This is a genomic window from Pseudomonas parasichuanensis, from assembly GCF_021601385.1.
Classification (GTDB): Bacteria; Pseudomonadota; Gammaproteobacteria; order Pseudomonadales; family Pseudomonadaceae; genus Aquipseudomonas; species Aquipseudomonas parasichuanensis.
On sequence record NZ_BQHO01000039.1, the window covers coordinates 1 to 51,447 of the forward strand.

General features: G+C 62.9%; 49 protein-coding genes, 1 tRNA gene and 3 pseudogenes. 30 read left to right on the plus strand and 23 right to left on the minus strand.

Annotated elements, in window-relative coordinates; translation table 11 throughout:
* From L6D77_RS23470 to L6D77_RS23495, 6 genes are all read left to right on the plus strand, one after another.
* Positions 1-2,935, plus strand: a 2,935-nt coding sequence (locus tag L6D77_RS23470; RefSeq protein ID WP_236170176.1) for an Ig-like domain-containing protein, incomplete at its 5' end; no start/stop codon positions are given.
* Positions 2,936-3,089: 154 nt separating this feature from the next.
* Positions 3,090-4,058: an SCO family protein gene (locus L6D77_RS23475; RefSeq protein ID WP_232885069.1), complete on the plus strand. Its 969-nt coding sequence runs from the start codon at positions 3,090-3,092 to the stop codon at positions 4,056-4,058.
* Positions 4,059-4,131: 73 nt separating this feature from the next.
* Positions 4,132-5,409: a bifunctional O-acetylhomoserine aminocarboxypropyltransferase/cysteine synthase gene (locus L6D77_RS23480; protein WP_232885070.1), complete on the plus strand. Its 1,278-nt coding sequence runs from the start codon at positions 4,132-4,134 to the stop codon at positions 5,407-5,409.
* A gap of 165 nt (positions 5,410-5,574) precedes the next feature.
* On the plus strand, positions 5,575-7,329 hold the full coding sequence (locus L6D77_RS23485; protein ID WP_232885071.1) for a flavin monoamine oxidase family protein: 1,755 nt from the start codon (positions 5,575-5,577) through the stop codon (positions 7,327-7,329).
* Complete coding sequence (locus tag L6D77_RS23490) at positions 7,326-9,005, plus strand: alpha-keto acid decarboxylase family protein (protein ID WP_232885072.1); 1,680 nt, start codon at positions 7,326-7,328, stop codon at positions 9,003-9,005. Before L6D77_RS23485 ends, L6D77_RS23490 begins: the two co-directional genes overlap by 4 nt.
* Before the next feature lie 190 nt (positions 9,006-9,195).
* On the plus strand, positions 9,196-9,966 hold the full coding sequence (locus L6D77_RS23495; RefSeq protein WP_232885073.1) for a hypothetical protein: 771 nt from the start codon (positions 9,196-9,198) through the stop codon (positions 9,964-9,966).
* A 78-nt stretch (positions 9,967-10,044) separates the two neighbouring features.
* Here the strand turns inward: L6D77_RS23495 and L6D77_RS23500 are convergent, their stop codons facing one another.
* The 3 genes from L6D77_RS23500 to L6D77_RS23510 all read right to left on the minus strand — a co-directional run bounded on the left by L6D77_RS23500 (position 10,045) and on the right by L6D77_RS23510 (position 13,000).
* Positions 10,045-10,341: a DUF3077 domain-containing protein gene (locus L6D77_RS23500; RefSeq protein WP_232885074.1), complete on the minus strand. Its 297-nt coding sequence runs from the start codon at positions 10,339-10,341 to the stop codon at positions 10,045-10,047.
* A 367-nt stretch (positions 10,342-10,708) separates the two neighbouring features.
* Positions 10,709-11,632 (minus strand): LysR family transcriptional regulator, encoded by a 924-nt coding sequence (locus L6D77_RS23505; RefSeq protein WP_232885075.1) that lies wholly within the window; start codon positions 11,630-11,632, stop codon positions 10,709-10,711.
* Between the two features lie 138 nt (positions 11,633-11,770).
* Entirely contained in the window at positions 11,771-13,000 is a 1,230-nt protein-coding gene (locus tag L6D77_RS23510; protein WP_232885076.1) for an MFS transporter, read from the minus strand.
* Positions 13,001-13,123: 123 nt separating this feature from the next.
* Here L6D77_RS23510 and L6D77_RS23515 point away from each other — a divergent pair, with 123 nt between their 5' ends.
* Together L6D77_RS23515 and L6D77_RS23520 are read left to right on the plus strand one after the other, a co-directional pair.
* Positions 13,124-13,558: a YeeE/YedE family protein gene (locus L6D77_RS23515; RefSeq protein ID WP_232885077.1), complete on the plus strand. Its 435-nt coding sequence runs from the start codon at positions 13,124-13,126 to the stop codon at positions 13,556-13,558.
* A 2-nt stretch (positions 13,559-13,560) separates the two neighbouring features.
* The gene (locus L6D77_RS23520; RefSeq protein ID WP_232885078.1) at positions 13,561-13,980 is read left to right on the plus strand and encodes a DUF6691 family protein; all 420 of its coding nucleotides are present in this window, start codon (positions 13,561-13,563) and stop codon (positions 13,978-13,980) included.
* Positions 13,981-14,057: 77 nt separating this feature from the next.
* Here L6D77_RS23520 and L6D77_RS23525 read toward each other — a convergent pair whose 3' ends face one another.
* Both L6D77_RS23525 and L6D77_RS23530 read right to left on the minus strand, forming a co-directional pair.
* Complete coding sequence (locus L6D77_RS23525) at positions 14,058-14,369, minus strand: DUF3077 domain-containing protein (protein WP_232885079.1); 312 nt, start codon at positions 14,367-14,369, stop codon at positions 14,058-14,060.
* A gap of 76 nt (positions 14,370-14,445) precedes the next feature.
* Positions 14,446-14,682, minus strand: coding sequence for a hypothetical protein (locus L6D77_RS23530; RefSeq protein WP_232885080.1), 237 nt, complete (start codon positions 14,680-14,682; stop codon positions 14,446-14,448).
* 323 nt (positions 14,683-15,005) lie between these two features.
* Here L6D77_RS23530 and L6D77_RS23535 point away from each other — a divergent pair, with 323 nt between their 5' ends.
* Positions 15,006-15,449, plus strand: a complete 444-nt coding sequence (locus tag L6D77_RS23535) for an HNH endonuclease (RefSeq protein WP_236170177.1) — start codon at positions 15,006-15,008, stop codon at positions 15,447-15,449.
* A gap of 275 nt (positions 15,450-15,724) precedes the next feature.
* Here L6D77_RS23535 and L6D77_RS23540 read toward each other — a convergent pair.
* Positions 15,725-15,813: transfer RNA gene (locus tag L6D77_RS23540), tRNA-Ser, on the minus strand.
* Positions 15,814-15,985: 172 nt separating this feature from the next.
* On the minus strand, positions 15,986-16,165 hold the full coding sequence (locus tag L6D77_RS23545) for a hypothetical protein (RefSeq protein ID WP_236170178.1): 180 nt from the start codon (positions 16,163-16,165) through the stop codon (positions 15,986-15,988).
* Positions 16,166-16,414: 249 nt separating this feature from the next.
* On the opposite strand from L6D77_RS23545, the gene L6D77_RS23550 reads away from it, so the two are divergent.
* Positions 16,415-16,777, plus strand: coding sequence for a hypothetical protein (locus L6D77_RS23550; RefSeq protein ID WP_236170179.1), 363 nt, complete (start codon positions 16,415-16,417; stop codon positions 16,775-16,777).
* 204 nt (positions 16,778-16,981) lie between these two features.
* Here the strand turns inward: L6D77_RS23550 and L6D77_RS23555 are convergent, their stop codons facing one another.
* Positions 16,982-17,290, minus strand: coding sequence for a hypothetical protein (locus L6D77_RS23555; RefSeq protein WP_236170180.1), 309 nt, complete (start codon positions 17,288-17,290; stop codon positions 16,982-16,984).
* Positions 17,291-17,372: 82 nt separating this feature from the next.
* Between L6D77_RS23555 and L6D77_RS23560 the strand changes: the two genes are divergently transcribed.
* The 3 genes from L6D77_RS23560 (at position 17,373) to radC (ending at position 20,494) form a co-directional block, all read left to right on the plus strand.
* Complete coding sequence (locus L6D77_RS23560; protein WP_236170181.1) at positions 17,373-18,572, plus strand: tyrosine-type recombinase/integrase; 1,200 nt, start codon at positions 17,373-17,375, stop codon at positions 18,570-18,572.
* A complete protein-coding gene (locus tag L6D77_RS23565; protein WP_003092331.1) occupies positions 18,569-19,633 on the plus strand; it encodes a PDDEXK nuclease domain-containing protein in 1,065 nt (354 codons plus the stop codon). Before L6D77_RS23560 ends, L6D77_RS23565 begins: the two co-directional genes overlap by 4 nt.
* A gap of 351 nt (positions 19,634-19,984) precedes the next feature.
* Positions 19,985-20,494 (plus strand): RadC family protein, encoded by a 510-nt coding sequence (gene radC, locus L6D77_RS23570; RefSeq protein WP_003092330.1) that lies wholly within the window; start codon positions 19,985-19,987, stop codon positions 20,492-20,494.
* A 66-nt stretch (positions 20,495-20,560) separates the two neighbouring features.
* Here radC and L6D77_RS23575 read toward each other — a convergent pair whose 3' ends face one another.
* A complete protein-coding gene (locus L6D77_RS23575) occupies positions 20,561-22,864 on the minus strand; it encodes an ATP-binding protein (protein ID WP_006379607.1) in 2,304 nt (767 codons plus the stop codon).
* A 545-nt stretch (positions 22,865-23,409) separates the two neighbouring features.
* Here L6D77_RS23575 and L6D77_RS23580 point away from each other — a divergent pair.
* The 4 genes from L6D77_RS23580 to L6D77_RS23595 all read left to right on the plus strand — a co-directional run bounded on the left by L6D77_RS23580 (position 23,410) and on the right by L6D77_RS23595 (position 27,748).
* A complete protein-coding gene (locus L6D77_RS23580; RefSeq protein WP_003092327.1) occupies positions 23,410-24,237 on the plus strand; it encodes a DUF932 domain-containing protein in 828 nt (275 codons plus the stop codon).
* A gap of 80 nt (positions 24,238-24,317) precedes the next feature.
* Complete coding sequence (locus tag L6D77_RS23585) at positions 24,318-26,387, plus strand: ParB/RepB/Spo0J family partition protein (RefSeq protein ID WP_236170182.1); 2,070 nt, start codon at positions 24,318-24,320, stop codon at positions 26,385-26,387.
* Between the two features lie 61 nt (positions 26,388-26,448).
* Entirely contained in the window at positions 26,449-26,658 is a 210-nt protein-coding gene (locus L6D77_RS23590) for a hypothetical protein (protein ID WP_022580212.1), read from the plus strand.
* 775 nt (positions 26,659-27,433) lie between these two features.
* Positions 27,434-27,748, plus strand: a complete 315-nt coding sequence (locus L6D77_RS23595) for a DUF736 domain-containing protein (protein ID WP_001273857.1) — start codon at positions 27,434-27,436, stop codon at positions 27,746-27,748.
* A 312-nt stretch (positions 27,749-28,060) separates the two neighbouring features.
* On the opposite strand, the gene L6D77_RS23600 is transcribed toward L6D77_RS23595, so the two are convergent.
* Positions 28,061-28,354, minus strand: coding sequence for a helix-turn-helix domain-containing protein (locus L6D77_RS23600; RefSeq protein WP_006379425.1), 294 nt, complete (start codon positions 28,352-28,354; stop codon positions 28,061-28,063).
* Positions 28,355-28,641: 287 nt separating this feature from the next.
* Between L6D77_RS23600 and L6D77_RS23605 the strand changes: the two genes are divergently transcribed.
* The 9 genes from L6D77_RS23605 (at position 28,642) to L6D77_RS23645 (ending at position 36,100) form a co-directional block, all read left to right on the plus strand.
* On the plus strand, positions 28,642-28,989 hold the full coding sequence (locus L6D77_RS23605) for a DUF2958 domain-containing protein (protein WP_016487838.1): 348 nt from the start codon (positions 28,642-28,644) through the stop codon (positions 28,987-28,989).
* Positions 28,990-29,331: 342 nt separating this feature from the next.
* On the plus strand, positions 29,332-30,102 hold the full coding sequence (locus tag L6D77_RS23610; RefSeq protein ID WP_003092318.1) for a DUF2285 domain-containing protein: 771 nt from the start codon (positions 29,332-29,334) through the stop codon (positions 30,100-30,102).
* 111 nt (positions 30,103-30,213) lie between these two features.
* The gene (locus tag L6D77_RS23615) at positions 30,214-30,498 is read left to right on the plus strand and encodes a helix-turn-helix transcriptional regulator (RefSeq protein WP_001247107.1); all 285 of its coding nucleotides are present in this window, start codon (positions 30,214-30,216) and stop codon (positions 30,496-30,498) included.
* A 26-nt stretch (positions 30,499-30,524) separates the two neighbouring features.
* Complete coding sequence (locus L6D77_RS23620; protein ID WP_022652188.1) at positions 30,525-31,370, plus strand: replication initiator protein A; 846 nt, start codon at positions 30,525-30,527, stop codon at positions 31,368-31,370.
* A 241-nt stretch (positions 31,371-31,611) separates the two neighbouring features.
* Positions 31,612-32,250, plus strand: a complete 639-nt coding sequence (gene parA / locus L6D77_RS23625) for a ParA family partition ATPase (RefSeq protein WP_003092312.1) — start codon at positions 31,612-31,614, stop codon at positions 32,248-32,250.
* Positions 32,247-32,510 carry a hypothetical protein gene (locus tag L6D77_RS23630; protein ID WP_000147048.1) on the plus strand — a complete coding sequence of 88 codons (264 nt, stop codon included), beginning with the start codon at positions 32,247-32,249 and terminating at the stop codon, positions 32,508-32,510. The genes parA and L6D77_RS23630 overlap by 4 nt, the downstream gene beginning before the upstream one ends.
* Positions 32,507-33,064, plus strand: a complete 558-nt coding sequence (locus tag L6D77_RS23635) for a DUF2840 domain-containing protein (RefSeq protein ID WP_023093372.1) — start codon at positions 32,507-32,509, stop codon at positions 33,062-33,064. Before L6D77_RS23630 ends, L6D77_RS23635 begins: the two co-directional genes overlap by 4 nt.
* Positions 33,061-33,648, plus strand: a complete 588-nt coding sequence (locus tag L6D77_RS23640; protein WP_003092304.1) for a S26 family signal peptidase — start codon at positions 33,061-33,063, stop codon at positions 33,646-33,648. Before L6D77_RS23635 ends, L6D77_RS23640 begins: the two co-directional genes overlap by 4 nt.
* A gap of 448 nt (positions 33,649-34,096) precedes the next feature.
* Positions 34,097-36,100, plus strand: coding sequence for a relaxase/mobilization nuclease domain-containing protein (locus L6D77_RS23645; RefSeq protein WP_000132148.1), 2,004 nt, complete (start codon positions 34,097-34,099; stop codon positions 36,098-36,100).
* 66 nt (positions 36,101-36,166) lie between these two features.
* On the opposite strand, the gene L6D77_RS23650 is transcribed toward L6D77_RS23645, so the two are convergent.
* The 9 genes and pseudogenes from L6D77_RS23650 to L6D77_RS23690 all read right to left on the minus strand — a co-directional run bounded on the left by L6D77_RS23650 (position 36,167) and on the right by L6D77_RS23690 (position 45,848).
* The gene (locus tag L6D77_RS23650) at positions 36,167-36,766 is read right to left on the minus strand and encodes an ABC-type transport auxiliary lipoprotein family protein (RefSeq protein ID WP_003124411.1); all 600 of its coding nucleotides are present in this window, start codon (positions 36,764-36,766) and stop codon (positions 36,167-36,169) included.
* A 92-nt stretch (positions 36,767-36,858) separates the two neighbouring features.
* Entirely contained in the window at positions 36,859-37,788 is a 930-nt protein-coding gene (locus L6D77_RS23655) for an MlaD family protein (RefSeq protein ID WP_000433686.1), read from the minus strand.
* A gap of 91 nt (positions 37,789-37,879) precedes the next feature.
* Positions 37,880-38,691 (minus strand): annotated as a pseudogene (locus L6D77_RS23660) (ABC transporter ATP-binding protein).
* A gap of 5 nt (positions 38,692-38,696) precedes the next feature.
* Complete coding sequence (locus L6D77_RS23665) at positions 38,697-39,854, minus strand: MlaE family ABC transporter permease (protein ID WP_000063629.1); 1,158 nt, start codon at positions 39,852-39,854, stop codon at positions 38,697-38,699.
* On the minus strand, positions 39,851-40,471 hold the full coding sequence (locus tag L6D77_RS23670) for a DUF3313 family protein (RefSeq protein WP_000837791.1): 621 nt from the start codon (positions 40,469-40,471) through the stop codon (positions 39,851-39,853). Before L6D77_RS23670 ends, L6D77_RS23665 begins: the two co-directional genes overlap by 4 nt.
* 15 nt (positions 40,472-40,486) lie before the next feature.
* Positions 40,487-40,918, minus strand: coding sequence for a DMT family transporter (locus tag L6D77_RS23675; RefSeq protein ID WP_000055206.1), 432 nt, complete (start codon positions 40,916-40,918; stop codon positions 40,487-40,489).
* Positions 40,915-44,019: an efflux RND transporter permease subunit gene (locus L6D77_RS23680; RefSeq protein ID WP_003092293.1), complete on the minus strand. Its 3,105-nt coding sequence runs from the start codon at positions 44,017-44,019 to the stop codon at positions 40,915-40,917. The genes L6D77_RS23675 and L6D77_RS23680 overlap by 4 nt, the downstream gene beginning before the upstream one ends.
* A gap of 24 nt (positions 44,020-44,043) precedes the next feature.
* A complete protein-coding gene (locus tag L6D77_RS23685) occupies positions 44,044-45,210 on the minus strand; it encodes an efflux RND transporter periplasmic adaptor subunit (RefSeq protein WP_003092290.1) in 1,167 nt (388 codons plus the stop codon).
* On the minus strand, positions 45,207-45,848 hold the full coding sequence (locus tag L6D77_RS23690) for a TetR/AcrR family transcriptional regulator (RefSeq protein ID WP_023093369.1): 642 nt from the start codon (positions 45,846-45,848) through the stop codon (positions 45,207-45,209). The genes L6D77_RS23685 and L6D77_RS23690 overlap by 4 nt, the downstream gene beginning before the upstream one ends.
* Before the next feature lie 100 nt (positions 45,849-45,948).
* Here L6D77_RS23690 and L6D77_RS23695 point away from each other — a divergent pair, with 100 nt between their 5' ends.
* The 4 genes and pseudogenes from L6D77_RS23695 to L6D77_RS23710 all read left to right on the plus strand — a co-directional run bounded on the left by L6D77_RS23695 (position 45,949) and on the right by L6D77_RS23710 (position 48,648).
* Positions 45,949-47,352, plus strand: a complete 1,404-nt coding sequence (locus L6D77_RS23695) for an efflux transporter outer membrane subunit (RefSeq protein ID WP_000078291.1) — start codon at positions 45,949-45,951, stop codon at positions 47,350-47,352.
* A gap of 66 nt (positions 47,353-47,418) precedes the next feature.
* Positions 47,419-47,976 (plus strand): annotated as a pseudogene (locus tag L6D77_RS23700) (LysR family substrate-binding domain-containing protein); the annotation flags it as partial.
* Between the two features lie 32 nt (positions 47,977-48,008).
* Complete coding sequence (locus L6D77_RS23705; RefSeq protein ID WP_000717310.1) at positions 48,009-48,272, plus strand: EexN family lipoprotein; 264 nt, start codon at positions 48,009-48,011, stop codon at positions 48,270-48,272.
* A gap of 58 nt (positions 48,273-48,330) precedes the next feature.
* Positions 48,331-48,648: a DMT family transporter gene (locus L6D77_RS23710; RefSeq protein WP_000539741.1), complete on the plus strand. Its 318-nt coding sequence runs from the start codon at positions 48,331-48,333 to the stop codon at positions 48,646-48,648.
* A gap of 228 nt (positions 48,649-48,876) precedes the next feature.
* Here the strand turns inward: L6D77_RS23710 and L6D77_RS23715 are convergent.
* From L6D77_RS23715 to L6D77_RS23730, 4 genes and pseudogenes are all read right to left on the minus strand, one after another.
* A pseudogene (locus L6D77_RS23715) lies at positions 48,877-49,056 on the minus strand (integrase core domain-containing protein); the annotation flags it as partial.
* A gap of 101 nt (positions 49,057-49,157) precedes the next feature.
* The gene (locus L6D77_RS23720) at positions 49,158-49,688 is read right to left on the minus strand and encodes an SRPBCC family protein (RefSeq protein WP_000043569.1); all 531 of its coding nucleotides are present in this window, start codon (positions 49,686-49,688) and stop codon (positions 49,158-49,160) included.
* A 281-nt stretch (positions 49,689-49,969) separates the two neighbouring features.
* A complete protein-coding gene (locus L6D77_RS23725; protein WP_023093368.1) occupies positions 49,970-50,875 on the minus strand; it encodes a LysR family transcriptional regulator in 906 nt (301 codons plus the stop codon).
* Between the two features lie 164 nt (positions 50,876-51,039).
* On the minus strand, positions 51,040-51,447 hold a 408-nt coding region (locus L6D77_RS23730), incomplete at its 5' end, for a hypothetical protein (protein ID WP_236170183.1).

Consider the following 51,447-nt stretch of genomic DNA (forward strand, 5'->3'; position numbering starts at 1 on the left):
GGACCCTAACATCGTTGCCCGCAGCAGCCCCAACGGCAACGCCCTGGAGGCCTTCCTCACCCAGCCCGGGCTGACGCCGTTCCCGTCGCAGTACTCAAACGTGCTCGACCGCAACCCGTGGAAGGCGCAGATCGAGATGTTCCTCAACCGCAACTCGGTAGGTTCGCCCGCCGAAGGCCGCCCACCAGGAAAGGGCTGGTCGCACCAGCGCTGGAACGAGTTCTACCCGCAGGCCGCGTTCAAGACCGCGCAGGCCGGCGCGCGCATCAACCAGGGCCTGCGTGACCGCAAGCAGCTGCACGGCTACAGCAAGGGTGAGTTCGGCCCCGGCGGCCTGTATTACCAGACCTCGGACATCCCCACCACCCTGGGCACCACCAAGGGCATCGACACACGCTTCCACCCGAAGATGCCGCTGCAGAACCACAAGGCGCTGTGGACCTTCGACGGCACCTTCCCGATCAAGCTGCTGATGGTGCGCTACGGCCAGCCGGTGCTGATGCGCCACTACAACGCGCTGCCGATCGACCCGTCGGCCAACAATGGCTTTGGCCTGCACACCATCTCCACCCACGAACACAACGGCCACTCGCCGGCTGAAAGCGACGGCTTCGCCAACGCCTACTTCTTCCCCGGCCAGTACTACGACTACCGCTGGCCGATCCAGCTGGCCGGCTACGACACCATCAACACCCGCGCCCAGGACCCACGCGCCGCCTTCCCCTGCTCGCCCGGCGAAACCCTGTACGTCAATGACAGCTCACCGGGCCTGAAGACCTGCGAGAACGGCAGCATCAAGATCCGCGGCGACTGGCGCGAAACCATGAGCACCCACTGGTTCCACGACCACATGCTCGATTTCACCGCGCAGAACGTCTACAAGGGCAACGCGGTGATGATGAACTACTACTCGGCCATCGACCGCGGCAACGAAGCCCTGCAGGACGGCGTCAACCTGCGCTTCCCCAGCGGCAGTGCAATGCCCTGGGGCAACCGCGACTACGACGTCAACCTGGTGGTCGCCGACAAGGCCTGGGATGCCAATGGCCAGCTGTGGTTCAACCCGTTCAACACCGACGGCTTCCTCGGTGACCAGATCCTGGTCAACTGGCAGTACCAACCCAAGCTGAAAGTGCGCGCGCGCAGTTATCGCTTCCGCATCCTCAACGGCTCGGTGTCGCGCTACTTCAAGTTCGCCATCGTGCGTGAGGTGGCCGGCAACAGCGGCGAGTTCAAGGGCCCGAGCGGCTCCAACGTGTCGTACAACCGCGTGCCGTTCCACATGATCGGCAATGACGGCAACATCATGGAACACGCCGTGCCGTTCGATGGCAGCATGGACCTCAACGGCGACGGCGACCGCCAGGACAACAACGGCATCCTGCCGCTGCAAGGCATCGCCGAGCGCTACGACATCATCGTCAACTTCGCCAAGAACGGGATCAAGGCCGGCGACAAGCTGTACTTCGTCAACCTGATGGAGCACGAGACCGGCAAGGGCCCGAAACAGCCCATCGCCCTGGCCGACATCCTGTCGGAGAAGTACAAGGCAGTGATCAAGCAGGCCAGTAACGGCCCGGAATGGGACAAGGGCGACCCGGCAGTGGGCAAGTTCCTGCAACTGCTGGTGCAACCCTATAGCGGCCAGGACGTGAGCATGGACCCGGCCCTGTATGAACCGGCCAAGCCCGGCAAGGCCGAAGGCCTGGTGATGATCCCGCTGACCATCAACCCCGGCAACGCCGCCGACCAGACCAAGCTGGCGGCCGCGCGCCACCGCGAGTTCATCTTCGGCCGCTCGGACGGCACCGACAGCGCGCCCTGGACCATCAAGACCGACGGCGGCTTCGGCTTCAGCATGGACCCTCGGCGTATCAATGCCGCCCCGCAACTGGCCAGCGAGGCGACTGACGCCGGCTTCAGCGGCGACGGCACGCTCGAGGTGTGGAAGATCAAGAACGGTGGCAACGGCTGGAGCCACCCGGTGCACGTGCACTTCGAGGAAGGCGTGGTCCTCAGCCGCGACGGCAAGGCGCCGCCGGAATGGGAGAAGTGGGCGCGCAAGGACGTGTACCGCATCGGCCCGGACAAAGACTCGTCCGAGGAAGTGGAAATGGCCATCCGCTTCCGCGAGTTCGCCGGCACCTACATGGAGCACTGCCACAACACCCAGCATGAAGACAGCTCGATGCTGCTGCGCTGGGACATCGAGCACCCTGGACAGTTCCAGCTGATGCCCACGCCGCTGCCCGGCTGGGATGGCGTGCAATACGTCAATTCCGCCGCCCTGCCGACCTTCCGCAAGGCCGACGGCGGTGGCGGTGGCAACGAAGACCCTGCCAACAAGCCGCCGGTGGCGGTGAACGACAGCGCCGCCACCAGTGCCGGCAAGCCGATCGTGCTCAACGTGCTGGCCAACGACACCGACCCCGACGGCAACCTGCCGCTGACGGTCAGCGGCCTGGCCCAGCCCGACTCCGGCATGGGCACGGTGAGCAGCAACGCCACCCAGGTGACCTACACCCCACCGGACACGGTCGCCAGCCCGTTCACCGCCAGCTTCACCTACCTGGCGCGTGATGCCAAAGGCCTGGAGTCGCTGGCCCCGGCCACGGTGAGCATCGCCGTATCGCCCGCCGTGCAGGCCGACACGGTGGCGGTCAGCAGCGCCAGCGTGCAACTGCGCAGCAACAACCGCTGGACCTGGGATATCGCCGGCACCACCACGGTGGCCAGTGGCAACAGCATCCGCGTCACCACCAACACCACCAGCGGCCCGCTCGACCTGGGCCTGGCGACCCTGCCCGCCAGTGGTACCGGGGCACGCTGGAAGCTGTCGGTGACCACCACCGGCAGCGGCCCGGCCTCGCCACCGGCGGTGACCGTGAAGTCGGCGCTGGGGCAGACCGTGACCGCGCCGTTGAGCATCAAGTGAAAGAAAGCCGGGGGCGCGCTGCGCCCCTTTCGCCGGCGAGCCGGCTCCCACACTGCCAACGCTGGCTACAAGACATGCGCCGTGCCTGTGGGAGCCGGCTTGCCGGCGATGGCCTGCATCGCAGGCCCCATCAGATATCCAAGAGGGTAAGACCATGCCCCGCACCTGGCGCCTGCTGCTCCCCCTGCTGATCATCCTCAGCCTGCCCTGCACCTTGCCTACGACCCGCGCCAGCGCCGACCCCGACACCCCCTGGGGTGCCAACTACTTCCCCAACATTCCCCTGCTCACACAGGACGGCAAACCGGTGCGTTTCTTCGATGACCTGATCAAGGACAAGGTGGTCGCCATCAATTTCATCTTCACCGGCTGCGGCGATTCCTGCCCGGTGGAAACCGCGCGCCTGCGCCAGGTGCAGAAGCTGCTGGGCGAGCGCGTCGGCCAGGACATCTTCTTCTACTCGATCAGCATCGACCCCTACAACGACACCCCCAGCACCCTCAAGCGTTACGCCGAAAAGTTCGCCATCGGCCCCGGCTGGACCCTGCTCACCGGCGAAGCCGCCGACATCGAGCAGCTGCGCCGCAGCCTCGGCCTGTACATCGAAGGCCTGGAAAACGGCCGCAGCAAAGACCACAACCTGAGCCTGATCATCGGCAACCAGAGCACCGGCCGCTGGATGAAGGCCTCGCCCTTCGAAAGCCCGTATATCCTCGCCGACCGCCTGGCCAACAGCCTGCACAACTGGAAGACCGCCAGCGTGCAGAACCTCGACTACACCCAGGCACCGGCCATACGCCCGCCCAGTGCCGGCGAGCAACTGTTCCGCACCCGCTGTTCGTCGTGCCACACCGTTGGCGAGGCCGAACGCGGTGCCACAGGCGGGATTGGCCCGGATTTGCTGGGGGTGACCCGCCAGCGCGACGAAGCCTGGCTGAAGCGCTGGCTGATGGTGCCGGACCAGATGCTGGCCGAAAAAGACCCCCTGGCCATGCTGCTGTACCAGCAGTACAACCAGCTGGCGATGCCCAACATGCGCCTGGGCGAAACCGAGGTCGCCGCCCTGCTCGACTACCTCGAGGAGGAGACCCAGCGCCGCCAGGCGCCTACCGCGCAACGTTGACCTGGCCCCTTGACCATCGCGTCGCCCGCGCTCCATGCTCAGCCGCTTCCACCCACGCTCAAGGAATGACTGCATGAAGCTGGAAACCCTCGCCATCCACGCGGGCTTCAGCCCCGACCCGACTACCCGGGCCGTGGCCGTGCCGATCTACCAGACCACCTCGTTCGCCTTCGACGACACCCAACACGGCGCCGACCTGTTCGACCTGAAGGTGGCCGGCAACATCTACTCGCGCATCATGAACCCCACCAACGACGTGCTCGAACAGCGCATGGCCGCCCTCGAAGGCGGGGTCGGCGCGCTGGCCGTGGCCTCGGGCATGGCCGCCATCACCTACGCCATCCAGACCGTCGCCGAGGCCGGCGACAACATCGTCTCGGTGGCCAAGCTGTACGGCGGCACCTACAACCTGCTGGCCCACACCCTGCCGCGCATGGGCATCACCACCCGCTTCGCCGCCCATGACGACATCGCCGCCCTGGAAGCGCTGATCGACGAGCGCACCAAGGCGGTGTTCTGCGAGTCCATCGGCAACCCCGCCGGCAACATCGTCGACATCGCCGCCCTGGCTGCCGCCGCCCACCGCCACGGCGTGCCACTGATCGTCGACAACACCGTGGCCACGCCGATCCTGTGCCGGCCGTTCGAACACGGCGCCGACATCGTGGTGCACTCGCTGACCAAGTACATCGGCGGCCACGGCACCAGCATCGGCGGCATCGTCATCGACTCGGGCAAGTTCCCCTGGGCCGAGCACAAGGCGCGCTTCGCCCTGCTCAACACCCCCGACGCCTCCTACCACGGCGTGACCTACACCGAAGCCTTCGGCCCCGCCGCGTTCATCGGCCGCTGCCGCGTGGTGCCGCTGCGCAACACCGGTGCGGCGCTGTCGCCGTTCAATGCCTTCCTGATCCTGCAAGGCCTGGAAACCCTGGCCCTGCGCATGGAGCGCCACACCGAGAACGCACTCAAGGTTGCCCACTACCTGCAAGGGCACGCGCAAGTGGCGTGGGTGAAATACGCCGGCCTGCCCGACCACCCCGAGCATGCACTGGCCCAGCGCTACACCGGCGGCAAGCCGGCGTCGATCCTGTCGTTCGGCATCCAGGGCGGCCAGGCCGCTGGTGCGCGCTTCATCGACGCGCTGCAGTTGGTAGTGCGCCTGGTGAACATCGGCGATGCCAAGTCGCTGGCCTGCCACCCTGCGTCCACCACCCACCGCCAGCTCAACGACGAAGAGCTGGAAAAGGCCGGCGTGCCGCGGGACATGGTGCGGTTGTCGATCGGCATCGAGCACAGCGATGACATCATTGCCGACCTGGCCCAGGCGCTGGAGGCCAGCCGGGTCTGACAGGCCTGGCTGATTCGCGCCCTACCCAATGGCGACGGTGGGCGAGGACAGCGGCTGATTCGCTTTGCAAAAAATAATGATGGCCAGCTGGCATTACGCTAAAGCTCGACAATACTCGCTCGTCACAGCTGTTCCTTGCCTCCACACCACGAAAAGGACTTTGCGATGAGCCAGAACCAGCCCTTGGATGTCGCCGTCATCGGCGGCGGCGTTTCCGGTACCTACAGCGCCTGGCGCCTGCAGCAAACACACGGCGCCAGCCAGCGCATCCAGTTGTTCGAATACGGCGACCGTATCGGCGGCCGTCTGTTCAGCGTCAAGCTGCCCGGCCTGCCCAACGTGGTCGCCGAGGTTGGCGGCATGCGCTACATGCCCGGTGCCGACGGCCATGTGATGGTCGACACCCTGGTGCAGCACCTGGGCCTGCCGAGCAAGGACTTCCCCATGGGCAACGAGCTGCCCAAGGACGCCCCCATCGGCGCCCAGGACAATCTGTTCTACCTGCGCGGCCAACGCTTCCGTTTCCGCGACTTCGTCGAAGCACCGCACAAGATTCCCTACGACCTGGGCTGGACCGAGCGCGGCTACAACCCCGAAGACCTCCAGGTCAACGTGATGAACAGCATCTATCCCGGCTTCGACAAGTTGAGCCTGGCCGAGCAGATGCAGGTGCAGGTGTTCGGCAAGCCGATCTGGCGCTATGGCTTCTGGGACCTGCTCTACCGCGTGCTGAGCAACGAGGGCTACCAGTTCATGAAGGACGCCGGCGGCTACGAGGCCAACGTCGCCAACGCCAGCGCCGTGACCCAGCTGCCCGCCACCGAATACAGTGACGCCACCGTGTTCCGCACGCTCAAGGATGGTTTCCAGAGCCTGCCACTGACCCTGGCCCAGCGTTTCAGCGAGCAGCCCGGCGGCCTGGTGCCCGCCGACCAGCGCATCCAGATGAACCGCCGCCTGGCCGCCCTGAGCTACAGCGACGACACCGAGTACCCCTACCGCCTGCACCTGCGCCATACCGAGACCGTCAACGGCAAGACCCGCGACCTCGAAGGCGAGGACATCGTCCACGCTCGCCAGGTGATCCTCGCCCTGCCGCGCCGGGCGCTGGAGCTCATCGACTCGCCGCTGTTCGACGACCCATGGCTCAAGGACAACCTCGGCTCGGTGCTGGTGCAGTCGGCGTTCAAGCTGTTCCTGGCCTACGAGCAACCCTGGTGGCGCAACCTGGGCCTGGTGGCCGGGCGCTCGGTCACCGACCTGCCGATCCGCCAGTGCTACTACATGGGCACGGAGTGCGACCAGGCAGGTGGCGAGAACACCTTCAACTCCCTGCTGATGGCCTCCTACAACGACATCGGCACAGTGCCATTCTGGAAGGGCCTGGAAGACGGCCCCGAGTTCATCGGCTACACCCCGCGCAGCCTCGAAGGACGCATCGCCAACGACGCGGTGGTGCCGCGCACGCAGTTCCAGATCAGCGACGAGATGGTGCGTATCGCCCAGCGCCAGGTCACCCAACTGCACGCCCAGGTCGAGCTGCCGGCGCCCTACAGCGCCGTGTACCACGCCTGGGACGCCGACCCGTACGGTGGCGGCTGGCACGAGTGGAAGGCCAACTACCGCCTGGACCTGATCATCCAGAAGATGCGCCACCCGGTTAAGGACCAGCAGGTGTTCATCGTCGGCGAGGCGTACTCCTATGGCCAGGGTTGGGTTGAAGGCGCACTGACCACCGCCGAGTCGGCCCTGCAGGAGTTCTTCGAACTGCCGCGCCCCACCTGGCTGCCGGCCGCCTACCAGCTGCTGCCGACCCCGGCCCCGGAAGAAATCGACTACGCCACCGCGCCCATGCCCGGCCACGCGCCGCAGGTGCTCGAAGACATCACCCAGGCCATCTGCGCGGGGGTCAAGCCATGAGCACCTTCACCGTGGCCGACTACCTGCTCACCCGGCTCAAGGAGCTGGGCCTGGACAAGGTGTTCCAGGTGCCGGGGGACTACTGCTCGAAGTTCATGAGCGCGCTGGATGCCTTCGACGGCATCGACGCCGTGGGTGAAGTCTACGAGATGGGCGCCGCCTACAGCGCCGATGGCTATGCCCGGGTGCACGGGCTGGGCGCCGTGTCGCTGCAGTATGGCGTGGGGACTTTCAGTGCGGTGAACGCCATTGCCGGCGCCTACGTGGAACGCAATCCGGTAGTGGTGATTTCCGCCAGCCCCTCGACCCAGGACCGCAACCAGGCCAACGCCCAGAACGTGCTGTTCCACCACTCCACCGGCAACTTCGAGGCCGACCGCAACGTACTGGAACAGGTGACCGTGGCCTGCGAGATCCTCGCCGACCCGCACCGCGCGCCCTGGCAGATCGACAACGCCCTGATCGCCGCCCTCACCCACCGCCAGCCGATCTACCTGGAGGCCTACCAGGACATCTGGGGCGCCGAGGTCAGCCGCCCCCATGGCCAACTGACCCCAGCGCCGCGCCCGTCCAACCCCCAGGCCCTGCAGACGCTGGTTGACGCCACCGTGCAACGCCTGGCAAACGCCCGCCGGCCCTTGGTGCTGCTGGGCGTGGAAGTGATGCGCTATGGCCTGCAGGATGCCGTGCAACGCCTGATCGACAGCTGTGCCCTGCCCTTCTCCAGCACCCTCGACGCCAAAACCGTGCTCGACGAAAGCCAGGCGCCCTTCATCGGCACCTATGCCGGCCCGGCCTCACGCCCGGAGACCGCCGACTGGGTGAACAGCTGTGACTGCATCGTGGCCATCGGTGTGATCTTCACCGATGACTATCTGGACCTGCTCAATAGCCGCTACGAGCAGATCATCCAGGTGAACTGCGAACTGGCCCGTGCAGGCAGCGACTACTACCCCAACGTGCGCCTGCCCGACTACGTCGACGCGCTGCTCAAGGCCTTGAAAGTGACGGTCCAGGCCCCACTTTGCGATGCGCCGCTCAAGGCCTCGCGGGCGCTGCTGGGCAGTGGCGCCGTACCCGGAACGCTGAGCTACGCAAGCTTTTTCGACAGTTTGGTGAACTTCGCCCACGAGCACCATTGGTGGCAGACCAGCACGCTGATCCTGGGTGAAAGCTCGTCACTGTATGTGGCCAGCAACATCAACGGTATGCCGCGCGGCAGCTTTATCAGCGATGCGATCTGGGGCTCGCTCGGCCACGAGACCGGTTGCGCGCTGGGCGTGGCCCTGGGCAGCGGCCGGCGCCCGGTGGTGGTGGCCGGCGATGGTGGGTTCATGATGGTGAGCCAATCGTTGGCGGCACTTGCGCGCAACAAGGTCAATGCCGTGGTGTTCGTGATGAGCAACCAGGTGTATGCGATCGAGCAGGCGTTCGTCGACCCCGCGGCGTTTACGCCAGAGGGCGCGTTCGCGCCTTTCGATACCCTGCCTACCCTGGACTACCCGGCGCTGGCCACCGGCTTTGGCGCCCAAGGTTATCGGGTGCAGACCGTGGCGCAACTGGAGCAGTTGCTGGAGCAGTTGCTGACGGTCGTGGACCAACCGGTGCTGGTGGAGGTGAAGATCGCCGAGAAGGACTTTGCCGAACAGATAAAGCGCTTGGCTGGGGTGAGCTGATAACGGCATGGGGTTTGGCGCTGCGCCTGGGGACCCAGCGCAGCGCCTTCTGATTCACTTGTGGAACGGGCGGCTTTGCACGCTTGCAGGCCTCCCGCACATGCAAGGCATTGCCTTTTGCTGTAGCGTCGGGAAATCTGCGCGCTGCTGCGCGACCAAGCCCCTGCTTGCCAATACGAATATCCGCGCAATGACCCTCTTCTATCTAAAGCTTGTCGTCACACCTTTGCTCATGTGGGTTGTGTCCCTTGCCTCGCGGCGCTGGGGCGGCCTGCTCGGTGGCTTGCTGTCCGGCCTGCCGATCACCTCGGCGCTGGTGATGACCTTTTTGTGCCTGGAGCAAGGCACGGCGTTCGTCCTGGGCGCGGTGCCCGGCGCCCTCGGCGGCCTGGCGGCGGTGCAGGCCACCTACGCCGTCTACCTGTACATCACCCGCCGTTTCGGCATTGCCTGCGCCGTGCCGCTGGCGCTGCTGTGTTATGGGGCGGCAGCCTACGCCTTCACCCATTGGGGCGGCCTGTACCTGTCGATTGCCGTGGCCCTGCTGTTGATCGCCGTGCTGATCCGCGCCAGTGGCCGCGAGCCCAGGCCCGACAGCCTGGCCCAGCCCCGCCACCGCTATTGGGAAATCCCACTGCGCATGGTGTCCGCCACCGGCCTGCTGATGGTCACCACCAGCCTGGCCAGTTGGCTCGGGCCCGCCGCCAGCGGGATGCTGGCGCCGATCCCGGTGATCGCCTGGCCGTTGGTGGTGTTTGCCCACGTGCAAAGCGGGCGTGCCGGGATGGCGATGATGGTGCGCGGCAATGCGATTGGGGCGGTGGGGGTGATTGCGTTTTACCTGATCGTGGCCGGGTTGCTGGAGCGCATCGGCATTGCGGCGACCATGGGGCTGGCCGTGGTGGTGGCGGTTGTGCTGACCGTGGCGTTGGCGACGGTACTGCGGCGGCGCGGGGCTTGATCCGATAGGGCCGGTTTCGCACAGCAAAAAGCCGCTCCCGGTACTCCGGAAGCGGCTTTGTCGTTCAACTGTCGAGCCTCATTTGTCGCCTTGCTCTTTGTTCAATGGCAGTTGCCCCTCGATCATGACCCTGGCCAGGCCGCTCAAGTAGAAGGTCGCCCGCATCAGCGTCTGCGCCTCGCGCGGCTTGGCCAGTGCCTGCTGGGTAAGCCCGGTGACGCAGCCCAGGATGACTGAAGCCTCCTCCAGTACCTCGCGCATCTGCAGCCCCGGCGTGGCCTGCACCCAGTGGCGCGTTGGCAACTGCTTGCCGCGTTGGGCCAGTGAGATGACGTTCAGTTTTTGCCGCTCCTGCGATTGCTCGTCCTTGTCCATGCGCTAACCCCCTGTCAACGACGGCAACGGCCGCAACCGGCCACCTGCCCAGTGGAAAAAGAGCCCGCCGCGTCTCCCCCTCCAGAGCCTCCGGGCCTCACCGCACGATCCTTGTGCAGTGCGCTGATCTGAAGGCCCGGCCAACCCCGGACGGTGAAACACGACGAGCAGGGCGAGACTAGTCGTGGCCACCACCCACCTCAATGGCTTGGGGCGGGAAAAAGCCCTTTTGGGAAATGGACTACATGAACCACGGAAGAAAAGCTGTAGGACCTGCACAATCAGCCTGCATTGATGTGCGTTTTGAGCCATTGCTCACCCGGCAAGTTGCTTCTCACCCGCCCAGATCTGCCAGTCGAGGGCGGGCTCAGTGGGTCTCGAGGAGCATGGGCGTCAAATGCAGGGATAGATGACGCAGGACGCTATCGACCTTGGGTATCAACTGCCGGCTACGCGGCCAGATGAGGCTCACCGGCAATCCTGGGGTCGCCAGGTGCGGCAGGATTTCCACTAGCTCGCCGCGCTGCAGCTCTTCGCGAATCATCCAGGTGGCCAACTGCGAAATGCCGTAGCCGCCCTTGACCGCCAGCACCTGGGCCTCGCCGCTGCCGACGATGATCCTGCCGTGCATGGTGCGCCGCTCGATCTGGCCGTCGGTGCCGCTGAACATCCAGGGGCTGACACTGCCGTCGGCGCGGCCGTACATTACGCAGTCGTGCTGGTCGAGCGCCTGGCCGTGCTGGATGTGCGGATGCCTGCTCAGGTAATGGGGCGCCGCGCAGAAGATCAGGCGTTCCTGGCCGAGCGACTGGTGCGCCAGCAAGTTCGACAGCTGGTCGACACTGCCAATGCGCACCGCGAGGTCGATGCCTTCCTCGATGACATCGACGAAGCGGTCGGTGAACGAGGCATGCAAGCGCAGCAGTGGGTTGTGCTCGGTGAAGTTCAGCAGCAACGGCAGCACATGTTGCTTGCCGAAGGTCACCGGCAAATCGATGCGTAGCCGCCCGGCCGGCTCCTGACGCTCTGCGGCCAGCACCGTCTCGGCCTCCTCCAGCTCGGCCAGGATGCGCGCGCAGGTGCGGTAGAACGCCTCGCCGGCGTCGGTCAGGGAAAGGCGGCGGGTGGTGCGCTCGAACAGTCGGGTACCCAGGCGCCCTTCTAGCCGGGCGACCCCCTTGCTCACGGCCGAAGTCGAAAGGTTGAGCTGCGCGGCGGCGGTGGTGAAGCTGCCGGCGTCCGCCGTGGTGACGAAAACTTCGATGCCTTTGAGGTGCTCGGTAAGCCTCATTGCTACTCCTGCTGCTACCGCGCCTGAGGTGGGCGCACACGCATCATGCGTTGATTTCGCGGTGGTGGCGGTCAGGTTAACAGTCCGTGCGACAGCTCGGTACCGACCTGGGCAGCGCGCGGCTGCAGGCGCGCGCGATCATTGGCGCAGCGTCCCGACGTGCTCCAGGCCACACTGGGTAGCACGGCGCGCCTGGTACTGGAGCAACAGGCAGATCGCCGCCGCAGCCAGGGCTATCGAGGCGGCGATGTAGCCGATGCCGGCCAGGCCGATACGCTCGATGCCGTAGCCGCCGATGATGGCACCCAGGCCGATACCGGCGTTGGCAGCCGAGACATTCAGCGTGCCCGCCAGGGCCTGGGCATGGCTGGCGGCTTTCATCACACGCACCTGGCACACCGGATACAGCGCGGTGTAGGCAATGCCCCAGATGGCCAGCGCCACGGCCAGGCCGACATGGGAACCTGCCAGGGGAGCGCTCAGGGCCATGCCGGCGGCCAGGATCAGCACGAACACCGCCGTGGCACTCAACGGGTTGCGGTCGACGAAGTGGCCGCCCAGCCAGTTACCGACCAGGCCAATGGCGCCAAAGCCCATCAACCACCAGCCGACCGCCACCGGTGCGATACCGGCCAGGCGCTCGAGTATGTTGGCCAGGTAGGTGTAGGCGGTGAACATGGCGGTGAACACCACCACCGAGAGCAGGATGTGACCGATGAAGCGGCTGTCGCGCAGGATACGCATCTGCTGGCCGATGCTGCTGCGCTCGGGGCGGGCAAGGGTCGGCATATACAGCGCCAACAGCACCAGCATCAGCAGTGACAGCGCTGCCAACCCCCAGAACGCACCGCGCCAACCGATCAGGTTGGCGAACACCGTGCCCAGCGGGATGCCGAACAGTGTGGCCGCTGCGATACCCAGGTAAACCTGGGCCACGGCGCGCCCTGCCCGCTCGGGGCCGACCAGTTGGCTGGCCGTTTCGCTGGCCGTGCCCCAGAACACCGGCAGCAGCAGCGCGGGGATGAACCGGGCCAGGCTCAGCACCCAGATGTTCGGCGCCAAGGCCGCCAGAGCGTTGGCGGTGGCGAAGACCAGCATGATGACCATGAACAGGCGCTTGCGCTCGACATGGGCCAGGGCAGCGGTCAAGGGCGGGCCGAACAGCATGACGGTGAAGGCGAACAGGGTCACCAGCTGGCCGGCGGTGGAAATGGAAATCTCCAGGTCCCGGGCCAGGGCGGGCAGCAAGCCGATGATCAAGAATTCGGTGGTGACAATGACGAAGGCCGCGATGGCCAGCAGCGTGATGGAGAAGCGGCTGTTTAGCGACGCCGGCGCGGACGTGTGGGATAAAGGGGTGTATGGCATGACAATGCGATCCGGACGAGGTAGATCGCGCCAGTCTAGGGAAGCGTAAAATTCCTATCTCGGGTAATTATTCTCGTGATTGTTTACCTGGATTCCACAATCAAACGTGGCGGGAGCTGCAACATGAACATCGATTGGGTCAACTTCACGCCTTGGGCGTCCCTGGCCGGAGGCGCCTTGATTGGCCTGGCCGCCAGCCTGTTCATCCTGGCAAATGGTCGTATCGCCGGCATCAGTGGCCTGCTCGGCAGCCTGATCCAGGGCGATAGTGAGGGCCGCAGCGAGAAGGCGTTGTTCCTGCTCGGCCTGGTGCTGGCGCCGGTGCTGTGGGGACTGTTTGCCGTATTGCCCAAGGTCGAGGTGCATGCCGGGTGGCCGGCGTTGGTGATTGCCGGCCTGCTGGTCGGCGTGGGCACCCGCTACGCCGCGGGTTGCACCAGTGGCCATGGTGTCTGTGGCGTGTCCCGGTTATCCCCCAGGTCGATGCTGGCCACCTTGTGCTTCATGGCGACCGGGTTTGCCACGGTGTATGTCGTCCGCCATCTGCTGGGGGCTTGAACATGCGCAAGTTAACGGCCTTTCTCGCAGGGTTGATCTTTGGCCTCGGCCTGCTGCTGGGGGGCATGACCAACCCCGCGAAGGTGCTGGCGTTTCTTGATGTGGCCGGGGCCTGGGACCCCAGCCTGGCGCTGGTGATGGCAGGCGCCATCGCGGTGGCGGCAGCCCCGCTGAACTGGGCGCGCACGCGCAAGCAGTCCTTGCTCGGTGCGCCCATGCAGTTGCCCGTGAAGCGGACACTGGATGCCCGCTTGATTGGTGGCAGCCTGGTGTTTGGCGTGGGTTGGGGGGTTGCCGGGTTCTGCCCTGGGCCGGCGGTGGCGTTGGTGTCCACGGGGCGGTGGCAGGTTTTGCTGTTCGTGGTGGCGATGCTGGTGGGCATGTTTCTGTTTACCAGGCTGGAGAGCCGACGCGGCGCTTGAGCGGGCTATCGATTTCCGGTGCGCCACCACATGAGGGGCATGTCGCCCGAAGACACCTTCGGGTGTGTCGCTTAGCGTTATTCGCCCCGTAAAGCTGGGGCCATCAAGCCATGGTTCGCATCCTGGACCAGCGCCTTGGCCATGCCGCTGAGGTAGTGCATTGCCGTCAGTAGCGTGGGCAGGTGATCCGTTTCCACCATCGCCAGGTCACTGATCTTGTGCACCGCACACATCAGCACGGTGGCCTGCTCCACCGCATGGTCCAGCGGATGCCCCGCTACCACGCGGAACAACGGGTCCTTCACACCCGCCTCCCCGCCTTCGCCGAAATGGCCGACGCCGGTGGTGGCGAGTTGCTTGATGCGTGGGGGTTGCGATTCCTTCTCCATACCACTCCTCCTGCGGCCCCGCTCACGGTGCAGGGCCTGATCGGTGAACATCATGGGCGAGTACGCGTTCGCCAGGTCAGTGCCGGGATTGCACGCGGCTTATCGCCACTTGCACCAGGGTGTGGGCGCTGTCGATTTCGTGGATGGCGGCGAGGGTCAGGACTTGGGCTTGGGGTTTGGTGTGGTGGAGGATGGACTGCTGGCTGATGGTCAGGGCGCAGACGAGGTATTCGGAGATTTGGACCAGGAGGTCTTCTAGGGTTTGGGAGGTGTATTTGTTGAGGTGGGGTGGGTCGGGGACGATCTTTAGCATGGTTCGACTCCTTCATCGGATTGGAACCGCCAAGATCCTGCTGTCAAACAGAATGGTGGCAGCGGTACGTGGGTTGACAGACCGAGGATGAAGGAACCCGGCGCACACGAGGTGCCCCACGTACTGCCGCCATTAGCGCGCACGTGCGTCCTTCATCGAATAATGGCCTGTCAAAGCCGTGTCGCTTGTTAGCGACTTGGCGAGACTAGAGGGCTGCTGGAAGGACCGCAATGGCCTGAAACGCTGAAAAGTATGCTTGGGAAATGAACTACATAAAAGACCTAAAATTCTGTCAATTACCCGATTCTTTCCGATTTTCTTCAATGAATTACGAAGATCTACTCATTGACGTTGGGGGCTCTGGCAAACCACCATCGTCCACTACGCGAGAAGCATTGATTAAAGCTAGAGTCGGACAAGGTGCATTCCGGACAGCTTTATGCAAACGCTGGAGCAACAAGTGTGCACTTACAGGCCTGTCCAATCCTAATTTGCTGATTGCATCACACATCCATCCATGGGCACGTTGTGATAACAAAGCCCGATTGGATCCCGACAATGGTCTACCACTCGCAGCTCACATTGACCGCTTATTTGAATACGGGCTGATCTCATCCGATGACTTCGAAAAACTATTGACAAGCCCAAAACTCTGTTTCAAGGAACAAGAAATCCTAGGCCTTGAACGCTTCAAATCAATTGATGGTCTTAACGAAGGAAATCTTGAATACCTAAGTAAGCACAGGCAGCGCCATAATATCGGCTAACTGCAGGTCGACCTCCGGCTCAGGACTAGGGTTTGTACGAAAAGTCGCTGAGCGGCGATCAGCCAAGGCGAAAACAGGCGAGGAAGCGGGGTTGACTGGTTGTCAAAGGGCATTCCGAGCCTGTTTTAAACGCAGCATGATCGTCGCGCAGGCACCTTTCGTATAAAGCCTAGCGACTCCCTGTCCACCTAGCTAACTAGTAGCATCCCTACACCTTTTCTTCGACCATAAAAAAATCCAGTCACCGTTAAGTGGCTGGATTTTTTAGGGATTTTTGGTCGGGACGGAGTGATTCGAACACTCGACCCCTTGCACCCCATGCATGCCAAGCCAACGTAACGGCATGATACCGCTTGATTTTCCGCCAGGCGCTCGCTGCAACGAAGGCCAACGAGGGCGGACAGCAACGAACAAAGTCACTTCGAAAGTCACTGGCCATGGCCAGCCCGCCATCGGCGTTCTGCCGACCTTTCCCCTTCCTTTATATGCCTAAGCGACGCCGTGGTTGATTGCGTTACCACCTTGAACTGGCATGGTCAGGCTCCTTTCTGTTTGTGGGCGCCGGACAAGCTTTGCTTGTGGGCCTGATACGGGGTTGGCTTGGCGTCGCTGGTGGCGGTCGGGGCGGCTGCACCGTCCTTGGCCAGCTGCGCGAGCTGGGCCAGCAGGGTCGCGGCGTCACCGGTTCCCGCTTCAGCGGCAAAGGTGAAAGCCATGCCAAGAGTCAAACCCGCAAAAATCCACCCACTCCCCTACTACCACGGGCGAACTGCTCGGGGTGCCGGCCGCTGCCGAGCCTATCAGCCTCACCCGGAAATGTCGGTCGATAGCGCCTGGTGGCTTGCCGGCTGGCATGACTGCGACATGGAGCTCACCGATGAACCGAAAACTACGACGCTCGCTGCAGCTGCATAGGCGGCGTGACCAGTTCAACTTGCCGCCCAGCGGATTGAAGGAGGTGCTGCATGGCGATGTCTCAGCAAGAGCGAGACCAGAAGCGCCGCGACAAGGCGTCCAAACACCGTGAAGAAGACCTGCGCATGAAGGTCCGCGCCGGCACGCGCCAGGCGCTGACCGAGATCATGGAATGGGCCGAGGTCGAGGAAAACGGCGAGGCGATGACCCTGCTGATCCACCGCATCCATGAACTAGGGCCTGAAGCGGGCCGCCACTTCCTCAGTGCGCCGCGCCACGAAATCAAGCTTTCGAGTTCTGTGGTGCGCAAGCTCGATCAGTTCAGGCTGAGCCGCGAGCTTCGAGCTCCAGGCCTGATGCTTGGCGACGACCCCGACGACACCGGCCTTCTGCTAATCGCTGAGCGCGCCTGAATCCCTCCCAATACTGCCATGCCGCTGCCAGCACGGAACGCGGCGAACGCCCGAGGCTTAACCATGAAACCAGAAATGATCACCCTGAAACACGGCGACACCACTATCAAGATGCCGGCCGCATCCTTAGCCAAGGTCGCGATCGCCAGCGTGTTCGCCCAGGTGCTGCCACCTGCAGCTAACATTCCAGCGTCAGTAGTCGAATCAAACATCCCGGCCGTAGGTCAGCCATGGCCAGGCCAGGGCGGCATCAACGGCGGCTTCGTTCCTGCGATCGGCGATGTGCCAGCGTACTACCTGATCTTTGCCAGCGCCGATGTTGGCGGACATGAATGGGGCGGCCGAAGCCAGGAATCGAAAGCCACCAGCCGGCACGACGGCAAGGCCAATACCGATGTCCTTATCGCTGAGGGCGGCCACCCTGCCGCCGAGGCTTCCCGCGCCTACAGCGCCGACGGCCATGCCGACTTCGATCTGCCAGCGGCCTCTCAGCTCTATCAGGCCTGGGTGCACGGTTTGATCACGGAGGGAGCGTACTGGAGCAGCTCGCAGCGCTCGGCCTACTACGCATTCCGGGTCGTTCCAAGGAGTCATCATGGCAAAGATCAAGCTCACCAAGACCGCCGTAGAGTCGGCGCAACCCCAGGCGAAGGACATCGAACTACGGGATACCGTCGTGCCCGGCTTCCTTTGCAAGATTACCTCGACGGGACGCCGGGTGTTCATGCTCCAGTACCGCACGAACTCTGGCCAGCCCCGCAAGCCCTCGCTGGGACTCTACGGGGAGCTAACCGTCGAACAGGCGCGGGTCAAAGCGCAGGACTGGCTGGCCGAGGTTCGCCGGGGTGGTGATCCCGGCGGTGCCAAGGCCGAGACGCGCAAGGCGCCCACGATGGCCGAGTTGTGCAAAAAGTTCATGGAGGACTACTCCAAGAAGCGCAACAAGGTCAGCACGCAGGACGGCTACCAGGGCGTCATCGACCGCAACATCATCCCGCTGCTGGGCCGCAAGAAGGTGCATGACGTGAAGCGGCCCGACATTGCGGGGCTCATGGAAAAGCTGGCCTACAAGCCGACCGAGGCCAACAAGACCTTCGGCGTGCTGCGCAAGATGTTCAACTTGGCCGAAGTCTGGGGCTTCCGCCCGGACGGCACGAATCCGTGCCGCCACGTCCCGATGTACCCGCCGGGCAAGGAAACCCGGCTCATCGTGGACGAGGAAATGGTGCGGATCTTCCGCCAGTTGGAGAAACTGGAGGCGGAGGGGCTGGAGAACTACGTCATCCCGTTGGCGATCCGGCTGCAATTCGAGTTTGCGGCGCGGCGCTCCGAAATCTGCCCGCTCGAATGGAGCTGGCTGGACTTCGAGAACCGGCGCGTGGTGTGGCCCGACAGCAAGGTTGGCGGCATTTCCAAGCCCATGAGCGAGGAAGCCTATCGGCTGCTTTCGACGGCGCCGCGTCTGGAAGGCTGCCCTTACGTCCTGCCGTCGCCGAACGACCCGGCCAAGCACCTGACCTTTGGCGAGCACTATGGCGGCTGGTGCCGGACGCTCAAGGCCGCCAGCGTGCCGCACGTAGGCACGCACGGCATCCGTCATCGCTCGACCACCGACATTGCCAATTCCGGTGTGCCGACCAAAGTGGGAATGAAGCTGACGGGCCACAAGACCGTGGCGATGTTCATGCACTACGTCCACACCGAGGACAAGCCGGTGCGCGAGGCGGCCGAGCTGGTGGCCAGCCGCCGCCAAGCCATCACGGGCGCGCGGCAGCTTGCGGAGGCGGTGGCATGAACGGGCGCCGGCCATCAGCAGCATCGCTCGCAGCGCCCGCGGCGCTGCTGGGCGACATTCGGGCACTGATCGAGGCGGCGCGCTTGCGCGCCGCCTCGACGGTGAATAGCGAGCTTACGATGCTCTACTGGCGCATCGGCCAACGCATCCACACGCAGGTCTTGGACAGGCGCCGGGGCGCCTACGGCAAGGAAGTTCTGCCCACCTTGGCTGCGCAGTTGGTGGAGGAGTACGGCAGCAGCTTTGCAGAGCAGAACTTGCGCCGCATGGTGCAGTTCGCCGCCACCTTCCCCGACGAGCGAATTCTCGTATCACTGATACGAGAATTGAGCTGGACGCACTTCATCGCCCTGATGCCGCTGAAAGACCCGCTCCAGCGGGACTACTACGCACAGATGGCCAGCACCCAACGCTGGAGCGTGCGGACGCTGCGCGAGCGTATCGACTCGATGCTGTACGAGCGCACGGCGCTTTCCCAAAAGCCGGAAGAAACCATAGCGCAGGAGTTGGCGACCCTGCGCGATGCGCAGCGCATGTCGCCGGCCCTGGTCATGCGCGACCCGTACATCCTCGACTTCCTGGGCCTGCGGGACACTTGGCAGGAAGGCGACTTGGAAGCGGCGATCATCCGTGAAATGGAGTCCTTCCTGCTGGAGCTGGGCGCGGGCTTCTCATTCGTCGCCCGGCAGAAGCGCATTCCGATCGACGACGAGGATTTCCACCTTGACCTTCTGTTCTACAACCGCAAGCTGCGGCGGCTGGTTGCGGTGGAGTTGAAGGTAGGTGACTTCAAGGCGGCCTACAAAGGGCAGATGGAGCTTTACCTTCGGTGGCTAGACAAGCACGAACGGGAGCCGGAGGAAGCCTCGCCGCTCGGGATCATCCTTTGCACCGGCAAGAAGCGCGAGCAGATCGAATTGCTGGAGCTGGACAAGTCCGGCATCCACGTTGCCGAGTATCTGACCGCCTTGCCGCCGAGGGGCGTGCTGGTGGAGCGGCTGCAACAGGCAACGCAACGGGCGCAGTTGCAAATCGAGCAGCGCAAGACGGACAACGAGTAGTCCTGTCCCAAGCAGTCGGGCGTCCCGGCGTGCCGCCGTCGCGCTGTCGTGCTGCGCATCGAGCTTCGCTGCGCGAGTCTCGCCCCTGTCGGGCTTCCATCACTGACGCCTCCGTCCCGGCTCGTTGATCCGGGCCTGCGCGCTCCGCTTGCCAAAAATCGACTCTGTGCAGTGGGCGGGTGTGGGCGGTCTTGCTGTTCCCTTCACCGTATCACGGCGTTCTCGCCGTCAAGGGCGGCGCGCGCCATGCGCGCTTGCGTCCTGGCGGCCGTCTGCGACCCCTGACTGCTTGCGCTGCGCCGTGCTGCCGCCGGTTCCGGGCAATTCCGCCCGAGCAACCGGAGCACGATCATGTCGCAACTGTCCTTTCCCTCGTTCGATTCCTGTCTGCTGGTGCGCGACGCGCACGGGCGCTATCTACCGGCATCGGCCGACGACATTCTGGAAGCTGCGCGCCAGGTCATTGACCGGAAAATGCGGCGCGGAGCAGAGTTCACTTCGCCGGCGGCGGTCAAGGAATACTTGCGTACAAAGTTGGCCAGCTTCGAGCATGAGGTGTTCGTAGTGCTGTTCATGGATACGCGCCATCGTCTGATCGAATACAGGGAGATGTTCCACGGCACTATTGACGGTGCGTCGGTGTATCCGCGCGAAGTGGTCAAGGAGGCGCTGCGGCTCAATGCGGCGGCGGTCGTCGTTTCGCACAACCATCCGAGCGGAAACCCCGAGCCGAGCGCGGCTGACCGGGCGCTGACCCAGCGGCTCAAGGAAGCGTTGGGTCTGGTGGACGTGCGCGTGCTCGATCACATCATCGTTGCGGGCAACGAAACGGCATCGTTCGCCGAGCATGGGCTGATCTAGCCCAAGGGGCTTCGGCCCCTTTTTGCTGCGCCTGGTGGCATAGCTATGGCCCTCGCGGCCTGATGCTCAGGCCGTCGCAACCTGAATCATCTCGTCGTAATGTTTCTTGTCCACCTCTTCCAGCCACTGGAAGATGTTCCCGATGACGCTGTGGCTTTCGCCTGCCAAGTTTTCTGCGGATTCCTCTGTTATCTCAATAACGTCGCTATGTGAATACTTATTGATAAAGCGGTAGATTTTTTCTTTAAGCTCTGGTGTCGTGATGGTGCAATCTTTTAGGCCAGCCTCCATCAATTGACTAATGTCGCTTCGACGCCTTGGATATTTGAAGGTGAAAAACGATTCAACAAGCTTTCGGGCGAGGTTGGCGGTCAAGAACGCCTCATCTCGATTGAGTGTTGTGTGCGCCCTATATTCGTAGAGCTTCTTGAAGATATAGTGGTACTCGGAACCGTAGTTCTTGAGTGAGTCGTCGGCATCCACAAGTAGGGAGTGACGAGGGGAGCCAGGTGGCGCATCCAGGCGATAAAAGAAGCAATTCTCGGCGTTGCCTTTTTTGACTCGATTCCTATTGGTGCCAGTGAACCAGTCTCTCACTAGCTTAAAGTAAGTGAAGTTGTGAGTCAGCACAAAAAGTTGCTTGGCTTCAGTGCATTGCGTTCTCAAAAACGAGTAGGCGTGAAACAAGTGATTAGAATCAAAGCTTGAGACCGGATCGTCAACGACGACGATCGTATCCTTGATGTTATTTCCATTTTCTTTGAGCTTCGTGATGAAATAGACAAATGCAATCGCAGTTTTCTCACCTTCGCTCAAATTCCCATCGTGCTCACCAACCCCGTTTCTGATGATCTCATAGCCTTTCTTCTTCTGATTGAAGTTCAGGCAAAGCTCAGAGCGGCCAATGAAGCGATGCAGGATGTCATTGAACTCCTTTGCCCCGACCGTTTCATTCGAGAGCGCCGCTTCTATGGCTCCGACCTCTAGACTAATTTTTTCAATTTCCTTATGGTCGTTCTTTGCTTCTGACTCAAGGTCATTGCACTTCTTCTCACTTCCAGCATAGTCAAACTCTTGCACCTCAGCCGCAGCAAAGTGAAGCTCCAGTGCCACCTTGCTTTTTGAGGTCTCAGATTTGAAATTTGAAGTCTTATTGTTGTGCTTTCCAACGAGAGCAACAATCGATTTCAGGATGTCATTGAAATTGGTGACATCGTCTTCAACCACATCCGAGATCTGAATGTCTGTCTTCCCAGGGTCTGTGATCTTGGCCTTCAGGGCTTCCCGCCAGGCGTCGATTTGCTGGTCGATCTTTTCAGCAGCAGTTGCGTAGTCCTTTTGAAGCTTCTCTGCCTCGGCCGATAGTTCTTTATAAAACTCGGTCGATGCGGGAAACTGATTAGCTGGAGCGCCTTGAGATTCAATCCATGTCGCCGCGTTCTGAAGTCGGCTCTGAAACTCCGTGAACTCCTTGCTGAAGTGGGCAGCAAGCGCCTCGGCACGAAGCTGGGCGAACGGAGAGCCGCAGAACTCGCAGGATTGCGAGTCGTGGTTTTTATGGATTTCCAAGCCTGCTTGAACCCATTCGCGGATTTCCGGGTTATCGGTCAGCCGCTGGATTGCTTGATTGACCGCCGTAGTCCCAATCAAATCTCTGATGCGGCCCGCCGCTTTCTTAAAGTAGTCCGGCTCAATGGCCGTTGAGGCGAAAGCAATGCTTGGAAGCTGATCTGGCTTGGCGGCATTCGTAAGGTCGATAACCCTCTCATCTGGAAGAACCGACTCCGCCTTGATAATTGTCTCGCCGTTATTCTGTATGAAGTTGAAGAGCTTGCGGCGGTCGTAATTCAAGTAATAACTGTCGCTCGTATCAATCGCCTGAAGTCCAAGCTTCATTTTCTTGGCAGCATTGGTCAGGAACTTCTCTAATGCCTCACGCTGCTTCTTGATATCGCTTTGCTTGTCGTCGTGAGCCTTCTTTTTCGACTGAAGCTCGCTCTTCAGCTTCTCCAGCTTCTGCAAGTCATCAATCTTCTCTTTCGCAATAAGAAGGATGCTCTTTACGGATTTGTCCCAATCAATGTTCTCATGCACGAAGCGTTGATTGAAAACATGAATATTCAATTGGGATGAGTGGAGTGTGGATTCCGTGATCGTTGAGCCATCCTCCAGAACTACTGAAAATTGGCCCGTGCTGAAGCGGGGAACCATCGAGCGAAGCTCAAAGCAAGAGAATAGATTCGATAACGTTGACTTGCCTGTTCCATTCCAACCATAGACCAGGTTGTACCGGCCGAACTTTTGGATCTTCGTTCCATTGAAGTCGCTGAAGATTCCGAACTGTTTGAGGCGGTTGATGCAGACAATCATCTCTATATCTCCGTGTTCTTGCTTTCCCATCATTTGCTTGCGAAACAAATGGTAAACGAAGAGTCCTCTTGCGTCTCCGCTTCGCGGATCGCGCTGCTCCAGGTTCGCTAGTCGCTCATCCCTGGCGGGACTGGCTTCGCCAGCCTTCCGCATCGCTGACGCCTACGGCCCGGCTTCCAGCTTCGGGCCTGCGCGCTTCGCTTGCGTGCGGTCAGCACAAAGGGATGGCCGTTGCCTTGTCCAGCCGTCTCCCCTGACTTCATCACCTTACCCGCGACCGTAGCCCGCGACCGTGTGCCGTCAAGGCGCGCAGGGCCGTGTCCTCGGCTGCGCCTGCGGGCCGCACCAACCCTGCGCTTGGCTCCTTGACGGCCCCCGTCCGCGCGCTCCTTTGGGCGCGGGCGATGAACTCAGGAAAGACGGTGGCAACAGGGCCAACCGGGTTCCTCGTGCCGACCGCACCAAACAGCCGAAAGGCTGGGCTCCGAATCTAGAAATCCGGTGTGCGGTGTGAACAGCAAACCTCTTTTGTCAGGAGAAAGACCATGCAACTCGCATCCCGTTTCGCTTTCCGCTCCCCCTCGCTGCGCAGCGATTACCCGCTGTCCGACGACCAGATTCACCGCGTGGCCCCGTCCATCTTCGCGGATGCCCCGCACGAGAGCCGTTCGCAGCGGTACGCCTATATCCCCACCGCCGCCGTGCTGACCGAGCTTCGCAAAGAAGGCTTCCAGCCTTTCATGGTGACGCAAACCCGCGTGCGCGACGAAGGCAAGCGCGAGCACACCAAACACATGATTCGCTTGCGCCATGCCAGCCAGATCAACGGCGCGGAGGCCAACGAAATCGTGCTGCTGAACTCGCACGACGGCACCAGCAGCTATCAGATGCTGGCCGGAATGTTCCGGTTCGTGTGCAGCAATGGCCTTGTCTGCGGCAACACCGTGGCCGATGTGCGAGTGCCCCATAAAGGCGACGTGGCCGGTCTGGTCATTGAGGGGGCTTACGAAGTCTTGAGCGGTTTCGATCGGGTGAAGGAATCGCGCGATGCCATGCGCGGCATCACCTTGGACGATGGCGAATCCGAAGTGTTCGCCCGCGCCGCGCTCGCCCTCAAGTACGACGACCCCGACAAGCCCGCGCCCATCACGGAATCGCAAATCCTGATGCCGCGCCGCTTCGACGACCGCCGCCCCGACCTGTGGAGCGTGTTCAACCGCACCCAAGAAAACCTGACCCAAGGCGGGCTGCGTGGCCGCAGCGCCAACGGGCGCCGACAGCAAACCCGCCCGGTGCAGGGCATCGACCAAAACATCCGACTAAATCGCGCCCTCTGGCTGCTGGCCGATGGCATGCGCCAGTTGAAAGCCTGAATCCCCACGCGGCAGGGGCAGGCAGCAGCCCTTGTCGCTTTCTTCGCTGCTGCATCCCTGAACCGATAGGAGTTATCACCATGAACGCCGTTACCCAAACCGAAGCCCGCGCCATCAACACCGCCGCCGCTATCCCGCTGGAAGCCGCTGATCCGACCAAGAACCTGATTCTGGTTCCGCTGTCGCGGCTGGTGTCGCGTCCCACTGGCCGCAACGTGCGCAAGACCCCGCGCATGTCCATTCCCGAACTCGCCGCCAGCATCCAGCGTGTCGGCCTGCTGCAAAACCTCATCGTGATTGCCGCCGCCGATGGCGAGCATTACGAGGTCGTGGCCGGTGACCGTCGCCTCGCAGCGTTGAAGCTGCTGGCGAAAAAGCACCGCATTAGCAAGGAATGGGAGGTGCCTTGCCTGCTGGTGGCCGATGGCACCGCCCGCACGGCCAGCCTCACCGAGAACGTGCAGCGCGAAGCCATGCACCCCGCCGACCAGTTCGAGGCGTTCGCCGCGCTCGTGGCCGAAGGCCGCAGCATCGAGGACATTGCAGCGGATTTCAGCGTCACGCCGCTGGTGGTGCAGCGCCGTCTGAAACTCGCCAACGTGTCGCCGCGCCTGCTGGCCGACTACCGGGCCGAGGCCGTGAGCCTTGACCAGTTGATGGCCCTCGCCATCACCGACGACCATGCTGCGCAGGAAGCCGCGTTCTACGATGCGCCCACATGGCAGCGCGGCCCGCACAACCTGCGCGACCGCCTGACCGAACGCGAAATCGACGCCTACCGGCATCCGCTGGTGCGCTTTGTCGGGCTGGACGGCTACGAGCAGGAAGGCGGTGGCATCCGCCGCGACCTGTTCGCGGAGGGCGACAAAGGCGTGTATCTGACCGATGCCGCACTGCTGGAACGGCTGGCGCAGGACAAGCTGGCAGGTATCGCCGCCAAGGTGCAGGCCGAGGGCTGGGCGTGGGTGGATGCCACGCCGGGCATGACCCATGCCGATCTGCAAGCCTTCCAGCGTGCGCCAAGGGAACGCCGCAGTCCGAACAAGCGCGCCGCGCAGCGCATCGAGAAGCTGCAAACCAAGCTGCACGAACTGGCCGAGGCGGTGGATGCCGCGCTGGACGACGAGGACGAGGAAAAGGCCGATGCCTTGCAGGAAGAAGGCGAACGCCTGGGCGAGCAGTTGCAGGCGCTGGAAGATGGCTTGCTGGACTATGCGGCCAACGTGAAGGCCGCAGCCGGTGCCATTGTCACCATCGACCGCGACGGGCAGGCCGCGATTCATCGCGGGCTGCTGCGCGAAGCGGAGGCCAAGGCACTGCGCACGCTGGAGCGGCTGCGGCAGGGTTTCGGCAGCGAAGGCGAAGCCGCGAACGAGGACGCAGGCGAGGACGACGAGCAGCCCAAGACCGCCGCCATGTCTGACCGACTGGCGCAGCGGTTGAGCGCGCACCGTACCGCTGCGCTGCAAATCGAAGTTGCACGGCATCCGCAAGCAGCGCTGGCCGCCGTGGTGCATGGCATGGTGCAGACCGTCTTGCAGGAAAGGCACTACGGGCACGACCTGCCGCTGGGTGTGCGCCTCACGGTGCAAGACCGGCTGGAAGGCATGGCCCCGGACTGGCCGGAATCACCCGCCGCCGTGGCGCTGCGCGAACTGCAACAGGTGGCAGGCGAAACCTTGCCGGAGGACAGCGCCGAACTGTTCGCCGCGCTGCTGGCGAAATCACAGGATGAACTGGTGCGGCTGTTGGCCGTGTGCTTAGCTTCCACGGTGGACGTGGTGACGCCTCGCGCCACGCCGCACCAGCCCGGCGCGGAACTGGCGCAGGCCGTGGGGCTGGATATGGCCGCGTGGTGGCAGCCCACCAATGAGGGTTACTTCCGGCATGTGCCGAAGGCCGCGATTCTGGAAGCCGTTGGCGGGTTCGCGCCCTCGCACGTCACCCGACTGGCGAAGTTGAAGAAGGGCGACATTGCCAGCGAAGCCGAACGGCTGGCCGCTGGCACCGGCTGGATGCCCGCCATCTTCCGCTCCGAAGGCCCGCAGCAGACCGGGCAGGACGCGCCGGCGGATGGCGAAGCCGAAGCACAGGAAGAAGTGGCCGCCGTGGCGGATGACCAGCCGCAGGCCGAGGCTTTGGCCGCGTGACTTCGCACCGTAGATAGCGCCCCGGTTCCGGCCGGGGCGCTTCATGTTGAGGATGCCTGCCATGACCCACCAACCCGCAAACCGCCCCCGCATAGCTGCGACCTATGCCTCCGGCACGGTGCGCGCCCGCCGCTGGCACGGCGACGGCGACGTGCGCGGCTACCGTCCGCCGCGTGGCTGGACGGCCCGCGCCGACCTGACCGATCTGCATCCCCTCACGGGCCGCGCCTTGCCGCGCGCCGTGTGGTGGATCATCGAAACCAAGGAATAACGAGCCGCACCGGCCCCAAGCCGTGCCGCCTTGGGGCCGGTGGTCGAAAACTCCGGGCGCGGCGGTGGCCGCGCCCGGTTTCACTGCTCAAAGCCAAAACGCCCCATCGCCGCCTTCGGACAGGCGGCGATGGGGCCACGCACAAGGGCGCTCGTGCGCGAAATCCACGAAGCCAGCAAGTGTGGCGGCGCATCGCGCCGCCAACGATTCGACCGAGCCCCGCCGCAATGGGCGGGGCTGGTGTGGCTACGCCCCGGCTTGCTGCGGCAGGTTGCACGAAAGCGTGCCGTCCCCGACGCTGGCGGTTCGTTGTCTGTACGTCACGAAAGACGGTTCACCGACACGCCGCCCAGCCTCGCTTCTATGGAGCTTCCACACCACGCCTCAGTATGTGGCCGTGAGCTGCGGCAGGGGCGCTCTGGCCTTGTCGTCGGGGCATTGACCTGGCCCGCGTCAGGGCGCAAGCCGGTGCAGCCGTCACGCGGGGATGCCGAGTTGGCCACGTCTCCATTCGGGAGCGGGCGGCCTGTGCGTCCTTGTCTTGTTGTGAATCCTGGCGGTGGCGCGGCTGCGCCTTGTGCTTGATGGCCGCAACCTTGCAGCGAAAACAATTTCCCCTGCGCTGCGCGCATTCCTCGCGGGACAAATTCTTTTCGCTTCCAGGTTCTCCACGTTGTTGCGACCGCTGTGCGGTGCGACCAGCCCATCCCCCGCCGGCCGGATCACAACAAGGACGCACTGGCGCGACCTTGTTCAACCCGAAAGGAGAAACATCATGGCTAACATCGGCACCTTCACCGCAGAGAAAGACGGCTTCACCGGCACGCTTCGCACCCTGACGCTCAACGTCAAGGTCAAGCTGGTTCCCAACGACAAGGGCGACACCGAGAACGCCCCCGACTTCCACCTGCAAGCGGCTGGCCACGAAGTCGGCGCAGCGTGGAAGAAGACCAGCGAGGCCGGGCGGGAATACCTGTCCGTATCCATCGACGACCCTTCGTTCCCGGCGACGGTCTATGCCCGCCTGATCGAGAACGAGGACGGCACGCACGACCTGATCTGGTCGCGCAACAAGCCGAAGGCGGCCTGACAGCCGCTTACCGCGTCCCGCCCACTGCGGCGGGGCGCGATGCTGCTGATCGCAGCACCGCACGCGCAGGATTTCTGCTGCTGCCGCGTGCTGGATACGCCCGTCACGGCGGGCCTGCATGCGTGCCTTGTGGCTCGCAATCCGTGTCAACGAGCGGTGTGTGGCGTGTCGGCGCTGTAAGCGCCGCCGGGCTTTCGGGCTTCGCCCCGTGCCGGCAAGCCGTCACGGCCATCCGGCTTCAATCCCTCACGCCTTCGCGCCTGCGGCGCTGCGCGCTCCGCTTGCTGCAATTCAGTACCACACGCCAACGCGCTAAGGCGTGTCGGGCTCTTCCAATATCGCCCTGAGTTCCTGGCGCACCTGTGCCAGCAATTCATCAGCTTCGCGGGTGCTGTCACCGGCATAAGCCAATGTGAGCAGCGTGAGCGGATGCACTTCCATGACCTCGCACAGATCGGCCAGCTTCTGGATGGTTGGGCTTTTCAGGTCGCGCTCCAGCGTGCTCATGTAGGTGCGACTGGACACGTTGGAGAACGCTTCCTGGCTCAAACCACGCGCCTTCCTTACCGTCCGAATCGCCGCTGCCAATGAGTTCTTCGCTGCCACCTATGGTTTCCCCAAAAAACCAAGATGACAGCCCATTGCGCCCTATAGGACTACAATCTATAGTGTTCATTTGGTGGTGATGTTTTCCTTTTCCGTGCTTTTACGGAGATCCGCATCTGCGGATTTCCTCAGACCCAGGGAACCGCATCCGTGTCTTTCCTGACTTCCACCAATACGCCTTCGTGCCTCTCCGCTTTTGCGGCTTCGTGCGCTTGCGCATACGTGCATCCGTCCGCAGGCACAGATGCGCCTCGGCGATTGCGTGTGTTCGTGGAAGGGGCGCGGCCTTGACCACGCTTGTCACCGAGGAAGACCGGGTGCACCTACTGGCCCACGGCCTCACCCGCGCCGCAGGCCAGGAATGTGACCCGCTGCCCGTGGTGCGCCTGTTCACACCGGACGCACATGCGACCTGGCTATTGGCCGCGCTCGATCCGACCGATGGCGATACGGCCTACGGCCTGATCGACCTCGGGATCGGGATGCCTGCCCTGGCGACGGTGAAGCTGTCCGATCTGGCGTCCATCGTCGGGCCGCTCAAGCAGCCCGTGATACGAGATCGGTATTTCCAGCCGACGCGGCCGCTGTCGGAATACGTTCGACTGGCTCAGGAAAACGGTTCGATCACCGATTGACGCATTCCAGCGCGACCAGGCAAAAAGTATCGCATTGTGACTATTTCGGTCTTAGCCAAGACCTGGCAAGTCTTGATCCGCATGCTTGCACCAGGGTGGTGCGCTCCTGACCAAAACAGTCATGATGCCAGGCGCGAGATTCGGCACGGTGTTCAATGCTGCACCCCATTTCCGGGCGGTGCAGTCGTCGCATTTAGACGATTTCGGCAATGCACTGGAGCGAATCTGTCTTGACACCAGCAGTTAAAGCGTAACCCGAGTTTGATGACCACTTGATGGCGATTCGATAGCTCCCGCACAGCGGAATTGTGGCGACGTTCCCAGAAACAGGGAGGTTTCGCCATGACTGACCGCAGCAGCCAACACTGGTATCCCACGGCCGCGTATCTCTACACGCTGCACCTCGATGGCCCAGCGCTGGCTTGGGAGTATTTGCGCAGGAATCCAAGCTACCGGCGCGACTGGCTACGCCGGCGTCGCAAGCCTGATGCGGCGCAGGCCTGGGGCCTGCGCCTGCTGGAAGATCCCGGCCTGGATGCGCGCGACGCACATCCTGCTTGGTTCCCCGATCACGATGCCGTGGTGCAGCTATACCCCGACGCCGACCCACCACCCGATGCGCATACCTTCGAGTTCTGGCGCATTCCTGGGCGCAAGCAACTGACCCACGACGGCAAGCGCCTGGTGCTCGTATCGCATTGGCCAGGCTGCTGCGTTCGGCTGGCACTCGCACCCGACCTGGAAGATGGTTCGGCCTATCTCTACGCCACACGCGCCTGCGCCACGCCCTGTGCGCGCTACCGCACGCTCGCTGCGAAGCTGGATGCGCTATCTGCCGCAACCGTGGCCACGCCTGTGGCAACAGCCCGCTCCCGCCCCACGCCCGCCGCGCTGCTGGAACTGCATACCTTGCAAGCGCTCGACGCGACCCTCGCGGGAGCCTCCTTGCGCGAGGTGGGCGAAGGTCTGTTCGGCGCGGATGCCGTCGCGGCCGACTGGCACAAAGACAGTGCATTGCGTGCCCGCGTACGGCGGCTGGTACGCCGCGGCGATGAGCTGATGCACGGCGGCTACCGCCGACTAGCGCAGCTTCCAATGTTCCCGTCGCATTAGGGGGGACGTTTCTCGACCCGTGCGAATCGTCCCTTAGCAAGAAGCCTTGCTTTCTTGAGAGTGCCTCTATCCGGCCGCGTGGTGTGGCCGGGCTTGATGGAGGTACATCCCATGCGACCTGCTCCCTCGCGGCCTGCCGCCGCTGCCGTCACTGCGACCTCGCAGCCTCAACGCTACCTGACAAACGACGAAGCCGCCGACTACCTGCGGCTGTCGCCGCGCACGCTGGAGAAGCAGCGGGTGATCGGCGGCGGCCCCAAGTTCCGCAAGTTCGGCCGCCGCGTCATGTACGCGGTGTCCGACCTCGATGCCTGGGCCGACCAGCGCAGCTACGAGGCCACGTCCGATCCCGAATACGCCGAGCGCCACGCGGGCGACTACCGTGATGGCCGCTGATCGTCGGCGCGTGGGTGGCCTTCGCCATGTCCAGCCCGCCAGGGCAAGCCTTGCCGCAGCGCGAACAGCTCGATCTGTTCCGCGCGCTGCCGGGCGACATGGCGCCACGCGATTCCCAGGACTTGATGGCCTTTCCGTTCTTCTCGCTTGCCAAGTCGCGGCGCACGGCGCCGATCGACTTCCGCAGCGGGAACGTCACCATTCGCGTGGAAGGCACGCAGGAGCACGGCATCGCAACGATATGGGATGCCGACGTGCTGATATGGGCCGCCTCGCAGATCGTGGAGGCGCGCGACGCGGGCCTGCGCCCGTCGCGCTGGATACGCGCCACGCCTTACGAGATTTTGCGCTTCATCGGGCGCGGCACGTCCCTCAACGACTACCAGCGCCTGAAGGCCGCCCTCGACCGGCTGCAATCGACCACGGTGGCCACGTCCATCCGCGAAACCACGGGAAGGCGCTTGCATCGCTTCTCGTGGATCAACGAGTGGAAGGAACTCGCCGACGCCAGCGGCACCCCGCTGGGCATCGAGCTGATCTTGCCGGACTGGTTCTATGCCGGCGTGCTCGACGCCGCCCTGGTGCTGACCATCGACCCGGCCTATTTCCGCTTGAAGGGCGGTATCGAACGCTGGCTGTACCGCCTGGTGCGCAAGCATGGCGGGCGGCAGGAGCACGGCTGGCAATTCGACTTCCGACACCTGTACCGCAAATCCGGCAGCGCGGCCCGCTTCTCGGACTTCGCCTACGACGTGCGCGCCCTGGTGGCGCGGCAGTCGTTGCCCGGCTACGTCCTCGGCATCGAGCGGATGCCGGACGACAACACCGAGCTGCTGACCTTCCGGCCCGTGCCGCACGCGGCACGGGGATAACTGCGGGAGAACCTGTGGACGGCCTCGTGCTATCAGGAGTACCGGGTATCGTGCTATCAGGAGTACGACCCTCGTGCTATCAGGAGTACGAAAACGCCGGAAAGCCAACAACGGCGCGGGTTTGCGTTCCCTCTAACTTACCTAACAAGAAATACATAACTTTTAGTAGAAGCGCGCCGTTTCGGTGGACAACCACGAAACGGCACGGCCAGGCCGGCTTTCCAGCTCGGAGGGCCGCGCCATGATCTTCGCGTTTCTCAACCAGAAAGGCGGCGTCGGCAAGACCACGCTCGCCACGCACATCGCCGGCGAACTGGCGATGCGCGGCCTGCATGTCATCCTGCTGGATGCCGACCCGCAGGGGTCATCGCTCGACTGGACGCAGCGGCGTAGCCAGCAGGGCCTGCCCCGTCTGTTCAGCGCCGTGGGCCTTGCCCGCGAAACGCTGCATCAGGAAGCGCCAGAACTCGCCAGGCGGGCCGATCACATCATCATCGACGGCCCGCCGCGCATCGCCGCCCTCGCGCGTTCCGCGCTGCTGGCGGCCGAGCGCGTGCTGATCCCCGTGCAGCCCAGCCCCTACGACGTATGGGCTTCTGCCGAGATGGTCGCACTGATCCGCGAAGCACAGGTGTTCCGGCCAGCGCTGCGCGCGGCCTTCGTCATCAACCGGCGCGTCAGCACCACCATCATCGGCAGGGAGGCACGGCAATCGCTGGCCGAACAGCCGCTGCCCGCGCTGCGCTCGGAGATCCACCAGCGCATCGTCTTTGCCGACAGCGTAGCCGCTGGCCGGCTCGCCCGCGAAACCGCGCCCGACAGCGCCGCTGCCCGCGAGATCGCCGCGCTCACCGACGAACTGCTGCGGTGGCCGACATGACTGGGAAGCCACCACCACGCAGCAAGCGCGTCGGCATCGGTGCGCGTCCCCCAGCGAATCCGCACGCCGAAGCGTGGATTCGCCAGGGCGACGCAGATGCCGTGCAGAAAGGCGACCTCTACACCGCTCGACTGACGCTCGACATCACGCCCGCCATGCGGGCGCGCATCAAGGTGTCGGCCTTCACGCGAGGCGTGACCGTAGCCGAACTGCTGCGCGACCTGCTGGAGCGGGAGTTTCCCCCGGAGGGCACGCCGTGAACGCATCCGCTTCGACCGCCCACACCCCCAAAGCAAGTGCGCCCACGGCTGCGCCGCCGCCGGCGCCTTCGACACTCGCCGGCCAGGCCGGCAACGTGCCGCTGACGCGCGTGGCGCTGGCCTACATCGAACCGCGCTTCAAGCTCTACCTGCGCTTCGGCGAACCGGCGCGCACGCTCCAGCTCGACCGCTGGCGGCGCTGCGCCGTGTTCCTGCCGAACGCGGTTCTGTGCCGCATCCGTTGGCAGGCCAACGACTACGGCACGATCCGCTGGCAGCTCATGGTGATGCAGACCGCCACGCCGCTGGACGCCGTGCAGCGCATCCCCGGCGTGCAGCCGGGCGCGCGTCTGCTGCTGCACGCCGAAGGCGATGCCAACGTGCGCGCCGTGCTGGAACGCATCGACGGCATCGAGGCGCTGGGCATCGCAGCCGCAGACACATCGCCCGCGTACTGGCGCACGCTCGCGAACCGGCTCGCAGCGCGCTCGGCGCTACCCACATACACCGCAGAACGGCACGCCGCCTGGCTGGCCGGGAGGGCATTGCCATGACCACGATTTCCACGACCGGCCCCGTGCCGCATCCTCGCTCGCGCCTGCGCGCTCGCCTCGTGCTGGCAGGCTTCGCCACCGTCGGCCTCGCTGCGCTGGCCTGGGCGGCGTTCGTGCAGCCCCTGCCGCGAATGGCCTACAACCCGTCCGACAGCGTGGCGGTCGGTTGGTATCGCATCGAACCGTTCGACCCGCGCACCGCCTCGCGGCCACGTCCGCTGTCCGTGGACAGCATCGTGCTGATGCCGCTGCCCGACAGGGCCGCCATGCTGGCTGCGCAGCGCGGCTACCTGCCGACCCGCGTTCCGCTGCTCAAACGTGTGGGCGCAGTCGCGCCACAACACGTTTGCATCGTCGCCGGCCAGGTTCGCATCGACGGCGTGCCGGTGGCCGCCGCCCTGCCTGCCGACCGGCTGGGCCGGCCGCTGCCATCCTTGCAGCTTTGCCGCCGTCTCCAACCGGGCGAACTGTTCCTGTTGAGCGCGACCAACCCGGCGTCGTTCGACAGCCGCTATTTCGGGCCGGTCAGCGCGTTCGCCGTGATCGGCGTTGCGCATCCGATCTGGCTGGAGACACGTCCATGATGGCCGCCGATTCGCTGCACTTTGCCGCGCCTCTCATCGTGCCATCGGGCATGTCGTTCTACTGTTCGTCGCCGTGTCGTCGCGCGTGCAGTGCGGGTGCATTCGCACCGCACTTCGCGCTGCCTTCGGCGCAGCCGCCCAACGTGCAGGCGTCTTGCCTCGAACGCGCCTGGCCTGCGGCCATTGGCGTGTTCGCCGGCGGGCTGGCTGCTCGTGCAGCAGCGCCGCCGGGCCGCCGATGCCCGGAGCGGGAGCGAGGGGCAAAGGCGGAAGGCAAGACAAAAGGGTTCGGCACTCTGCCGCCCGCAAAGCCAGTCTGCACGTGGGGGTGGCGCGGCACGGCGCGGCTTCGCCGCCGTGCCGCGTGGGGCGCGAGGCACGCGCCGATGCAGGCATGTCCGCGTGCTTCGCACGCTCGGACACGCCGGAGCTTGCAGGGAGCACAGCCATGACCGACCGCGGCGACCATGATTTCTGGGTGCGCCCTGGCGCGCCGAAGAACCGAGGCAAAGGCCAGGGCCAGAGCTTCGTTTCCAAGGTGCTCAAGCAGGCTGGCAAGGCCAGCGGCGGCAAGTCGGCGGTGCGCCGTCCTACCGCTGGCGGGAGCGGCCAGCACGCCGGCCAGCGGCCCGGCTCACGGCTTGGACGCGGCCATACGGCGGCGCGCTTCGCAGGCGCAAAGCTGACCCCTATGTCACGGCGCGTGACCATCAAGACGCTGCTGGTCAACCAGCGCAACGCCAGTCCGCAGTCGCTCGCCAAGCACCTGCGCTACATCGAGCGCGACGGTGCCGGCCGGAACGGCGAGCCGGGCCGTGCCTACGGGCCGCAGACCGACGAAGCCGACCTCGATGCCTTCAAGGAACGCTGCCAGGACGACCGACATCATTTCCGCTTCATCGTCTCACCTGAAGACAGTGCGGAGCTGGACGACCTGCGCACCTACACCCGGCACCTGATGAACCGGATGGAGGCCGACCTGGGGACGCGGCTGGATTGGGTGGCGGTCGATCACTGGAACACCGACAACCCGCACACGCACCTGATCGTGCGCGGACGCGACGATACCGGCAAAGACCTCATCATCGCGGGCGACTACATCGCCCACGGCTTCCGCCATCGCGCCGCCGAGCTGGCGACGGAATGGCTGGGGCCGCGCACCGAACTGGAGATCCAGCAGACCTTGCAGCGCGAGGTGGAGCAAGAGCGGTGGACGAGCCTCGACCGCACGTTGCAGCGCGAGGCCGGCGAGGATGGCCGGGTGCAGATCGAACGCTTCAACGAACCCCGGCTGCAACGCCAGCGCCTGCTGCTGATCGGCCGCCTGCAACACTTGCAGCGCCTGGGCCTGGCCGACGAGGTGCAGCCCGGCACCTGGGCCGTCCATGCGGACGCGGAGAAGACCTTGCGTGCCCTGGGCGAGCGTGGCGACATCATCCGAACGATGCAGCGGGCCATGAGCGGCAAGCCTCGCGAGCTGGCGGTGTTCGAGCCGGGCGACGACGGCCGCACTATCGTCGGTCGCGTGGCTGCTAAGGGTCTGGCCGACGAGCTGCACGACCGCGGCTATCTGGTCATCGACGGGTTGGACGGCAAAGCCCACTACGTCGCGTTGGACGCCCGCGACGAGCTGGCGAACTATCCCATCGGCGCGGTGGTGGAGGTACGCGGTTCCGCCGAGGTGCGGGCGGCCGACAAGAACATCGCCACGCTGGCGAGCAATGGCCTGTACCGCACCGATCACCACCTGGCGATCGAGCAAGGCCGAGCCAAGCCCGGCCGCGACCCGCAAGAGGCTGTGGCGGCCCATATCCGCCGGCTGGAAGCCCTACGGCGGGCCGGCATCGTGGAGCGCGTGGCCGAGGGGTTATGGAAGGTGCCGGACGACTTGGCCGAGCGTGGCCGCCAGTACGACGCGCAGCGGCTGGGCGGCGTGGCGGTCGAACTGAAATCGCATCTGCCGATTGAACGGCAGGCCCGCGTCATCGGCGCGACCTGGCTGGATCAGCAGTTGATCGGCGGCGGCAAGGGACTGGGCGACCTGGGCTTTGGCGGCGATGCTAGGCAAGCCTTGCAGCAGCGCGCCGACTTCCTCGAAGAACAGGGGCTGGCCCAGCGGCGCGGGCAGCGGCTGATTCTCTCCCGGAATCTGCTGGAAACGCTGCGCAATCGGGAGCTGGCGCAGGCCGCCCAGCACATTGCCGCCGATAGCGGATTGGAGCATCGGCACGTCACAGACGGGCAGCGCGTAGCCGGCATCTACCGGCGCTCGGTCATGCTCGCCAGCGGTCGCTATGCGCTGCTCGATGACGGCATGGGATTCAGTCTGGTGCCTTGGCGGCCGATAATCGAGCCACGACTGGGGCAGCAGATCGCCGCGACTGTACGCGGCGGCGGTGTGTCATGGGAGGTTGGACGGCAAAGAGGTCCTGGGATTGGATCGGGGCCGTAGGCTGTCGTACCGAGTTAAGGTGTCGAGCAGCGTTTTGGCCCTAGCTTCTGTGCTCCGTTAAGACGACTAGTCTGTGCTTATCGACGACGCTGTGGGTGCATGGTTGCTTGCCAATTCCGGTGCAACTCGCAAACGCGCTGCCCCGACCTGAACTGCCCATTCAACGATCTGCCCGGCCAATATATCCGTGGCGACACCGAACGCGCTCACCACATCGGCCTCTCGCTTGCTGCCTGTGGCTTGGATTGCTTCGAAGCGTCTACTGGCAATAGCAGTCCGTTTGGCCGGATCGACCAGTTGCACATCGAGCCGAACCGCGGCGATCGCTTCAGTGCCGCGGTATTCGAGCTGGAACGCCCGCAGCGTACTGCGCAACTCCATATCGGCGCTCATTGGGGTGCTATCGGTAATCACGGAAGTCGACCGCCCATCGCGCATGAAGGCTTCGACGATTCGGTCACGCAGCAGCACCGGTGCGGGGTCGGCCCAACGCACTCCTTGCCAAGCCGACAAGCGACCATCGGGCTGCGCAATGAACAGCCGCTCCGAATCCAGGACGCGACTACTCTCAGGGGCGTAGACGCGCAGCGCCCCGGGTCCCGGAACGGCGCGCGGCGTACTCTCCGCCTGGGCGATGTGATAGTCGGGCAATTTGTAGGTGACCATTGGAGCTGCTTTGGGAAGCACACTGCACGCGGACAAGCCGAGTACTAGCGTCATAGTCACGGCAGCGACGGGAATCATCCTGGCGGAAGTGTTCACGGCTTGGTTTCCTCAATGTTCTCTCCACCGAGCAGGTATTGCGCCGGATTGCGATCCAGTCGGCGCAGCACGGTGTTTAGATTGGCCAGCGCCTGCTGGAGTTCGTGCATGGCAGGACCTGTGGCGGCCAAGCCCTGGTTCAGCGATTCCTGATTGTTTTGCAGTAGCGTCTCAACCCTGAAAGCGGCGCGTTCGAGGGATGCCGTTGCATCACGCGTGTTCACCATGATTTGCTTACCATCGTTATTTAGTAGCAGGTTGGCATCGCGAAGAGTGCTATTTGCTTGGCGCACGGCAGCTGTCGATTCTCTGCTTGCTTCGGTCAGATTGCTGATTAACGTCGCGATCTCGGCCCTCTGGTCAGCGACCGCGCCCGTGGTCTGTTCAAGATTCACCAGACTGCGGTGCACAAGAGCCAAATTCTCCTTCGACAGTAACTCCTGCGTGCGCAGCAAGATGCCGTTGAGTGTCGTCATGCTGTTCCCCTCACCGGAGACCAGGGATGCCATCGCCGAACGTGGTGCGAGGATCAACGGTTCCTCGTCCTCTCTCCGATCCAGCAATGGCACGTTTGGCCCACCGTCGCTCAACTCGATCACCGCGTTGCCGGTAATTCCCGTGATGACCAATTCAGCGCGGGTATCCTGCCGGACCGGGATGGTGGCATTGATGCGTACGCGCGCTATCGCCCGCCTTGGGTCTCGCGGTGAAAGAGAAAGTGCAACGACTTCGCCAATCGTGATTCCGCTGTACTGAACCTGGCTGCCGGGCGTAAGCCCGGTCACTGGCTCATCGAACATAATCCGGTAATACTGGTAATCGTGGTCGGAACGTGTGTCGCTGAGCCAAAGCGCGAAGCCAATACCAATCGCACCGAGCAGCACGACGAACAGACCAATGAATACATGATGGGCACGTGGTTCCATGATCAGACCACCTCGTTCTCAGAGTTTAAATATTGCGTGCGCCCAGCCCAATGCGTGCGCGACGGAAGAATGATGCAGATGCGGAGGGGTTTCATGGCTGCGTCTCTTGGCTGGAAGCACCAGTGGCCTGTGCGGCCGCACGGCCACGGGGGCCGTGAAAGTATTCCTGTATCCACGGGTGCTTGAAGCGCTCGACTGCCTCGATGCCGTCGTTGATGAGTACCTTCTGGTTCGCCAGGACCGCGACACGGTCGCATATGGTGTACAGCGTATCGAGGTCGTGGGTTACCAGAAACACCGTGAGGCCCAGTGCATTGCGCAGGGTCAGAATCAATTGGTCGAAAGATGCAGCCCCGATTGGATCCAGTCCTGCGGTGGGTTCGTCAAGAAACAGGATGTTCGCATCAAGCGCCAAGGCTCTCGCCAGTGCTGCTCGTTTCACCATGCCTCCGGACAACGAGGCCGGATACTTGTCTCCCGCTCCGGCAGGCAACCCCACCAAGCCCAGCTTGCTTCTTGCCAAACGCTCGGCAAGAGGCCGCGCCAGACCGACATGCTCGATCAAAGGAAGAGCGACGTTCTCCAAGACGGTCAGCGATGAATACAACGCGCCCTTCTGGAACAGAATGCCGAACCTTCGCTCCATACGCGCGCGCGCAAGCCATTGGGCTCGCAGTAGGTCGCGCCCCCGATACGGACCACGCCCGAATGCGGCTTCTGCAGCCCGACGACGCTACGCAAGAGCACGGATTTCCCGGTGCCTGACCCTCCCACCACGCCAAGGATTTCCCCGCGCCGCACGTCCAGGTCTAGGTCCTGATGGACCTGCTGGGTTCCAAACCTGTTGTCCAGGCCGCGCACTTCAATAGCGTGTCGCACACCGTTGTCGGTGTCTTGCTTCACCGCGCTCACCAGCCCATCTCCATGAAGAACAGTGCAGCGATGGCGTCTATCAGGATCACCATGAAGATTGATTGCACGACACTAGACGTCGTGTGGTCGCCTACCGACTCAGCGCTACCGGCGACCTTGAACCCTTCATGGCAGCCGATAGCGGCGATCATCACCGCGAAGAGCGGGGACTTGCTCATTCCGACAAGAAAATGGCGCACCTCGATTTTTTCCTGCACGATGGCAAGGAACTGTGCGGGAGGAATTTCCAAGCTCAGTGCGCATACGGTGGCGCCGCCCGCAATGCCAGCCAAGATGCCTACTAAGGTGAGCAGTGGCAAGGACACAAGAAGCGCCAGCACGCGTGGCAGCACCAGTAACTCGATGGGGTCGAGCGCGTTGGAGCGAAGCGCATCGATCTCTTCATTTGCCTTCATCGAACCGATTTGGGCGGTGTACGCGCTTGCGGTACGGCCTGCAATCAATATGGCCGGGAGCAGCACTCCGAACTCGCGCATGAACGAGAAGGCGACCAGATGCACCGAGAAGATGCTCGCACCGAAGTTGGCCAGCACCGTTGCTCCCAGGAACGCCACCACCATTCCTACCATGAAGCTCAGTAGCGCCACGATGGGAATGGCGTCCACCGCTGATCGCTGGATTTGAGCGATCACCGAGGTCGCGCGCCAGCGACGCGGGTGACGAACGGTACGGCTCCATGTTTCGATGATCTGGCCCACGAACCCGGCCAGACCAAGACACGCACGACAGCCCTGTTCCAAGGTCAGGCCTATGCGTCCCAGACCGCGGAGCAGAGGATTCCCGCTCACCGCTGCTTTCTCCGTCTTCTGCTGATCGGTAGCAGCGGCGGCCAGCGCTCTCATTAGGGCGAGGCGATCCGAGGACAGATTTGGAGCTGCCTCCGGCCGGTCGAGTATCGAGTCTGGCCCGAGAATTTCCACCAGCAGAGCCGCGCCGGCGGTGTCCAGTCTCTGGACTTGCGTCCAGTCGAGTAAGGGAGTGGCGTACCCCTCGGCATGACTGATGCGGGCGGCGGACACGGATTTTGCCAGACTGGCGTAGTGCTCTATCGTCCAGTCGCCACCCGCCAGCCATTTGTGATCACCGCCGACCATGGCATCCTGCCGGAGCCAAGCCTGTGAAGCGTTGCTCATGGCTGCGTGTCCCGCCAAGCGCTGTCGATGCGCTCGATGCAGTTCGTGATCGCCGCTTTGGCATGACCCAGCAATGTGTACGAACCGGCGAACTCTTTAATGACGTTGCCGCGCTCGAAGCAACTGGCGGCAGCAACCCGGCGTCCCGTCCTTAAATCGACTGCTTCGAACTCTAGGCTGGCACCACCCGTCGTCACGGGTCCAACCAGCAGGGTCGTCATTGCATTGACTGCCCGATTCGGTGTCTGCAGTTCGGTGACCGCTACACGCACCCGAACCTGTCCCGCGCCACCTGGGGGGGCGGGACTTTTGCCTTCCTGGCGTTTCAGTTCGCTCGTCACATGGTCTAGCACTTCGCGCTGCTGCGCGTCATCGAGCCCATCGATGCGACCCGAGGCGGTCTTGATCTGCGCTTCTTCCACCACGACAGCGGCATAACGCTTGGGCTCGAATCCCGCTGCGCGGTACATCAGTACGTTCTCGTATCGTGTCGGCGATAACTTCTCGTAGTCGCCGAGAAATCCGGAGCGCGTCATGCTGTTGGTCGCGCATCCAGAGAGCGCGCCTGCTACGCAAAAAAAGATGCCGCCGCGGATCAATGCAGTTTTGCTCTTCATAATGGGTCTCCTTGATCAAACGAAACTAAGACAGGCAATGCCTGCTGCGATGAGGGCGGTGCCAGACCAGCGCGTTACCGATGCGACATCGCCTAGTAGGAGGGCGCCGACGCCCAAGTTTCCAAGTAGCCCGATTCCTGCCCAGGCTGCAGAGGCCGCGCTGATCGGAATCCGCTTGAGCGCGAACCACAAAAGTGCGCCGCTGGCCGCCATGCACGTCACTGCCACACAGAGGCCGACCCAGCGCATCGGACCGCCCGCCGTGATGGCCCGCAGGCCCAGTGGATAGCCCGCTCCTAGAACCCCTGCGGCAATGACAATCGACCAGGATTTCCAGATCAGCGGATGGGTGCTGAATCGCATAAGCCTAGCGAGACATACGCATGAAGCGTGGGTGCATACGAATTCTGAGAATGCGCAGCACGCGGCGGCTCGCAAGAGACTCATGAGCGATCTCCATGCGCGGTGGCGACACTCAGGTTCCACGGCCCAATTCGCTTGATTCCAAACAGGACTTCGTAAAGCAGCGGAATCAAGCCCAACGTCACCAGCGTTCCGAGTGCCAGCCCACCGATCATCGCGATCGCCATCCCTTTCCATAATGGTCCGGAGAAGAGCATGAGTGGCACCAGTCCCGAAATGCAGGTGACCTTGGTCATCACGATTGGACGAAGCCGTTGTATCGCGGCCCCAACCAAGGCTTCATGGCGTGGCAGGCCTTCCGCTAGCCCCTGGTCGATGCGTTCCAGCAAGAGCACGGCGTTGTTGACAATGATCCCGAACAGGGCCAGTACGCCGAAGGTCGCCATGAAGCTGAAAGGTGTGCCGGTCAGCTTCAGAGCCAATACCACGCCGATAAGCGTGAAAGGGATCGTCGCGAGGATCACACCGAGCTTGCGGAAAGAATTGAACTGCCATACGAACAGCATCAGCATCGCCAGAAATGCGAGGGGCATGTAGGTCGACAGCGCGGCGTTCGATTCGGCGGCTTCCTCGATCTCGCCGCCAAGTTCAACCGAGTAGCCCGCGGGCAGGTCCAGGGCAGCGACGCTAGGCGCCAGGCGGTTGATGATCTCCTGGGCGGTGTAAGAGGTGTTCTGTCCTTGCACGGTGATCGTGCGGATGAGATTGCGCCGTTGGATGACCGAGGGCTCGCTCGCGAGCGATACGTCTGCGACCTGAGCCAGCGTCACCGCTGGACCGCCGTTGGTGGGATAGATGAGCGTCGCGCCTACGTCTGCCGTGCTGCGACGCTCGCTTACGATACTGCGCAGGACGATCGGGACGGAGGTGTCACCGTCGCGAATAACCGAGATCGATCTGCCGCTGTAGCGGACATCCAGCCCGCCAGCGATGTCTTCAGTCGTCACGCCCGCCCGACGCGCGCGGTCCTGGTCGACCCGTACGTCGATGCGGCCAACGCGCGTATCCCAATCGTTCTTGACGTTGATGGTGCCGGGCAGCTTGCGCAGCGCTGCTTCGATTTTGGACGCGGCCCCCAACAATACCTCCTCATCCGGACCGCTGACGCGATAAATGGCAGTCCCTGACTCGGTCGCACCGAGCGAGAAACGCTTGGGCTCGGCGCGCACGTCGCCATGTGCTTGCGCAAAGTAGCTGCGGGTGCGGGCGAGGACGGCGTCGATGTCGCTCTTCGGCTTCAATGTGACAACGAAGTACGCGATGTTCGATGCCGGCAGTGGTGGATTCAGGCTAAGGATGAAGCGCGGGCCACCATCGGCGACGTAGCCGATGTGATCGGAGACTTCTGGATTGATGTTCGTGTCGCCCAGCCAACCACTGATCTGCTTCACGCGGGCGAGCGTTTCGCGCGAGTCGGTACCGGGGGCGAGCTGCACCGGAATCTGGAACTGAAGCCGGTCGGACTTGGGCATGAAATCGTACGGCAGGGTGGTGAAGCCATACAGCGCAATGGCAAGCGCCGCGATCATCGACGCTACATAGACCGCCTTATGGTGGAGCACCCACTCCAGTACGCGCCGGTAGCCACGGTAGAAGCGGGTGTCATAGGCGTCGCCCTGCTCCTGCTTGTGATGGGGTTTGGCGAAGTGGTAGCACAATAGGGGCGTGACAGTCAGGCACAGCAGCCACGAAGCGAACAACGTCAGTGCCAGCACGACCACGAGATTGTGCAGATACTCGCTCGTGGCGTTCTGGCCAAAAAAGAACGGCGAGAACACGATCACGATCACGAGCGAGGACGTGAGCAGCGGAATGGCGAGCGTGCGGCCCGCCTCGAGGCAGGCATGCTTACGATCTTCGCCACCGGCCAGGCGGCGTTCGATGTCTTCGGCAATCACAATGCCGTTGTCCACCAACAAGCCGAGCGCAATGATGATGGCGCCCATCGAGACGTTCTGAAGCTCGATGTTCATCGCGCGCATGACGATGAGTGCACTGAGGATCGTCAACGGCACGATCATGCCCACGATGATCCCGGTGCGCCAACCGAGAAATAGCACGACGACACCGAGGACGACGATGATCGTCTCCATCATGACGTGGTTCATTTTGCCCATCTCGTGCTTGACGACATCGGCCTGGAAAGTGACGTATGACAGATCGAAACCCGCCGGCAGCAGCTTCTCCTGGTCTGCAACCCGTGCTTTGAGCGCTTTTCCGAACTGCTCCACGTTCTGACCGGAGGCCATCGAAACCGCCATGACGACAGCGGGCTGGCCTTTGTAGATGGCAGCAGATTCCGGCGGATCGGCTGGCCGCACACTCACCTGCGCCAGTTCACCCAATGCGATCGTCGGCACGGGCGCCGTACTACTTTGCGGTCGTGGCAGCGCGATCGGCATTGCTCGCAGGGAGGGAGCGTCACGCACTTCGCCACTGACCGCCAAGGTTGCATTGATGCCGCCGACAACAATTTGTCCACCCGAAGCGACGACGTTCTGTTTGACGAGTTGGTCGATCACCCCCTGTGGTGTCAGCTCCAATCGCGCGAGCCTAGGCCGATCGAATTCGAGATAGACGCGCTCTTCCTGCAGGCCGTAGAAAGTGATGCGCTCAATACCAGGCACGGTGTACAGGCGGTCGCGCATCTGCTTGAGCGCGACGCGCATCTCGCTCATGGAGTAACCTGGTGCAGTGACCGCAATCGAGGCAACCGCGACGCGGCCGAAGTCTTCGTCGACGAAAGGCCCCATCGTGCTCTGTGGTAAGGCATCCTTCGAATCGGCGACCTTGGCCCGGACGCGCTGCCAGATCGGTGCCAAGTCGGTGTAGCGGTCCCAGATCGTGACCTGGATCATGGCGCTGCCTGCGCGCACGGTGCTCGTCACGCGCTTGACCTCTGCCAGTTCGCGCAAGCGCTCCTCGATCGGCCGGGCAATGAGTTGCTCAACGCGTTCGGCGGGCAGCCCCGGGTTCAACGCCGTGACCATCGCATCGCGGACCGTGACAGTCGGCTCCTCCTGAGAAGGAAAATTCAGGAAGGTCGCGATGCCGGCGACGAAAATGATGAGCGCTACAAAGTAGGTAAGTCGACTGGCGCGCAGCGCCATCTCGGTGATCTTCATGATGAAGTAACCTGGTGGATCGCGTTAGCGCTTGGTCAATTGAGTGGTGGCTTCCAGTGGTGTCACTGGCTGTCCATCGGTGAGCCATCCTCCTCCGGCGGCAACCACCGTCTCGCCGGGCTTGAGTCCAGCGAGGACGCGCGCGCTGTCTCCTTCCTGTACCGGCGTGAAGCGCACCGCGCGACGGTGCACCTTCTTATCTTCAGGGGTGTAGACGAAGACGGAAGCCTCGCCCGGCTTCGTGCCGAGCACCAGCGAGGCATAAGGTATGGATACAGTCTCGGGCCGAGAGGTCTTGGAGGTTGCCGCAGGTGCGTCGAGCACGACCTGTACGGGAATACCTGGCCGAAGTGCGCGCGCTTGCGCGTTATCTTCAGGCACTAGCACCACGGGTAGGAGCGAGCCATTTTCGGCGCGCAGACCGACACGACGTACCACCGCTCGGATTGGTTGTTCGGCTCCGCTCCAGCTCAGTTCTGCGCGTTGGCCGACATCTATGTGAGGTGCCTGTGTAGTAGACGCGTTCGCGATGATCTCAGTGCCACTGCGCACGCCGTCGACCTGAAATACCGGCGCACCAGCAGCAATGTCGGTGAACGCCAAAGCCAGCTTTTCCGCCACGACACCATCGAAAGGAGCGACGATCATCGTGCCACGTTGTGCTCGTTCGGCCAGGCCAAGCGCCGCCTTGGCAGTGCGCGCTTGACCCTCTGCGACCGCTAGCTGCGCCTTCGCGCTCTCGAACGCAGCAGGGGAGATGACTTCGCTTTCGAGCAACCGGCGCTGTTGATCTGTCTGTACACGTCGATCCATCAGGCCGGCTTCGGCGGCCGCCAGGGATGCTTGCGCTTGTGTCACGCGAAGCCGGTCAGGTTGCGCATCAAGTTCTGCCAGGACTTGGCCGCGGGAGAACCGTTCACCCACGTCGACGTTCAACTTGGCGATCCGTCCTCCTGTTTCAAATCCTAGGATGCTGCGCTCGGTTGCTCGCGCCGAGCCAGTCAATTCGATGCGAGAGCTATGCGGGAGATCCGACTGCGCGGCGGCGAGCTTCACTGCGCGCGGAGGCTCGGATACGGTGGATTGCGAGTTTCCGCACCCTGAGAGCAGAGTCGAAATGGATAGTGTGCAAGCAACCGCCAAGGAGCGCGGTGCGCACGCGGTCATGACACCGCTACGGACGCGACTCATGTGCGTCCTTTTGCCGGGACAAGTTCGAGATGGCCCGAGGCGAGATCCTGGAGCGCCCGAAAGAAATGCCGCCGCTCTGCGGGTGCGAGTATTGGCAAACCCAGAAGATCGGCGAACAGGGCGCCATCCAATGCCAGCATGATGAGTGCCGCGGTCTCGGTGCCACGCGGGGATCGACGCACGCGTTCGTACTGCACGCGGTACCACTCGCGCAGTGGGTCGAGAAGTGTTGGATCTTCCGCAGCTGCCGCGAGCAGCGCTGCGCCCATCTTCTGCATCTCGTCGTCGGGCATCGCTTCCACCTGGCTCGACAGCCAGGGGTCCGGATCTCCGGCAAACCTGCGCTCGTGATTGGCTTGTACCGCGTCGAACGCCCGGATCATCTCGTCGATCAGTGTCACGAACAAATCGCGTTTGGTCTTGAAGTGATAGAGAAACGCCCCTTTGCTCAACCCGGCCCGCACAACGACGGCGTCCAGTGTCAAGCGACTGGCACCTTCCTCCAGCACCAGTTCGCGGGCGGCCTGCAGGATGCGGTCGCGAGTTCGCTGGGCTCCTTGCTGGAGGCCGGGCTGCGCATCGGCGCTGCTATGGGCAGTGGACGGGGGGGGCAACTTTGTTTTCGCGCGGGGCGGCATGGTCGTGCTCCAAAAAAGCTTGAGTCATATACAGTCCAGACGGTATAGTAGAAGCCATACAACAGTCCGTCAAGACTTTTTCGGAACGCAAGGAGCTGCCATGTCTCAAATTCTTGAACGCTATCGCCTCATTGCCATGATTTCTCCGCTACTGCTTCTTGCGGCCTGCAGCCATGCCCCGCACTCTGCCGATCCACCTCGCCTGGATGTACCGGCCCATTTCTCAAATGAAGAGGGAGGTGAAGGCATCTTGGACAAATCGTCCCGCCGTACTCTTCCCGTCGATTGGTGGACGGCCTACGGCGATCCGCACCTCAATGCCTTGGTCCGGGCGGCGCTGGAGCGCAATACCGAACTGACGATTGCGCGAGCGCGCGTGGACGAGGCATCGGCCGCCACGCGGCGAGCACGGGCCTCCCTGCTCCCCTCGTTGTCCGCGGGCACGCAGGCAACTCGAGGACGCGACTATTCAGAGAACGTTGCAATCGGCAATGATGGCCGCGCCACGTTGTCCGCATCGTGGGAGGCAGACCTGTCGGGACGGCTTTCGCAGGCAGCAGAAGGTGCGCGCCTGGATGCGGTGGCAGCCGAACAAGCGTGGGTTGCCACGCGGTGGCAGGTCGCGTTTGAAACAGTGTCGGCGGCTGTGCAGCAGCGCCAAGCCAGTGAGCTCGAAGCGCTAGCCGCGGCGCGGCTGGCATCCGCAGAACGACTCGTCTTGCTGATGCAACGGAAGTTCGAGGCCGGACAAGCTACCGGCTTCGACATCGAGCGTACCCGCGCCGGCGTCGTCGCACTGCGCGTGGAGCAAGAGCAACTGCGGCGTGCGCGCGGCGAGGCGACGCATGCACTCGATGTACTAGTGGGACAAACGCCCGGAGCGCCTGCAGCTTCCCCAACTCTTGCGTCGCTCGCCGTCCCGGACTGGACACCGACACGCATACCTGCGGACCTGCTGAGTGAGCGGCCCGACGTGCGCGCCGCCGAAGCGAAGTTCGCCGCCGAAACCGCGCGCTGGAACGCAGCCGAAGGCGAACGCTTCCCCAGGCTGGTGTTGGACCTGAGCGGCGGACGGCAGCGCGTAGAGAGTGTGGGAACCCGCATCACTGGAAACATTTTTTCACTTGGGGCCGGGGTGTCGTTGCCGATCTTCGATGGTGGCGCGATCCGTGCCGGCATCGAGACCGGAGAGGCGCGCAGCCGAGCTGCCCGTGCGGAGTTCGAGCGCACTTTGTTGAGTGCTTTGCAGGACGTAGAGAACGCATATCTCGGTTGGCATACGCAGCACGCAGCACTGGAGCATCAGGCCGAGGGTGTCGCAGTCGCGGAGCGTCAGCTCGATCGCAGCCGACGTCTGTTCGAGGCGGGACAAGTGGACGCCACGGTGGTGGCCGAGGCTGAGGCCGGGGTGCTGTCAGCGCAGGCTTCGCTGATCCGCACGCGGGCCGAGACAGCCATGCAATGGGGCGTCCTGGCAAAAGCATTATCCGGCTCTCCTGTTTGATCGCAGAAACATGCTGGAGCAGCTTGCGAAGGCTAGCTAAATAGCGTGACGCAAGGCGAAGGTGGTGAGCCGGAAGTGGAAGTTCGCTTCTTCGAGGTGCCTTTGGCACAGCAAATCAAGGGATTGTGTGGCGAACTGTACGATCTCGGCTTCGCTCAATCGGATGAAGTCGGCGAAGGCATCATCGCCGTGCCGGTGTGGAGTGACCCTCTGATGGTAGCTGTGCCCGCACGGCACCCCTTGCTATCCCACAAACAGATTCCCCTAGAAGAGCTGTTGCGGTATCCGCTGGTGCTCTGCGACGCGGTGGCGTGTGAGGGCCATGCTCGGCAAGTTGAACGGGTGCTACGTCGCGTGGACATAGAGCCACTGATTGCCGAACGCGTGACTTCCAGCGATCTAATGATGGTCCTGGTTTCGGCGGGACTTGCACTAGGCCTCACAGGAGGCGCGCATATCACAGCCAGCAGGGAACAGGGGGTGGTCGCACGGCCGCTGACTGGACGTTCGCCAATGCTCACGACCTATCTACTACGGCCGGCCAGCGAGCCGTCAGAAATGCTGACTCGCTTCATGGAACGCGTTCATTCGATCAAATCTCCAGATGCCAAAGGTCGGCGGTAAACCATCACACAATCTCCCAAAGAAAATTAACCATGAAGAAGATTGCTCTCATATTGCTTTCCTCGACATTGGCAGCCTGCAGCCCATCTGGGAAACCAGATAAAGCCAACCTTCCGACAGTCGATGAATTAGCGCTCAATCCTGAGCGTCTGAAAGAGTTGCGCAAGCAATGCAAGTTGGATCGACCAATGCTGGGCGACCAACTATGTAACCGGGTTGCCGAGGCTACGCGAAAGCGCTTTTACGAAGATGGCGATGTGCCCCACACCACGCCTAAAGAGCCGCCGAAGTTCTAAGCTGGTGGTCATGCCGGAGTATGTATGCCGGATATGAAAAATTTGAAGGAGAATCGCAATGGGTTGGATCTATCTTGTTTTGGCTGGATTGTTTGAAATCGGATGGCCGGTCGGGCTGAAAATGGCGCAAGAGCCAACATCGCGTTGGAGTGGGGTCGCAGTAGCCGTCTCTTTCATGACAATTAGCGGCGCCTTCCTATGGCTTGCTCAGCGTCAGATACCGATTGGGACTGCTTATGCGGTGTGGACGGGTATCGGAGCGGCGGGAACTTTCTTAGTCGGAATTCATTTCTATGGCGACCCAACCTCCCTGATGCGATACCTTGGCGTGGCGTTGATCATCCTGGGCGTTATCACGCTCAAGTTATCGAGTTGATCGCTAGCTCCATTGGTAGCGTAGTCGCTAGGCGACCCAGCTCCCAGAGTGGATCGGGCGCTGGGAACTCGTACGGTCACCTCCTCTCTCTAGTCGCTATGTGACGAGCTTGCCGGCGCCTCGGGAGAGTTCGAGCCAGTGCGCGTAAGGCGGTGGGAGCACCCATTCCGGGTGGCTCCACCTTCAGTGCCTGCGCCAAGGTGACCTGAGTACGAACTTTGTAGCCAGTCAGGCAGTGAGTTCGGAGGGGATGCTATCGGATTGGATCCAGTTGCGCCGGATCGTCGCCGGCGGTTTGTAAGCATGCGCGCTATGCGGCCGCTGCTCGTTGTAGAACTGTCGCCAACGTTCGATCAGCACCTTCGCTTCGGTCCGACTGCGGAACCATTCGCGGTTGAGCAGTTCGTCGCCCATCGTTGCCTGCGAAGTCAGGACCAGCAGAATCCTGAGGGGAGTTCTCATCATGGTTTTCTCCGTTCAGACGCTTGGGATCAAGCGGCCGGAGACCACTACGCCTGCTTGGCTTTGCGCGCTGCCTCGACCAAGCTGTCGAGCCAGTCCTGATGGCCGTTGATCATCGGGTTGGGTTTGGCGTTGTGCAGCTCCTCGGCCGGTTTGCCCTTCTGAGTTTCCTGCGTGAGGATGCGCACGCGCCTGCCGTCCAGGTTCTCAACCAGCCAGGCGTGATGCACATCCAGGCGCGTATCTGTGCCTTCCTCGCCGGACCAGCCGTGCCAGGCCACGCGGCCGGGTTGCCCATCCGCAGGTGGCACGTATTCGTTGCACTGCCCCTCTACCGGGAAGCCGAAGGTCTCGAAGTAAAACCGATCGCCGTCGGCCAGTACCGGGCCTTTGCCGTCATGAAAGCACACGTTAGCCGAGTTGGCGTAGTAGCTTGGCCACAGCGATGGTGTGACGAGTAGAGGCCATACGTCGGCCGCGCTCAAGCCGGCGGCGATGATCTCATTGGAGGCGAAATTCTCAGTAAAGCCCGGCGTGTAGCCTTCGGGCCAGAGGATGGCGTTCTGTTGCTTGCTCATATCGAAGCTCCTTCACAAAATGTCGATGACGCAACAGGGGTGGCTGCGTCATTCAAGTGGTCATGGAGCAAATCATGAGCCTCCATCTGCAATAAGTGAAATCCTAAGTTTCTATTTTTGATATCATAAAATATGATATCAAGGCCTAGGTTCTGCCATCCACCGACTAGGCTATCTCGCAGCGGCGCTACGAAAGGGCGCGTCTCCAATTGAGCCGACTGATTGCTTATTTGTAGTGCGAGGTAGAGTTGTGCTGAGCATGACGATAGGAGCGATCTTGCCTACTTGTTGTTAGCACAGGAAGTGAACAGCAGTGCTCGTATCCAGCGATGTGCTGGATCGTGATGGGTGCGTTCGTGCCAAGCAGCCGTCTTGGTGAACCCCGGTATCTTCACCGGCGGCAGGGAGATAGCCAGCTTGTCCATACCGGCGACCAAGCGGCTCGGCAAGATCGCAACCATGTCACTGGCACGCAGGATGTCTGGCAAGATCAGAAAGCTCTTGACCGACAGTGTGACGCTGCGTCGTTTGCCCAACTGTTCTAGCGCATCGTCGGTGACGCCGCGGAAACCTCCACCATCGTAGGAAACAAGCGCATGGTCGAGAGCACAGAACTGTTTAACGGTCAGCTTGCGCCCCATAGCCGCAGGATGGTCTTCCCGCAGGACACACACATAGTGTTCCTTGAACAGCTCTCGGGCATGCAGATTTGGCGGAGTGATCTCTGGCGTCAGGAGGGCTAAATCGATCTGACCGCGCTCAAGCTGGTTCTGTAGCTGCCCGCTCTCGACTGGCACTAATGAGACTCGTACACGCGGTGCGTGCCGTTTAAGTGCCGATAGAAATGGGACAGCAACGGCACGCAGCGCATAGTCCGTCGCGGCGATGGAGAAGGTCAGTTGTGCGGTGGCCGGATTGAAGGAAGGTGGCTGGAGCAGCGCGTCGATTTCGGCGAGCACCTGCTTGACAGGCATCCCTAGATCCAGCGCCCGCTGCGTTGGAACGATACCCCGCTGCGAGCGCGCGAAAAGCGGGTCACCGAAGCTCTCGCGCAACCGCGTCAGCATGCCACTCAAGGCCGGCTGGGTTAGTCCCAGACGGGCCGCCGCCCGTGTCACATTGCGTTCGTCTAACAATGCGTCCAGCGCCTTGAGCAAGTTGAGATCCATACTCTTGATATTTTTCATTTTTATTCCAATCTTAAATATCATCGTTTTTCATGATATCTAAATATTGCCTATGAGTGGAAGCAAGGCCCATTGACGGCTTTTTTTGGGTAACTTGCTTGGAACTCTGTATGCGCCGCAGTGCGCTTTCGCTTGCGGCGCTTTTCTTTGACTCGCCACCGCGCTCATTCTTTCTTTTCCCTCGACCATTGTGCTGCGAACGGTCTTTGACCGGCACTAGCCCAGAACCGATCCTGACGCCTGCGACACCCCCTGTGCAACGCTTTCAATGAGACACCAGCGCAGGAGAAATCGGAGGACAGGTCATGCAAGGGACGAACGTTCTGTTCGGCCAGATCGCTGTGGTAATCGGCATCGTGATCGCCGGCGTCTGGGGCGCCACACAATGGACAGCAGCGACCCTTGGCTATCAAGTACGCCTCGGATCGCCCTGGTTCGATCTTCTTGTTGCCGCTGACCGAAAACTGACCCAGTAGAGGCTGTTCTGCCGACTGAAAACTGACCCAGGTGTTCAACTGCTTCTGCTCAATTTTTGAGCAGGAGAACACAGGGTGATCAGTATGGAAATGATG

What these genes read in the sequence shown, in the direction of transcription:
- L6D77_RS23475 (WP_232885069.1), top strand. Translation starts at nt 3,090, where the DNA reads ATGCCCCGCACCTGGCGCCTGCTGCTCCCCCTGCTGATCATCCTCAGC.
- L6D77_RS23480 (WP_232885070.1), top strand. Translation starts at nt 4,132, where the DNA reads ATGAAGCTGGAAACCCTCGCCATCCACGCGGGCTTCAGCCCCGACCCG.
- L6D77_RS23485 (WP_232885071.1), top strand. Translation starts at nt 5,575, where the DNA reads ATGAGCCAGAACCAGCCCTTGGATGTCGCCGTCATCGGCGGCGGCGTT.
- L6D77_RS23490 (WP_232885072.1), top strand. Translation starts at nt 7,326, where the DNA reads ATGAGCACCTTCACCGTGGCCGACTACCTGCTCACCCGGCTCAAGGAG.
- L6D77_RS23495 (WP_232885073.1), top strand. Translation starts at nt 9,196, where the DNA reads ATGACCCTCTTCTATCTAAAGCTTGTCGTCACACCTTTGCTCATGTGG.
- L6D77_RS23500 (WP_232885074.1), bottom strand. Translation starts at nt 10,341, where the DNA reads ATGGACAAGGACGAGCAATCGCAGGAGCGGCAAAAACTGAACGTCATC.
- L6D77_RS23505 (WP_232885075.1), bottom strand. Translation starts at nt 11,632, where the DNA reads ATGAGGCTTACCGAGCACCTCAAAGGCATCGAAGTTTTCGTCACCACG.
- L6D77_RS23510 (WP_232885076.1), bottom strand. Translation starts at nt 13,000, where the DNA reads ATGCCATACACCCCTTTATCCCACACGTCCGCGCCGGCGTCGCTAAAC.
- L6D77_RS23515 (WP_232885077.1), top strand. Translation starts at nt 13,124, where the DNA reads ATGAACATCGATTGGGTCAACTTCACGCCTTGGGCGTCCCTGGCCGGA.
- L6D77_RS23520 (WP_232885078.1), top strand. Translation starts at nt 13,561, where the DNA reads ATGCGCAAGTTAACGGCCTTTCTCGCAGGGTTGATCTTTGGCCTCGGC.
- L6D77_RS23525 (WP_232885079.1), bottom strand. Translation starts at nt 14,369, where the DNA reads ATGGAGAAGGAATCGCAACCCCCACGCATCAAGCAACTCGCCACCACC.
- L6D77_RS23530 (WP_232885080.1), bottom strand. Translation starts at nt 14,682, where the DNA reads ATGCTAAAGATCGTCCCCGACCCACCCCACCTCAACAAATACACCTCC.
- L6D77_RS23535 (WP_236170177.1), top strand. Translation starts at nt 15,006, where the DNA reads ATGAATTACGAAGATCTACTCATTGACGTTGGGGGCTCTGGCAAACCA.
- L6D77_RS23545 (WP_236170178.1), bottom strand. Translation starts at nt 16,165, where the DNA reads ATGGCTTTCACCTTTGCCGCTGAAGCGGGAACCGGTGACGCCGCGACC.
- L6D77_RS23550 (WP_236170179.1), top strand. Translation starts at nt 16,415, where the DNA reads ATGGCGATGTCTCAGCAAGAGCGAGACCAGAAGCGCCGCGACAAGGCG.
- L6D77_RS23560 (WP_236170181.1), top strand. Translation starts at nt 17,373, where the DNA reads ATGGCAAAGATCAAGCTCACCAAGACCGCCGTAGAGTCGGCGCAACCC.
- L6D77_RS23565 (WP_003092331.1), top strand. Translation starts at nt 18,569, where the DNA reads ATGAACGGGCGCCGGCCATCAGCAGCATCGCTCGCAGCGCCCGCGGCG.
- radC (WP_003092330.1), top strand. Translation starts at nt 19,985, where the DNA reads ATGTCGCAACTGTCCTTTCCCTCGTTCGATTCCTGTCTGCTGGTGCGC.
- L6D77_RS23575 (WP_006379607.1), bottom strand. Translation starts at nt 22,864, where the DNA reads ATGATTGTCTGCATCAACCGCCTCAAACAGTTCGGAATCTTCAGCGAC.
- L6D77_RS23580 (WP_003092327.1), top strand. Translation starts at nt 23,410, where the DNA reads ATGCAACTCGCATCCCGTTTCGCTTTCCGCTCCCCCTCGCTGCGCAGC.
- L6D77_RS23585 (WP_236170182.1), top strand. Translation starts at nt 24,318, where the DNA reads ATGAACGCCGTTACCCAAACCGAAGCCCGCGCCATCAACACCGCCGCC.
- L6D77_RS23590 (WP_022580212.1), top strand. Translation starts at nt 26,449, where the DNA reads ATGACCCACCAACCCGCAAACCGCCCCCGCATAGCTGCGACCTATGCC.
- L6D77_RS23595 (WP_001273857.1), top strand. Translation starts at nt 27,434, where the DNA reads ATGGCTAACATCGGCACCTTCACCGCAGAGAAAGACGGCTTCACCGGC.
- L6D77_RS23610 (WP_003092318.1), top strand. Translation starts at nt 29,332, where the DNA reads ATGACTGACCGCAGCAGCCAACACTGGTATCCCACGGCCGCGTATCTC.
- L6D77_RS23615 (WP_001247107.1), top strand. Translation starts at nt 30,214, where the DNA reads ATGCGACCTGCTCCCTCGCGGCCTGCCGCCGCTGCCGTCACTGCGACC.
- L6D77_RS23620 (WP_022652188.1), top strand. Translation starts at nt 30,525, where the DNA reads ATGTCCAGCCCGCCAGGGCAAGCCTTGCCGCAGCGCGAACAGCTCGAT.
- parA (WP_003092312.1), top strand. Translation starts at nt 31,612, where the DNA reads ATGATCTTCGCGTTTCTCAACCAGAAAGGCGGCGTCGGCAAGACCACG.
- L6D77_RS23630 (WP_000147048.1), top strand. Translation starts at nt 32,247, where the DNA reads ATGACTGGGAAGCCACCACCACGCAGCAAGCGCGTCGGCATCGGTGCG.
- L6D77_RS23640 (WP_003092304.1), top strand. Translation starts at nt 33,061, where the DNA reads ATGACCACGATTTCCACGACCGGCCCCGTGCCGCATCCTCGCTCGCGC.
- L6D77_RS23645 (WP_000132148.1), top strand. Translation starts at nt 34,097, where the DNA reads ATGACCGACCGCGGCGACCATGATTTCTGGGTGCGCCCTGGCGCGCCG.
- L6D77_RS23650 (WP_003124411.1), bottom strand. Translation starts at nt 36,766, where the DNA reads ATGGTCACCTACAAATTGCCCGACTATCACATCGCCCAGGCGGAGAGT.
- L6D77_RS23655 (WP_000433686.1), bottom strand. Translation starts at nt 37,788, where the DNA reads ATGGAACCACGTGCCCATCATGTATTCATTGGTCTGTTCGTCGTGCTG.
- L6D77_RS23665 (WP_000063629.1), bottom strand. Translation starts at nt 39,854, where the DNA reads ATGAGCAACGCTTCACAGGCTTGGCTCCGGCAGGATGCCATGGTCGGC.
- L6D77_RS23670 (WP_000837791.1), bottom strand. Translation starts at nt 40,471, where the DNA reads ATGAAGAGCAAAACTGCATTGATCCGCGGCGGCATCTTTTTTTGCGTA.
- L6D77_RS23675 (WP_000055206.1), bottom strand. Translation starts at nt 40,918, where the DNA reads ATGAGTCTCTTGCGAGCCGCCGCGTGCTGCGCATTCTCAGAATTCGTA.
- L6D77_RS23680 (WP_003092293.1), bottom strand. Translation starts at nt 44,019, where the DNA reads ATGAAGATCACCGAGATGGCGCTGCGCGCCAGTCGACTTACCTACTTT.
- L6D77_RS23685 (WP_003092290.1), bottom strand. Translation starts at nt 45,210, where the DNA reads ATGAGTCGCGTCCGTAGCGGTGTCATGACCGCGTGCGCACCGCGCTCC.
- L6D77_RS23690 (WP_023093369.1), bottom strand. Translation starts at nt 45,848, where the DNA reads ATGCCGCCCCGCGCGAAAACAAAGTTGCCCCCCCCGTCCACTGCCCAT.
- L6D77_RS23695 (WP_000078291.1), top strand. Translation starts at nt 45,949, where the DNA reads ATGTCTCAAATTCTTGAACGCTATCGCCTCATTGCCATGATTTCTCCG.
- L6D77_RS23705 (WP_000717310.1), top strand. Translation starts at nt 48,009, where the DNA reads ATGAAGAAGATTGCTCTCATATTGCTTTCCTCGACATTGGCAGCCTGC.
- L6D77_RS23710 (WP_000539741.1), top strand. Translation starts at nt 48,331, where the DNA reads ATGGGTTGGATCTATCTTGTTTTGGCTGGATTGTTTGAAATCGGATGG.
- L6D77_RS23720 (WP_000043569.1), bottom strand. Translation starts at nt 49,688, where the DNA reads ATGAGCAAGCAACAGAACGCCATCCTCTGGCCCGAAGGCTACACGCCG.
- L6D77_RS23725 (WP_023093368.1), bottom strand. Translation starts at nt 50,875, where the DNA reads ATGAAAAATATCAAGAGTATGGATCTCAACTTGCTCAAGGCGCTGGAC.